Below are 55,482 nucleotides of genomic sequence, written 5' to 3' on the forward strand. Positions count from 1 at the left end.
GCCTTACGCCTGCCTGGACTTGGGGACCACGCAGGCCGCAGCGCAAGGGGTAGCGATCACAACGAGTGACGGGTGCTTACCGGGAAAGACTCATTCAAGTTCAGTAGCTGCTGTTTGTGATCGGCATGGCGTTTCCCCACCTCCGCGAGGAGCTGACGCCCCGCTCATGCACAGCACCACTGACAACGACGCCCCATCGCTGCCAGACCCCACACGACCAAGACTTCCATAACAGGCCCTGGGCCCGCTGTCGGACCCCGGGTCTACTGTTTCGCCGCCTTCTGCTTCCTGGTGGCCGTCCTCGCCGAACCACTCGGTGGTGGCCCCCGCCTTCGGGGCCGCCGTCGTCTGCACGGTTGTCCTCCAGGCCGCCATCGGCCGCGTTGAGGCGGTGACCACAGCGCGCCGGCTTCTCGCTGCTCAGGCGGGACGGCTTCAGCCGTAGGCCGGTGATCGTGCCGGGGGAGAGCGGAGGCGGGACGGCCGGAGCCACCGTTCATCATCGGTGTGTGACAGCAGAGGGTCGGGCGGTGGTCCCACCCCGGTGCGGACATCCGTTCGACGTCCGTCCCTGGATATCGTCGCCGCATGCCCGAACTCATCGCGCCCAGTGCCCGCCTGCGCTCCGCCTGGCTCGAGGCGCACCGCGAGTGGGGTCCCGGCCAGCACGAGGACGGCTTCGGGCTGGGGCCGTCCGACGAGGTCGGCACGCCGGACGGGTTCGCGGCCTGGGTCGCGGTGCTGGCCGCGCAGGCGGAGCCGGAGGCGGTGGCCGCGGGGCACGGCTGTACGTACCGGTGGATCGTCGAGGGCGACCGCGTGCACGGCGGCATCGCCTTGCGGCTGGGGCCGGCGGACCACGTGCAGCGGTACGGGCACATCGGCTACGGCGTCCGGCCGTCCTCGCGCCGCCGCGGACTGGCCACCTGGGCCCTGGGGCGCATGGTCGGCGAGGCCCGCCGCCTCGGGCTGGACCGGGTCCTCGTCGTCTGCGAGGCCGACAACACCGCCTCCGCGCGGACGATCGAGCGCAACGGTGGCGTCCTCGAAGTCGGAGGCGAGGGCGAAGGCGAGGGCGAAGGTGCCGGGGAGGCCGGATCGGCCGCCGTACGGCGCTACCGGATCACGATCGCCTGACGCGGCTCCGGGCTGCGGCGCCCGCCGCGAACCGAGCGCGGCGGCCAGGAGGCCGTGGGTCACCGGGATCGAAGGCCACCGGCCTGATCTGCCGGACCCCCGTCGGCGTCCACCTGGGGACGGCGGCCGCGAACAGCGTCGGTAACAGGTCCTGACCGGTGATGTCGCCCCGCACGGGCGGATCTCAGCCGTGCCCCGGTCACACCGCGCAGGCTGCTCGCTCAGGTGTCCGAGGGCTGTTGTATCGTTCAGGGCCGTCGATCATTGTAAAAATTTTACTTTGTAGGGGAACTTTTCATGCGCATTCGTCGACTTGTGGCGATCACCGCTGCGACCGGCACCCTCGCACTCGGTCTCGCGGCCTGCGGCGACTCCACGAAGGACGCACCGAAGGCCGCGTCGTCCCAGAGCTCCGCCGCCGAGCCGGCGGAGCAGAAGGAGGTCTCCCCGGTCGACGCGCTGCGGAACGCCGCCAAGGCGGTGGAGGAGCAGGCTTCCGCGAAGGTCACCGTCGACTCCGTGGACCCGGCCGACGGCAACACCAAGGGCGAGGGCACCCTGAGCTGGAAGAAGGGCTCCGAGGGGGCCGAGCTGAGCATGGACGCCGGGTCGGACGCCGACCTGCGGGACATGGCCGGCCCCGACGGCAAGGTCCACATGACGATGGCGGACGGCAGCGTCTACCTCTCGGTCGAGGGGGAGATGGCCGAGGTCGCGCCCGGCAAGAAGTGGCTCAAGCTCGACGGCGCCTCCGCGAAGGACAACCCGGCCAACGACCTGCCGCACGGCCCCGCCGCGAGCCTCGCCGCGCTGTCGACCGCGGCGGACCTCGCCAAGGCCGGCGAGGAGCAGGTCTCGGGCACCGCGGCGACCCACTACACGGGCACGGTGGACATCGAGAAGCTGGCGGCGGACACCTCGGTCCTCGAGCTCATCAGCAAGGACGAGCGCGACGCCTACGTCAAGGAACTGGACACCACCGGCCTCAAGAAGACCGTCGCGATCGAGGCGTGGATCGGCGCCGACGGCCTCGCGGTCAAGACCGTGGAGTCCGGCAAGACGGCCAAGGGCCCGTCCAAGGTGACGATCGTGTACTCCGGCTACAGCGCGACCTCCACCGTCAAGGCGCCCCCGGCCAAGGATGTCACCACGTTCGCCGAGATCCTGAAGAGCGCCGCCCAGGGCTGATCCCCCTCGCGCCGGTGGGTGCGCGGCGACCGCTCGCACCCACCGGCCGGCCCGCCGCACCGCCCAGGGCCCCCGGGCCGGGAGCCCTGGGCGGTGCGGGCAGCCCGTACCCTGAGGGGGCGATGAACCTCTTCAGCACGCCGTGGGGCGCACTCGAACTGACCCGATTCCCCGCGGAGCCGCGGGAGACGCTGCGGGCGTGGGACGCCTCGGACGAGTACCTCCTGCGGCACCTCGCCGAGAACGGGACGGATCTGACCGGCACGATCGTCGTCCTGGGCGACCGCTGGGGGGCGCTGACGACGGCGCTGGCCGCGCACCGTCCCACGCAGATCACGGACTCCCACCTCGGGCAGCAGGCCACACTGGAGAACCTGCGGCGCAATGTGCCGGACGCCCGGGCGCGGTTGCTGACCACGCGTGACGAGCCGCCCGCCCGCATCGACGTGCTGCTGGTCCGGGTGCCGAAGAGCCTGGCGCTGCTGGAGGACCAACTGCACCGGCTGGCGCCCGCGCTGCATCCCGGCACCGTCGTCCTGGGCACGGGCATGGTCACCGAGATCCACACGTCCACGCTGCGGCTGTTCGAGCGGATCGTCGGGCCGACCAGGACCTCGCTCGCGGTGCGCAAGGCGCGGCTGATCCACAGCACCCCCGATCCGGCGGCGGCCCGCGGGGCGAACCCGTGGCCGCTGCGGTACGCGCTGCCCGACGGCATCGGCCCGCTGTCCGGCCGTACCGTCACCAACCACGCGGGGGTGTTCTGCGCCGACCACCTGGACATCGGCACCCGCTTCCTGCTCGAGCACCTGCCGAAGCGCGAGGGCCAGGACCGGGTGCTCGACCTGGGCTGCGGCAACGGGGTGGTGGGGACGGCGGTGGCACTGGCGAACCCCGGCAGCGAGGTGCTGTTCGTCGACGAGTCGCACCAGGCCGTCGCCTCCGCCGAGGAGACCTTCCGCGAGATCGCCGGGCCCGGGGGCAGGGCCCGGTTCCTGGCCGGGGACGCCGCCGACGCCGTGGCGGCGCTGGGGTCGGACGGGGCCGACCTCGTCCTCAACAACCCGCCGTTCCACTCCCACCAGGCGGTCACGGCCGCGACGGCCCAGCGCATGTTCGTCACCGCCCGGTCCACGCTGCGGCCCGGCGGTGAGCTGCTGGTCGTCGGCAACCGGCACCTCGGCTACCACGTGCGCCTGCGGCGGCTCTTCGGGAACTGCGAGGTCGTCGCGTCCAATCCGAAGTTCGTGGTCCTGCGGGCCGTGAGGCGCTGACACCGGGCCGCGGGACCCTTGAGGCGGCCCGGACCGGGCAGACGCTCCTCATGGTGGACGAGACGTACGGCGGCGGAGGAGCGGAGGCGGGCGGGCACCGTGCGGTGCCGCACACCGCCGACGTGCGGATCGAGGCGTGGGGGCCGACCCGGGAGCAGTGCCTGGTCGAGGCGGTACTGGGGCTGGTCGAGTGCTTCGCGGACATCTCGGGGGTACGTCCAGCCTGCGTGCGGCGGATACCGGTGGCGGAGGCCCCCGACGACGATCTGCTGGCGGACCTCCTCGACGAGGTCATCTTCCGGCTCGAGGTGCACGGGGAGGTGCCCGTCGACGTCGAGGCCGAGTCGGACGACGGCGGGCTGGACGTGCGGATGGCGGTGGCCGACGTCCGGTCGGTCGAGGTCATCGGAGCCGTTCCGAAGGCGGTCTCGCTGGGCGAACTGCACCTGGCGCCGGGCCCGTACGGGTGGTCCTGCGCGGCGACGGTCGACGTCTGAGCAGGCGTCCGGGGCCGGATCCGGCCCGCGGTCCCGCGCGGCGTACCGTCCCGCGGGGCTATCCCTTGACCACGCCCAGGGGCACCAGCCGGACGACCCTGCGGCACAGTCCGGCGCCCTCGCTCGCCTCGACCACCGCCGAGACGTCCTTGTAGGCCTCGGGTGTCTCCTCGGCGAGCCCGCGCCAGGACGAGGCGCGCACCGCGATCCCGCGGGCCTCCAGCCGGGCCCGCAGCTCCCTGCCGCTGACTCCGCGCGCGGCCTGGTGCCGGCTCTTCTCCCGGCCGGCGCCGTGGCAGGTCGAGTGGAAGGCGTCGCCGCGGGGAACGCCGGTGAGGACGTACGAGCAGGTGCCCATGGTGCCGGGGATGAGCACGGGCTGGCCGACGCCGCGCAGGTCGGCGGGCAGGTCCGGGTGGCCGGGCGGGAGCGCCAGGGTGGCGCCCTTGCGGTGGACGCACAGGGTGCGGGGCACCCCGTCCACCTCGTGCTCCTCGATCTTCGCCAGGTTGTGGGACACGTCGTAGACGAGCGTGAGACGGACCCCCGCCTCGCGGCGGAAGACGCGGCGGGACAGCTCGCCCAGGAGCTGGCGGTTGGCCCGGGCGTAGTTGGCGGCGGCGGCCATCGCGCCGAGGTAGGCGCGGCCCTCGGGCGAGTCGGCCGGGGCGCAGGCGAGCTGCCGGTCGGGGACGTCGATGCCGTACCGCCGCATCGCCCGGTCCATCGCCCGCACGTGGTCGGAGCAGATCTGGTGCCCCAGCCCGCGGGAGCCGCAGTGGATCATCACGCAGACCTGGCCGGGCGCGAGGCCGAAGGCGGCGGCGACCGGCGCGTCGTAGACCTCGGCGACCTCCTGCACCTCGAGGAAGTGGTTGCCGGAACCGAGGCTGCCGACCTGTCCGAGGCCGCGTTCACGGGCACGCGCGCCGACTCCGCCGGTGTCGGCGTCGGCTACGGTGCCGCCGTCCTCGCAGCGCCGCAGGTCGCCGTCCTCGCCGTGGCCCTCCTCCACGGCGTAGCGGGACCCGCCCGCCAGCACCCGTTCCAGCAGGCGGTCGCTGCCGAGGTGCCAGACGGCCCCGGTGACGGCGCCGCGCGGGGTGTCCTGGCCGAGCCCGTCCATGATCGCGGGCAGGGCGGGCCCGACCGCCTCGCGGTCGCAGTCGGCGGCCAGCAGCCGTACGCCGCAGGAGATGTCGAAGCCCACCCCGCCCGGGGAGACCACGCCGCCGTCGGCGACGTCGGTCGCGGCGACCCCGCCGATCGGGAAGCCGTAGCCCCAGTGGACGTCCGGCATGGCGTACGAGGCCGTGACGATGCCGGGCAGCGTCGCGACGTTGACGACCTGTTCCAGCGCCTTCCCGGCGTGGCCCAGCAGGTCGCGGGAGGCGAACACGACACCGGGGACGCGCATCCGGGCGCGCCGGCCGATGCGGAACCGGTAGGGATCCTCTTCCACGACGTCCATCACGGCCTCCAGGGCCCGGTCGGCGGGCGAACACGCCCCCTGTGGGTCGCGTTGCCGGGGCGGGCGCCGGTAAACGGAGCCCCGGCCGGATCCGGATGACGGACGTAGCATGAGAAAACGAGCAGGAACGCATCCACCTGCGACGGCCCGGCCAGGGCGGTCCCGGTGCGCCCGCGCCGGGGGCCACGGCGCCAGTCCGGCGCTCCACCGAGGAGCAGCTCATGATCCATTCAGCCGACATCCGCGAGTGGCGCGACCGTGACGTCATCGACCCCAAGGGGCACAAGATCGGCGCGCTGGAGGCGGTCTACGTCGACACCGCCACCGACGAGCCCGCCATGGCGACGGTGCGCACCGGGCTGCCCACTCGGCACCGACTGGTTTTCGTGCCCCTCGACGAGGCGGTCGTCGGGCCCGGTTACGTCCAGGTCGCCCAGTCCAGGGGGCTGGTGAGGAAGGCTCCGTCCATCGGGACGGACGACGTCCTGCCCGTCGAGCAGGAAGGGGAGATCTTCCAGTACTACGACATGGCCTACCACCCGAGCGCCGGAGGCGAACGGAAGCTCGCCCGGCGCTGACGACCCTCGCGCCAAGGAGGTGTTCCGGCCGTGGCGCTCTTCCTGTTCCTGCTCCTGGTGGCCGTGGTCCTGGGGCTGATCGGCGTGGTCGCCGAGGGTCTTCTCTACCTGCTGGTCATCGGCATCGTCGTGCTCGTGCTCGACCTCGTCCTCGTCGGCGTCAGGTGGCGGCGTTCGCGCCGCGGACCGCTGCGCTGACGCCGGGGACCCGGCCGATACGGGCGAGTGCGTCGCGAACCGGTGGGTAGCAGGCACCAGGTACGAAGAGTCCTCCGTGCGAAGAGGGAATCCGTCATGACGGACCAGAAAGCCGCCGCCCGCCCGATCGGGCCGGACACCGACCTGGAACAGGTCTTCGAACTCGCCCAGCAGCTCCGTGTGGACTCCGTGCGGGCCAGCACCGCGGCCGGCTCGGGCCACCCCACCTCCAGTCTGTCCGCCGCCGACCTGATGGCCGTTCTGATGGCGCGTCATCTGAAGTACGACTGGCGAAAGCCCGAGAACCCGGCCAACGACCACCTGATCTTCTCCAAGGGACACGCCTCACCCCTGCTCTACGCGATGTTCCACGCCGCGGGCGCCGTCGACGAGCACGAGCTCATGACGACGTACCGCACCTTCGGGGCACGCCTCCAGGGCCACCCCACCCCCGTACTGCCGTGGGTGGACGTGGCCACGGGATCGCTGGGCCAGGGCATCGCCTACGGCGTGGGCATCGCCACGGCGGGCCGCGACCTGGAGCACGAGCCGTACCGGGTGTGGGTGTTGTGCGGCGACAGCGAGATGGCCGAGGGCTCGGTGTGGGAGGCCCTGGACAAGGCGGGTCAGCGGCGACTGCCCAACTTCGTCGCGATCGTCGACGTCAACCGGCTCGGGCAGCGCGGCCCCACCGAACTGCAGTGGGACACCGAGGCGTACGCCCGCCGTGTCGAGGCCTTCGGCTGCCGCGCGCTCGTCGTCGACGGGCACGACCTCCAGGCCGTCGACCGGGCGCTGGCCACTGCGGCGGACGCGCAAGCGCCCACCGTCATCGTGGCCAGGACCGTCAAGGGGCAGGGTGTCCCGGAGGTCGCCGACCACGAGGGCTGGCACGGCAAGCCGCTGCCGCCGGACCTCGCCGAGCACGCCATCGAGGAACTCGGCGGCGTGCGCCACCTGACCGTCCGCGGGCCGCTGCCGCCCGAGGCCGCCCCGCGCCCGCCGATGACCGCGACGACCCCCGTGGAGCTGCCGCAGTTCCGGATGGGCGAGGCCGTCGCCACCCGGGTCGCCTTCGGCAAGGCGCTCGTCGCCGTCGGCGCCCGCCCCGACGTCGTGGTCCTGGACGCCGAGGTCGGCAACTCCACGCACGCGGAGGACTTCGGCAAGGCCTACCCCGAGCGGTACTTCGAGACGTACATCGCCGAGCAGCAGATGATCGCCTCGGCCGTGGGCATGGCCGTGCGCGGCTACCGTCCGTACGCCGCGACGTTCGCGGCCTTCCTCACCCGGGCGCACGACTTCATCCGCATGGCGGCCATCTCGCAGATCTCGATGGCGCTTTCGGGCAGCCACTGCGGTGTGGAGATCGGCGCGGACGGGCCGTCGCAGATGGGCGTGGAGGACCTGTCGATGATGCGCGCGGTCCACGGATCCACGGTGCTGTACCCGAGCGACGCCACGTCCGCCGCCGCGCTGACGGCCGCCCAGGCGGACCTCGAGGGCATCTCCTACCTGCGCACCACGCGCGGGGCGTACCCCGTCCTGTACGGGCCCGACGAGTCCTTCCCGGTCGGCGGTTCCAAGACCCTGCGGCAGTCCGGGGACGACGAGGTCACCCTGATCGGGGCCGGGGTCACGCTGCACGAGTGCCTGGCCGCGGCCGACGCGCTGGCCGCCGAGGGCGTCACGGCCCGGGTGATCGACCTGTACTCGGTCAAGCCCGTGGACGCCGACGCCCTCGCCCGCGCCGCCCGCGACACCGGTGCCCTGGTCGTCGCCGAGGACCACCACCCGGAGGGTGGCCTGGGCGAGGCCGTGCTCTCCGCCCTCGCCGCACGGCACCAGGGGCCCGCCTTCGCGCACCTGGCCGTCCGTGACCTGCCCGGATCGGGCACGGCGGAGGAACTCATGGACGCCGCCGGGATCTCCCGCACCCACATCGCCGAGGCCGCGAAGCGGCTGGTCTCCGGCTGAGCCGGGGCACGTCCGGTACGCGCACCGGCGGCCGCCGTCACCTGTGTGACGGCGGCCGCCGCCGTGTGCCCGCGGCCGGCCCCCGCCCGCGGTCCGTCGCACACGGGGCGCGCACACACGTCGTGCGGTCGGTGGACGCGGCGCGGCCCGTCACCTGGACGGGCTAACCGGCCTGCTCGCCGGGGCGCCCCCCCGGCCGTCCTCCGGGACCGGCGCCGGGCAGCTGCACACGCCCCCGTCCCGTGTCCGCTCGCCGGGCGATCTTCATCCGCGTCGCCCACGCTGGTGCCGGTGCCCGCCCACCCGGCGGCGCAGCCGCACGCGAGGGCGGCCTTCGCGGCCCCCACGAACCCCATAAGGGAGCAGGCATGACATTGACGACGGATGCGCTCATACCCGCGCTCGAGGATGTGCGGGAGGCACACGCCGCGGTGGTCGACCGGTTCCGGGCCGACATGGCCGTCACCCCCGCCGGTCCCCATCGGCAGACCCTGGAACGTCATGCCGCCCAGACCCAGCACCACATCGCCCGCATCGAGACCCACGTCCGTGACATGCGCCCGCGCCACCTGCTGCGCGACACCGGCGAGATGGTCAGGACCGCGTCGGCGGGCGCGTTCCACACCGCGATGGCACCCCTGCACATCGGCGCCCGCATGGTCCGCGGCGTCCTGCCCGGAGGGGCGCACCCCGACGAGCACCAGCAGTTGAGGAACACCGAGGACGAGTACACCGCCACGGCGCGGGCGCTCGCCGCCTGCCGCGCCGGCGAGAGCATCGCCACCCTCGCCCAGGACGACCGCGCCGCCGCTCTGCTGACCACGCTGCGCCGGCAGGACGAGCAACTGCTGCGCGAACTGGAGTCCAGCGTCGAGGAACAGGCGCTGGCCCTGGCCACGACGGCGGCCGGCGACGGCCGGCGCCCCCACGGCGCGGCCGGGATCGCCGACGCCGCCGTGCGCACGCTGCGCACCACCGCCCAACGGCTGCAGGCGGTCTGGGCGGGCGGCGGCGGGTCCGCGCCCCGGCCCGCGGCCGACGCCCCGCGCCCGGCGGGCAAGGCCCCGGCGGCCCACGCCCCGATGGCCGGCACCATCGACCTGCCGCTCGCGGACTACGACCGGCTCCCGGTCGCCGAGATCATCCAGCGGCTGCGCCTGTTCTCGCAGGCGGACCTCTCCATGATCGAGGACTACGAGCGCGAACACGGCGACCGGGTCGGGGTCCTGAACGCCATCGAGAACCTGCGCGGCAACCAGCCCTGGCCCGGCTACGACACCATGAGCCCGGACCAGATCACCGCCCGGCTGCGGGGCGCCGAACCGCTGCTGGCCCGGCAGACCATGGACTACGAGCGCCAGCACCGCCGGCGTGCCGACGTCATCAGCGCCGCCAAGCAGCGCACCCGCGCCGCCGTCTGACCCGCGGCTCCACGAGGTCCCCGCCGCGGCACCGCGGCGGGGATCCGCGCCGTCCGTGCGCAGGGCGGGTGCGGGGGCGCAGGCGGGGTAGGCGTACTCCTGCCGTCAAGGAGCAGAAGGGAGCACTGCGATGGCCGACTCGTCACTGAAGGCCGTCGGCTGGGCGCGGTCGTTCCCCGTGTCGGGCGGGGTGCGCGCCGGCCGCCGGTGGACGCGGGACCATCTCGCCGCCCTGGACTGGACGGAGGACGCGCCGGGCACGGTCGACGACATCCTGCTGGCCGTGTCGGAGCTCATCACGAACGCGCACGTCCACGCGCACAGCGACGCCGAGGTCGTCCTGACCTGGGACAGCCGGTGCCTGCACGTCAGCGTCCACGATGACGACGACCGGGTGCCCGTCCCCCGCGACGCCGACGAGGACGCCACCGGCGGGCGCGGCCTCGCCCTCGTGGACGGTCTCGCCGACAGCTGGCAGACGCACTCCCAGCACCACGGCAAGACCATAACGGCGTGCTTCACGCCGCCTGTTCGGAACCCGGGCGATGCCGGTGCCGGCTCCGGTACCGATGCCGGTGGTGAGCCGGCACGCTGAGGCCCCGCCGTCGTGGACGAGGGCCGACCGCGGGTCAGGGGTGGAACGGGTCCGTGGAGTGGGTGAGCGGAGCGTTGTGCACGGTCGCCGAGTTGTACGTCCAGCGGTCGGCGTGGGCCTGCTCGCGGCGGGCCTGCTCGATGAGGAGGCCGTCCACGTTCTCCGTGCGGCGGTAGCCGCGGCGCAGGAGCTTGACGACCAGGAACGCCACGAAGGACACCAGCAGGAACAAGAGGATCCCGAATTCGACCACAGCAGCTCTCCCCCGTGCGACATCAGCCTTGTGACCTGGATGGTAGCCGCGGAACAGCGGCGTGTCCCTCCCGCTTGAGCCTCATCTGAGCCTTCGGGAAACCCGGTTGGCGTGCGGAGACCGCGCTGTCAGGATCACGGGCATGGGAGACGCGACGACGGTCCGCGCGGTCAACGCGCTGACCGAGGGGTGGGCGGGCAGGGCACTGCGGCAGGGCGACGAGACGGTGTTCTCCGCCGCGGGGGTGTGGCCGCTGCTGGCCCTGCTGGCGGCGGGGGCGGACGGCGCGGCCCGGGACGAACTCGAGCGGGCGACGGGCGTCGGAGCCGCTGAGGCGGCCGAGGCCGCGGGGCGGCTGCTGGCACGCCTCGACGAACTGCCGGGCGTGGCCTCCGCGATCGGGCTGTGGAGCAGCGCGGCGCTACCGCTGGAGCCGGGGTGGGCCGTCGCGTTGCCGCCGGGCGCGCACGGGGTGCTGAGCGGCGACGTCGCCGCCGACCGCGCGGCGCTGGACGCCTGGGCCGACAAGCGTTCCGGCGGCCTGGTCCCCCGGATGCCGATCCCCTTCGACGAGGACACCGAGCTGGTGCTGGCGGGCGCGCTGACCGTCAGGACGGACTGGCTGCGGCCGTTCGAGGACCACGGAGGTGTGCTGTACCGGACCACCGCGTTGCTGGACCGCACCGAGGTGCTGGACGCTCCCTGCGGCCGGGTGACGGTGCTGAAGGTGCTGGGCAATGGCGGGATCGACGTCCACCTGCTGCGCGGCGAGGCGGGCGTGCCCGGCGGCGAGGTGCTGGCGGCGGGAGTGGGCGCGCTGCGGCGCGCGTACCCGGCCGTCCCGGGTGACCGGCTTCCGTACGGGGAGCCCGGGCCCGGGGTCCTGGTGTCCCGGGTGCGCGGCTCCAACCGCAGGCCGTTCCTGTCGGTCGCCACGGCACCGTTCGAGGTGACGGCGCACCACGATCTGCTGGATCACGCGGGGCTGTTCGGGCTGGCTTCCGCCACGGACGGCTCGCGCGGCCACTTCCCCGGGATCAGCGGCGAGCCGCTGGCGGTGGGCGCCGCCGGGCAGACGGTGGCGGCCTCCTTCGGCGCGCAGGGCTACCGCTCCGCCGCGGTCACGGCGTTCGGCGCCGTGGGGGCGGGCATGCCGCCCCCGTACTCGGCGAAGTGCGTGGAGGTCGAGTTCCTCGGGCCGATCGGCTTCCTGACGCTCCACCGGACCTCTCGCCTGGTGCTCAACGCGGGCTGGGTGAACGCGGACCTCCCCGACTGGGACGCGTCGCACGCGGCCGACGCCGACGGGACGACGTGACGCGCCGCGACGATCCACACGCTCGGGTACGCCCAAGGCGACCGCGCCGTGCGGCGGGGTGGCATGGTCGCGACATGACGGACGTGCACCGCCGGATGGCCGGCGCGCTGGGGCTGGTCCTGCTCGCGGTCACCGTCGCGGGGTGCGCCGATCCGGCCGCCGATCCGCGGGCCGGGGGCCGGGACCGCTCGGGGAAGGGTCTCTGCCCGCCGCCGCAGGCGCAGCCGGCGGAGCCCTCTCCGTGCGTCACCGTCGACTGGAACCAGCGGGTGGCGGAGAACCACGCGTTCCGCAGCGCCCTGCCGATCACCGAGGAGCAGCGGCGGCAGGGGGCGCCGAAGGCCGAGGCGCCGGCGGCGGCCCTGACCGGGCTCGCGGCCTCCGGGACCTCGCAGGACGCCCTGCGCGCCACGGCGGCCCGGGCGCCGGCGCTGCCTGCCTCCCGGATCGAGGTGCAGGGCGGCCGCTTCGACCCGCTCCGCGACGTGCTGGTCGGCGGCGGCGAGGGGCGTGTGTGCGTCAACGGCGGCGTCGACGGCGCGGGGAAGGCGCACGCCGAGGTGGTCGGGCGCACCGCGGACGGGTCGTGCCTGCCGGGACCCGGCGGGCACTGACCCGTCCGCCGCGTCAGGCGGTCGCCTCGTCCAGCAGCTCCAGGACGTGCCGGTAGGGGCGGCCGGTGGCGCGGCTCATGCCCATCTCGCAGGTGCGGTTGCAGGAGGCGTACGCGTCGAACGCGCCGGCGGTGATCTCCGCCGCCTGGGCGGCCGTCGCGGACCCGGTGACCTCCGGGTGGAGCAGGCCGCGGTCCCCGGCGAAGGCGCAGCAGCCCCAGTTGTCGGGGACGGTGACCTTTTCGCTGACCGCGGCCGCCACCTGGCGGAGGGCCGCGTCGATGCCCAGGTGGACGGTGGAGCACGTGGGGTGCAGCGCCATGCTGCCCATGCGGCGCGGGGCGGGCAGCGCGGGCAGCAGGTGCTCGGCCGTGAAGGCGACGCTGTCGACGAACCGCAGGGCCGAGTAGCGGGCACGCTCGGACTCCGGCAGGGCGTCGGCCAGTTGCTCGAGCCCGTGGGTGCAGGAGGAGGCGTCGCACACGACCGGCAGCCGCCCGCCGTCGCTGGCCTCCCACAGGACCTCCAGGGTCCGGCCGGCCATGGTGCGGTGCCCGTCGGTGTAGCCCTTGGACTGCCAGGGTGTGCCGCAGCACAGCCCGGTCAGCCCGTCCGGGACGGTGACCTGGACGCCGGCGCGTTCGCACAGCCGCAGGAAGGCGGCCGCCGCGCCACCGGAGTCCCCTTCGGGGGCGAAGACGCTGCCGATGCAGGCGGCGAAGAACACCGCCCGCGCGCCTTCGGGGTGCCGCGGCGCCGGGCGGGCCGGGCCGCCGCGCGGGATGTCGCCGGACCAGGTGGGCACCAGTTCCGTCGCCCCCAGTCTGCGGGCCGCGCCGGTCGCGGCGCGGGCGACCGGGGTGGGCAGGACGTGGGCGGTGTTGAGGGCGGCGCGCACCGAGGTGACGGCGCTCCCCCAGTGCCGGGCGGTGGTTTTGCCGAGGCGCTGGGCGGTGGGGCTGTGGCGCTGTGCGCGCAGGCGCTTCATGACCGCGCCGGTGTCGATCGTGACGGGGCAGGCCGTGACGCACAGGCTGTCGGCCGCACAACTGTCGACGGCCGCGTAGGCGTAGTCCGCCTCCAGGGCGCGGCGGCGTTCCTCGTCGCCGGCGGCGGTGGCCAGCGCGATCTCGCGCTGCAGGGCGATGCGCTGCCGGGGCGTGGTCGTGACGTCGGCGGTCGGGCAGACGGGCTCGCAGTAGCCGCATTCCACGCAGGCGTCGACGGCGGGGTCGACCGGGGGGACGCTCTTGAGGTCCCGCAGGTGCGCGGCCGGGTCGTCGGTCAGCAGGACGCCCGGGCTGAGGACGTCGTGGGGGTCGCAGAGCCGCTTCAACTCGCGCATGACGTCGTAGAGTTCGTCGCCGTACTGGCGGTGGACGAAGGGGGCCATGGCACGGCCGGTGCCGTGTTCGGCCTTCAGGGTGCCGCCGGCGTCCAGGACGAGGTCGACCATGGCGTCGGTGAAGCGGGCGTAGCGCTCGGTCTCGGCGGGGGTGTCGAAGTCCTGGGTGAGCATGAAGTGCAGGTTGCCGTCGCGGGCGTGGCCGAAGATGACGGCGTCCTGGTAGCCGTACCGGTCGAACAGGCCGATCAGGCCCTCGCAGGTGCCGGTCAGCCGCTCCATGGGCACCGCGATGTCCTCCAGGAGCGCGGTCGTCCCGGCGGGACGTGCGCCGGCGACGGCCGTGTAGAGGCCCTTGCGCAGGTGCCAGAGGCGGCCGCGCACGGCGGCGTCGCGGGTGAGCGCGGAGCCGGTGACCGCGGGCAGCCGGTCCAGGACGGGACGGGCGGCGGCCACCGTGGCGTCCAGCGCTTCGGCGCTGTCCTCGGCGAACTCCACCAGCAGGGCGGCGTGGCGTTCCACCCGCAGCCCGCGCAGTTCCTCGACGGGGTCGGCGGCCTGCTGGGCGACGCGCAGTGAGGCGGCGTCGAGGAGTTCGGCGGTGCGGGCGCCGGCGGCCAGCAGCGCGGGCAGGGCGTCGGTCGCCTCGGCCGGGCCAGGCATGATCAGCAGGCCGGTGGCGGCGTGCGGCAGCAGGGGGACGGTACGGAAGACGGCCTCCGCGACGAAGCCGAGGGTGCCCTCGCTGCCGATCATCAGGTGGGCGAGGATGTCGGCGGGGTCGGTGTGGTCGAGGAACGAGTTGAGCCCGTAGCCCATGGTGTTCTTCATCGCGAACAGCCGCTCGATGGTGGCGCGTGAGGCGGCGGAGCCGCGGACCCGGTCGCGCAGCCGGAGCAGCCCGGCGTGGAGGTCCGGCTCGTGGGCGCGCAGCGCGGCGTCCGCGTCGGGGGCGGCGGTGTCGACGACGGTGCCCGAGGGCAGCACGAACTGCAACGACTCCATGGTGCGGTAGGCGTTGTCCTGGGTGCCGCAGTTCATGCCGCTGGAGTTGTTGGCGACCAGCCCGCCGATGGTGCAGGCGCTCTCGCTGGCCGGGTCGGGGCCGAGGCGGCGTCCGTGGCGGGCGAGCCGGGCGTTGGCCTGGCGCACGGTGAGTCCCGGCTGGAGGCGGATGCGCAGGCCGTCGTCGAGGACTTCGGCGGAGCGCCAGTGCGTGCGGACGTCCACCAGGACGCCGTCGCCGCCGGCCTGTCCCGCCAGGCTCGTGCCGCCGGAGCGCAGCGTCAGCGGCATCCCGGTCCGGTGCGCGCCGGCCATGAGCGCGCCGACCTCGGTGGCGGAGGCGGCGCGCACCACGGCCTGCGGTGTGAAGAGGTACGGGGAGGCGTCGTGGGCGGCCGCGACCCTGCGGGGCACGTCGGTGGAGACCCGGGAGGGGTCGGCGACGCAGTCGGCCGCCCACGCGGCCGGGCCGGGGTCGGCGGTGCGGGACGTGCCGGCGGGGGTGGCGGAGGGGGTGCTCATGGTTCCTCGGGTGACGACGGTACGACGCGGGGGCACGCGGCGGTCAGCGGACGGGGCCGGTGATCCGCAGCAGGCGGGGCGCATGTGCGGCGGGTTCGGGCAGGCGCAGCGGTGCCAGGCCGGGGGTGATGCTCCCCAGGACCGTGGCGCGGCGGGCTCCGGTGCCCGAGGTGAGGGTGCCGGGCAGGCCGTTGACGGTGAGGAAGCCGAGCACGGCGAAGGCGAGGGCCTCCTTGGCGTCGGAGGGCAGGCCCAGCTCGTCGCTGGGACGCAGCGTCACGCCGGGCAGTTCCTCGCCGATCATGCGCATCAGGACGGGGTTGCGGGCACCGCCGCCGGAGACGACGAGGCTGGTGACCCCCTGCGCCCGGCAGGCGTCGGCGACGGTGACGGCGGTGAGCCTGGTCAGGGTGGCGAGGACGTCGTCGGTGCCGGGCGTGGGCACGGCGGCCAGCGCCCGCTGCAGGTAGGGCAGGTGGAAGAGTTCCTTGCCGGTGCTCTTCGGCGCGGGCCTGCGGTAGTAGGGGTCGTCGAGGAGGACCTCGAGCAGGTCGGGGCTGGTGCGCCCGGCGGCCGCGCGGCGGCCGTCCTCGTCGTAGGCGGCGGCGCCGTCGGTGAAGTGGCGTACGGCCGCGTCCAGCAGGGCGTTGGCGGGGCCGGTGTCGAAGGCCAGCGGTTCGGCGCCGGGGGCGACGACGGTGATGTTGGCGATGCCGCCGAGGTTGAGCGCGGCCGGCACCCCGGGCAGCCCGCGCAGCAGGAGGGTGTCGGTCATCCCGACCAGCGGGGCACCCTGGCCGCCCGCTGCCACGTCCCTGCTGCGCAGGTCGGACACCACCGGCAGTCCGGTGGCCTCGGCGATCCAGGCCGGCTGGCCGAGTTGGAGGGTGCCGCGGACGGTGCCGTCCTCGACCCAGTGGTGCATCGTCTGGCCGTGGGAGACGACGAGGTCGGCGGCACCGCCGCACAGCTCGTCGAGGGCGCGTGCCGCGGCGTCCGCGAAGGCCCGGCCGATGCCGGTGTCCAGGGCGCACACGTCCTGGGTGGTCGTCGTCGCGGGCGGCAGTGTCGCGCCGATGAGGTCCCGCAGGTCGTCCTCGTAGGGGACGGACAGGTGGCCGAGCGGCCGCATGTGCAGGGTCTCGCCGTCCAGGGTGAGGTCGGCGGCGGCCGCCTCGATGGCGTCGTACGAGGTGCCCGACATCAGGCCGATCACGCGCATGGCTTCTCCCAACTCTTGTGTGCGGGGCGGTCGTGTGGTGCCCCGGGGTAGAGGCCGCCCGTCGGCGGCCCCCACCCCGGGAGTCCTCATCAGGCGCCGGCGCCCGCCGCGACGCGACCCGGTCCGGAGCCGGACTCCGGTCCGCCGTCGGTCAGCTCGACCTCGTGCACCTCGCGGACCTCGGGGGCCTTGTGGAACAGGCTCATCACACCGCCGATGACCAGGGTGATCACCACGCCGATCGGCACCAGCCACTGGGCGGCGATGGCGGTCGGCACCGTCGCGCCCGCCACGGTGACGTCGATCTTCACCGAGCGCACGATGTAGGTCATCACGCCGACCGTGACCAGGAACGCGACGACCGCGTCGACCTCGTTGGCGCGCCTGACGATCCGGCCGAGCAGGAAGGCGCCGAGCAGCGCGCCGTAGGTGTAGCCCGCGATGGTCAGTCCGGTGATGTACACGTTGCCGGTGCTGGTGCTGAAGGCGCACGCGAAGACCGCCATGAGCACGGCCCACACCAGCGTCATCACCCGGGCGAGCTTGAGCAGCGACTCCTCCGAGGGGGTGCTGCGGAAGAAGCTGTGGATGATGTCGGCGACGGTCGAGTTGGACATGGAGTTCAGCGCGGAGGACAGGGAGCCCATCGCGGCGCCGAGGATGCCGGCCACGAGCAGGCCGGAGATCACCACGGGCAGCCCGTGCAGGATGAAGTTCGGGTAGAGGTTGTCGGAGCTGTGCAGGCCCAGGTCGGCGAAGCTCTTGCCCTTGTTGTACGACCACAGCAGGGCGCCGACGAGCGAGAAGGCGGCGAACTGGAGGGTGACGAAGACGCCGGAGGCGATCATGGCCTTCTGGCCGTCGCGCAGGGAGCGGGTGGCCAGGACGCGCTGGACGATCAGCTGGTCGGAACCGTGGCTGGCCATCGCGAAGATGGCGCCGCCGATGATCGCGGTCGGCAGGGCGAACGGGCTGGTGAGGATGTGCGCGAGGTCGAAGTTGGTGTCGAACAGCTTGAAGTGGCCCGAGTGCAGGGCGTCGGAGAAGCCGCTGGTGCCGACGTGGCCGGAGAGCACGGCGATGGCGAGGATGGCGCCGCCGAGGTAGAGGCCCATCTGGATGGCGTCGGTCCAGATGACCGCCTTGATGCCGCCGAGGTAGGTGTAGACGACGGTGATCAGCGTGAGGACGATGATGATCACGCGGTAGCTCGCGTTCACGCCGAACTCGTCGAGCAGCAGCTTGATCGGGATCGCGGAGGCGAACAGGCGGACGCCCTCGGCGAGGAGGCGGGTGAAGACGAACGTCACCGAGGCGAGCCCTTGCAGCTTCAACCCGAATCTGTTGCCCAGGTACTGGTAGGCGCTGACGAACCCGCCGCGCTTGTACAGGGGGATCAGCACGGTGGCGACGACCACGCGGCCGATGACGTAGCCGAGGGCGAGTTCGACGTTGCCGAAGCCCTGCCCGCTGTAGGCACCGCCGGGCACGCTGATGACGGTCAGCACGCTGGTCTCGGTGGCCACCACGGAGAAGGAGACGGTCCACCAGGGCATGTGCCCTTCGCCGACGAAGTAGTCCTTCGCCGTCTTCTGCCGTCCGGCCAGTCGCAGTCCGATCCAGGCGATCGCGACCAGGTAGACGACGATCACGACGAGGTCGAGTTGACGCACGCTCGCTCCTAAGCAACAGCCGGCGGGATCACCGGCGCGGTGGGGACAGTGGGTGACGTCGCCCGGCGGACTCGGACGACGTGGGGTTCGTGCGGCACGGTGGCGTCCCGTGCCAGCAGGCGCGCGCCGTCCAGCGGGTCCCCGAGCGGGGGCCGCGGGTCCAGCGGTCGCGGGGAGGCCTCGAGCGCCGTACGCAGCGGCGCCATGAGCGGTTCACCGAGGCCGGTCAGCCCGCCGGTGACGGTGACGGGCAGGACCTCGCCGCCGATCCGGGCGGCGGCGGCGAGGACGGCCTCGCCGAGTGCGGTGGCGGCGTCCCGGACGATCTCCCCGGCGACGGGGTCGCCGGCGGCGGCCGCCGCGGCCACGTCCGGGGCGAAGGAGGCCGCGGTGCGGGCGGGGTTGCCGCCGCCGGCGAGGGCCGCGGGCAGGGTGTCCGGGTCGCCGAAGCGCCGGGTGGCGGCGGCCAGCAGGGCGGTGGCCTGGCCGCGGCCGTCGTGGGCGCGCAGTGCGGCCCGCAGGCCGGTCACCCCGATCCACGCGCCGCTGCCCTCGTCGCCGAGCCAGGGGCCCCAGCCGTCGACGCGGGCGTACGAGCCGTCCTCGCCGATGCCGATGGCGACCGAGCCGGTGCCGATGGCCAGTACCACGCCCGTACGGCCGCCGAGGGCGCCCGCGTGGGCGGTGACGGCGTCGCTGGTGACGGCGACCTCGTCGGCGGGCAGGTCCCGCAGCAGCAGTCCTGCCAGGGTGCGGGCGGCCTCGGGGGCCGCGGCCGCTCCGGCGGCGCCGACGCAGACGGCGGCGAGCCGGCCGGGGGCGTGCCCCTCGATCAGCGGCAGGACGGCGGCGCGCACCGCGGCACGCGCGGCCTCGACACCGCCCTCGGCAGCGAGCCCGGGTGCCCCCGGGACCTCGTGGACGGGGCCGGCGGTGCCGTCCGTGCCGACGAGCACGGCACGGCAGCCCGTCTTCCCCAGGTCCACAGCCACTGCTGCTGTCATGCGGCACGCCCTCGTGTCGTACGGGATCCGGCACCTCGGGTGGTCACGGTCGGCGGTGACCGGCGCGGATCGCGGTGCAGCGAGTATCGGAAGGCAGACGTCCGTATGTCAATAAGTAACTTCACGAAATGCATCACGTAAATTTTTGACGCCGCCGACGGACGTGGTTACGCTGACGCCACCCACTCAGGAGGGAACCCATCCATGGCCTCCCAGGACCCGACCCCCGCCTCCGCGCCGCCGGCACAGGAGACCGCCGCCGGCGGCGACATCCTGGCCCGGGTCCGCGCGGCCATGCCTGGCCTGGCGCCCTCCGAGCGGCGGGTGGCGGAGGCCGTCCTGGCCGATCCGGCCCAGGCGTCGGAGCTGTCCATCAGCGCCCTCGCCGAGCGGGCCAGCACCTCGGTCGCCACCGTGATGCGCTTCTGCCGGACGATGAAGCTGGGCAACTACCCGCAGCTGCGGCTCGCACTGGCCGCGGCCGCCGCCCGCGAGCACGCCCTCGGCGGCGAGCGCCCGACCCCGGGCACCGACATCAGCGCCACCGACACCCTCGAACAGATCGTCCACAAGATCGTCTACAACGAGGTCCGCGCCCTGGAGGACTCCGGGGCCGCGCTGGACGTCGAGGCGCTCGGCCGGGCCGTCGACGCCGTCGCGGGCGCCCGGCGCGTGGACATCTTCGGCATCGGCGCCAGCGCCTTCGTCGGCCAGGACCTGCACCAGAAGCTGCACCGCATCGGGCACATGGCGTTCATCTGGACGGACCGCCACGCGGCCCTGACCGCCACCGCCCTCCTCGGCCCCGGCGACGTGGCCCTGGCGATCTCCCACTCCGGGGAGACCGAGGACACCGTCGAGCCCCTGCAGGCCGCCGCGGAACGCGGCGCCACCACCATCGCCCTGACCAACGTCCCGGGCTCCACGCTGGCCGACAGCGCCGACCTGGTGCTCGCCACCTGCGCCCGCGAGACCCCCTTCCGCTCCGGCGCCACCGTCAGCCGGATCGCCCAGCTCGCCGTGATCGACTGCCTGTTCGTCGGCGTCGCCCAGCGCTCCTACGACGCCACGACCGCGGCGCTGCAGAAGACCTACGGGGCCGTGCAACGCCGCAGGCGCCCGCAGCCCCAGCGCCGCACACCGGCCGAAGACTGACCGCCGGCCCCGCACCACACCCCCGCACCACCAGCACCACCGAAAGGACGACCGCGCCGTGGACCTCAGCACACTCGGCACCGAGACCCGCAACGAGCGGACCGCCGAACTGGACCGCATGCCGGTCTCCGAGCTCCTGACCGTGATGAACGCCGAGGACCAGACCGTCGCCCTCGCCGTCCGCGAGGCCCTCCCCGAGATCGGCACCGCCGTCGAGGCGATCACCGAGTCCCTGCGCCGCGGCGGCCGGCTGGTCTACCTCGGCGCCGGCACCAGCGGGCGCATCGGCCTGCTCGACGCCGTCGAGTGCCCGCCGACCTTCGGCACCGCGCCCGAGCAGGTCGTGGGCCTGCTCTCCGGTGGCCCCGGCGCCTTCATCGTCGCGGTCGAGGGCGCCGAGGACGAGCCCGCCCGGGCCGTCGCCGACCTCGACGAGATCGGCATCGACGAGCGGGACACCGTCGTCGGCCTCGCCGCGAGCGGCCGTACCCCGTACGTCATCGGCGGCCTCCAGCACGCCGCGAAGCGCGGTGCCGTGACCGTCTCGGTGGCCTGCAACAGCGACGCGCTCGTCAGCCGCTACGCCGACATCCCGATCGAGGTGCCCACCGGCCCGGAGATCCTCACCGGCTCCACCCGGCTCAAGGGCGGCACCGCCGAGAAGATGGTCTGCAACATGCTCTCCACCGCGTCGATGGTCCGCCTCGGCAAGGTCTACGGGAACCTCATGGTGGACGTGCGGGCCACCAACAAGAAGCTCGTCGACCGGGCACGGCGCATGGTCGTCCAGGCCACCGGCGCCGACCCCGACACCGCGGCCGAGGCCCTGGACGCCGCGGGCGGCCACGCCAAGACCGCCATCGTCATGCTGCTCACCGGCAGCACCGCGGAGGACGCCGCCCGGCGCATCGAGCAGGCCCACGGCGACACCCGCACCGCCGCCGGCCAGGCCTGATCCCGGCCGCCACGGGCGGCGGCCGGGCACGACGGTCCGGTCACGACGGTCAAGCACGGTCCACGCCACGGGCGCCCCGTCCGCACCCCCGGTCACCGAGTCCGCCGTGTAGGGCTCGGCGATCGGGGGAATCTGCCGCACTACGCGGCAGTTTCCCCCTGGGGAGGCGAGCCGCCCCCACACACGGCCATGGACGAGACGATCCCGACATGCACGCAGCGGAACCGGGGGACGCACACGGAGGACCGGCGGCGCACCAGGGCGCGGTCATCTCCGTCGACCCGGCGGGCCGTGTCGACGGATGGAGCGCCGGAGCCGAGAGCATCCTCGGCTACCGCCGCGACGAGGTGATCGGCCGGCCCGCGCTGGACCTCGTCGACAGCGACGCGCGCCGGACCCTGGCGGCGGGCCTGGCCGCCCGCCGCTGGGCGGACCGGACGGTGCTCCGGGACAAGGCCGGGCGACGGGTCGAGGCGGACATCATGATCCGGCCGGCGTCCGCGGACGGCCGTTCCACCGTGTGGTTCGTCAGCGGGCCGCCCGGCCCCGCGGCGGGCGAGGACGGCAACGACGAGGCCGACCGCACCGTCGCCATGCTGGAGCGCGCCTGGTCCCAGTCGTCCGCGGCGATCGTCGTGTGGTCCCCCGGCCTGCGCCTGCTGTGGGCCAACGAGCGCACGGTCCGGCTGTTCAACGCCGAGGTCGACGCCATGCGCGGGCGCCGGCTCACCGAGATCCTCACCCCCGACAGCCAGCACTTCGCCGTCGAGGAGGCGCTGCGCCGCGCCCGTGACACCGGCACCACGCAGTACGTCGTCACCCACGAGCAGGTGCCCGCGGAGAAGCGGCCCCGCCAATGGGCCATCCACGTGGACCCCCTCCAGGACGAGAGCGGCACGGTGGTGGCGCTGTGCTCCATGGCGCGGGACAACTCCGCGGAGTACTGGGCCCGCCGGCGGCTGATCCTGCTCAACGACGCCCGCCGGAGCATCGGGCTCTCCCTCGACGTCGGCAGCACAGCTCATGAGCTCACCGACCTCGCGGTGCCCGACCTCGCCGACGTCGCCATGGTGCACCTGCTGCCCCAGGCACTCGGGGGCGGCACGACCTCCCGCGACCCGGTGGAGGTCCGGCTCGCGGCCGCGAGCGGCCGTGAGTGGCCACTCCCCCGGCTGGACCGCCTCCCCTGCGACGGGCCCGGCGACACCCCCGGCTGGCACGTCGTGGACCGGCGGTCGCTGCCCGGCCGCGCCCTGTCCGAGCGCCGGGCCGTACGGGTCGACCTGCCGCACGAGGCCGCGATCTGGGCCGAGCTGGAGGGCGGCTTCGACCGGAACGCGCGCGGCGGAGCCATCTGCGCCCCGCTGACCGCCCGGGGCAGCACCCTCGGCGTGGTGACGTTCCTGCGCCGCGGGCCCGGGTTCGACGCCGACGACCTGCTGCTCGCCGAGGAACTCGCCGCCACGACGGCCATGTCCATCGACAACGCCCGCAACTTCCAGCGCGAGCACAGTACGGCCCTGACGCTGCAGCAGAGCCTGCTGCCCCGGGAGCCGCCCGTCCAGAACGCGGTCGACGCCGCCTACGGCTACCGTCCCGCCGACCTCGCGGCGGGGGTGGGCGGCGACTGGTTCGACGTGATCCCGCTGTCCGGCGCCCGCGTCGCCCTGGTCATGGGCGACGTCGTGGGACACGGCGTGCGGGCGGCCGCGACGATGGGCCGCCTGCGCTCGGTCGTCCGTACCCTCGCCGACGTCGACCTCCCCCCTGAGGAGCTGCTCACCGGCCTCGACGACATCGTGAACCGGCTGGACCAGGAGAGAGCGGCCGACGCCCCCGACCCGGAGGTCGGGGCCTCGGTCCTCTACGCGGTGTACGACCCCGTCTCGCGCCGGTGCCGGATGGCCCGGGCCGCCCACGTGGAACCCCTGCTGGTGCTGGCGGACGGCACCAGCCACCGGGTGGAACTCCCCGAGGGACCGCCGCTGGGGCTGGGCGGGCTCCCCTTCGAGTCGGTCGAGATCACCCTGCCCGAGGACTGCATGCTCGTCCTGTTCACCGACGGACTGGTCAAGTCACGGCAGCGGGACATCGACGAGGGGATCGCCAGGCTCCAGGCGTCCCTGGCCGCGGCGACGTCCTCGATCACCGCGGTCTGCCAGGACATCATGGACACCCTGCTCCCCGAGGGCGGCAGTGACGACGCCGCGCTCCTCGTCGCACGTCCGCGCGCACTGGACGCCGCCGACGTCGCGCACTGGGACGTGCCGGCCGAGCCCGCCGCCGTCGCGAGGGTGCGCGACGAGGTGAACGCGAAACTCGCCGACTGGGGACTGGAGGACCGGGCCTTCGCCACCGAACTCATCGTCAGCGAACTGGTCACCAACGCCCTGCGGCACGGCCGCGCCCCCATCCGCCTGCGGCTGGTCAAGGACCGCTCCCTCATCTGCGAGGTCACCGACGGCAGCAACGCGGCCCCCCACCTGCGCCGGGCACGCACCTTCGACGAGGGCGGGCGCGGCCTCTTCCTGGTGGCGCAGCTGTCCACCCGCTGGGGCAGCCGGCCCACCGCACGGGGGAAGATCATCTGGTCGGAGCAGCAGCTGGACCAGGCCGGCTGAGCCGGGCCGCGGCGGCGCACCGCCGATAGAGTGAAGATCGCGGGGGTACGGCGGCACCGGGAAGGCGGCGACGGCCATGGCCGGACGGTTCGGCTACCGGCGGATCTACGAGGACGCCTCGCCGCAGGAGGGCAAGCGCGTGCTCGTCGACCGGCTGTGGCCCCGGGGTGTCAGCAAGGAACGGGCCCACCTGGACGCCTGGCTCCGCGACGTGGCGCCGTCGGCGGACCTGCGCCGCTGGTACCACCACGACACCGAGCGCTTCCCCGAGTTCCGCGACCGGTACCTCGCCGAGCTGGAGGACGCCGATCACCGGCCGGCCGTCGAGCACCTGCGCGACCTCGCCGGTGACGGCAAGGTCACCTTGCTCACCGCCACCAAGGACGCCGACCACAGTGAGGCCGCGGTGCTCGCCGGCTGGCTGGACTCCGAGGGGTCCTCGGGATCCTCGCGGCGCTAGGCGGTCACCTCCGGGTCCTGCAGAGCGCCCCGGATCGCCCCCGGCACCACATGCGCCGACGGATCGCCCCGGCGGTGCGGATCGTCCACCGGCGCCGGGAGCGCGCGCTAGCGTGGTGGCATGCGCCACGTAGTGACCGAGGCCGACACCGCGACGACGGTGGGCAGCGGAGACGTACCCGTACTGTCCACGCCGCAGTTGATCGCCTGGATGGAGGCGGAGACGGTGCACGCGGCGGTGCCCTTCACCGCGGCGGGCCAGACGACGGTGGGGACGGCGCTGCGCGTCGAGCACGTCCGCGCCACGCCGGTCGGCGGCAAGGTCGACGTCTCCGCGGACCCTCCCCCCTCCCCCACCGGCGGCCGCCTCACCTTCCGCGTACGGGCCGTGGACGACGCGGGCCGGCTCGTCGCGACGGGGGAGATCGACCGTGCCGTCGTCGACCGGGAACGTTTTCTGGCTGCCGCGCTCAGCGCGGGAGACGGTCCAGGAACTCCTGAGCGGTGATCGCCGAGCCGCCCTCGAACGACACCACGGGAACGACCTCGTCGTCGTACTGGACGACGGGCGTCCCCACGACGCCGAAGGACCGGAAGCCGCCGACCGCGTCCCCGGCCCAGCTCAGGTAGGTGCCGTCCGTGACCTTGCGGTCGAAGTCGGCGGACCTCAGGGCCTCGACCCGGCTGGCCAGCGAGAGCAGCACCGGCGTCTCGGCGTAGCGGTCGTTCACGGGCGGGAACGGCTGCTCGGCGAGGAGCACCGCCAGGTAGTCCATGAACTGCCGCTGCCCCGTGTCGCTCGCCGCGGCGAGGGCGCTCAGCCCGCGCTGTGAGCCGATGCCGCCCACGGTGTCGTCGATCTCCGCCGCGAAGTGGAACTTCAGGACCGTGCCGCCCTCGTCGGCGGTCCTCCGCATGGTGCCGAGCAGGTTCTCCGCCATGGTGTGGCTGGGGCGGTCCCGCAGTTCGAGGAACACCTGGAGGTCGTGGGCGCTGTCCGGGTCGCCGTAGTACATGGTGGTGCCGCCGGCGCCCGTCGTGTTCGCCGGGATCATACTTCGAGCGTCCCACACCCGGCCGGACGGCACGACCTGGTCACGGCCCCGGCACGGACGGCCGCCCGTGGGTGCGGAGCCGGCGGGGTCAGTGCTTGAAGACGTCCTTGGTGCTCTCCTTCGCGCCCCGCATCTTCCCGCGCGTCTCCAGAGCGGCGCCCTTCGCGGCGAGCTTCTCCTTGTGCATCGCGTGGGCCGCCTTCCGCACGGTCTTCCCGACGACCTGCTCCATCTTCGCCTTCGTCTTCTCTGCGGCGCTCATCCCGGCACCTCCACGACCTCTCACCGGCCGCGTGCCCGTGGGACGGTGGTCGAAACCACCTGCGCGGCGCGGACGCGGCTGCTGAGCCGGTTCCCCGGGGCTGCCCGTGCGGGGCGCGCGGCCCCCCCGGGTCAGAGCAGCGAAGCGGTCACCTCGGCGAGACGCCGGCGGTACTCCGGGTCGTACGCCTCGGCGGCCGCCCGGGCCTCCTTCTCCCCTTCGAAGTACCGGCCGGTGACCGCTGCCAGCTCGGGCGCGTCGACCAGGCGCCGGGTGGCCGCGACGCCCTGCTCCAGGGTGTCGACGACGTCCATGCCCGACCGCCGGGACATGGTGGTGGGCATGAAGCTCGCCGGGTGCACGCTGTTGACGGTGACGCCGGTGCCGGCGAGTTCCCCGGCGAGGTCGAGGCTGTGGCAGATGAGCGCCAGCTTGGAGCGGCAGTAGGCGGCGACGTCGGTGTACTCGCGGGTGAGTTCGGGGTCGTCGAGGTCGAGCGGCTGCTGGCCTATGGAGGCGACGTTCACGATGCGGGCGGGCGCCGCGCGGCGGAGCAGCGGCAGGAGTTCCCGGGTCAGCACGAGCGGTGCCAGGTAGTTGACGGCGAGGCGCAGTTCGTGCCCGTCGGCTGAGGTCTGCCGCCGGGTGCCCTCCGCGTGGAAGCCGACGCCGGCGTTGTTGACGAGCACGTCCAGCCGGTCGTGCCGGGCGGCGACGGCGGCGGCCAGGCGCCGGACCTCGGCGAGCGAGGAGAGGTCGGCCCGGTGCGGTTCGCCCCCGGTGGCCGCGGCGACCTCGGCGAGCCGCTCGGGGTCGCGGCCGTGCAGCAGCAGGGTGTGCCCGCCGTCCGCGGCAAGGTCCTCCGCCAGGGCTCGGCCGAGCCCGTCGGAGGCGCCGGTGATGAGGATCGTGGCCATGTCGTTCACCTTTCTGGCCTGGTGACCGCCGGTCGGCCGGCGGTGGAACGTGCCCGACCCTAGGTCGCCTGTCCATCGGATGGCCAATAGGATCGTCGACATGGTTCATCAGAATCCCGATGGCAGTGCGGCCGTCCCCGGCGGCCCCCTGGACCTGGGGCTGCTGCGCACGTTCCTTGCGGTCCACCGGGCCCGGTCGCTCACCACGGCCGCCCGGATGCTGGGCGTCTCGCAGCCGACGGTGACCGCGCAGGTGCGCGCCCTGGAGCAGCAGCTCGGCCGGCAGCTCTTCGAGCGGCTTCCGCGCGGTGTCGCCGCCACCTCCGTGGCCGACGAACTGGCCGGGCAGATCGCCGGGCCGCTGGACGCGCTGGCCGAGGTCGCCGGCCGCGGCCGGCCGGGACCGGAGACGCCCCAGGAACCGGTGCACCTGGCGGGCCCGGCGGAGATGGTGTCGGTGCGGGCGCTCCCCGTCCTCGCGCCGCTGGCGGCGCGCGGCGTCCTGCTGCGCGTTACGACCGGCCTGGCCGAGGAACTGCTCGAGGGCCTGCACGCCGGCCGCTTCGACCTCGTCCTGTCGGCGGTGCGGCCGCGCGGCCGGTCGCTGGCCGCGGTGCCGCTGATGGACGAGGAGTTCGTGCTGGTGACATCGCCGGAGTGGGCGGCCGGGCTCGGGCGGCTCACCTGCGACGACCCCGGCCCGCTGCACGGGGTCCCGCTGGTGGCGTACGCCGAGGACCTGCCGATCCTGCGCCGGTACTGGCGCCACGTCTTCCGTACCCGGCTGAGCGCCCGGCCCGCCGTCGTCGTCCCGGACCTGCGCGGCGTGCTCGCCGCCGTCGTCGCCGGCGCGGGCGCGACGGTGCTCCCCCGCTACCTGTGCGAGGCGGAGCTGGCGTCCGGCGCGCTGGTGGAGTTGCTGACGCCGCAGGATCCGCCGATCAACACCGGCTTCCTGGTCGCGCGGGCCGGCGCCCCCGCGCGCGCGCCGGTCACCGCCGTACGCGAACGGCTCCTGGCGGCGGCCCGCGACTGGTGAGGCCCGATGTCAGGTGCGTTGCAGCCGGTTTGACGTAATGTCGTCCACGACCACCACACGTCCGACCGCGGGGTCGAAACCCAGCACCGGGTGCCCGTGGTCCCCCTCGGCGGACATGAGCACCGCCTTGCCGAGCCGACGGCCGACGGCCCTGAGGAAGGCGCACAGGACGTCCACGCCCCTCTGCCCACGCAACTCGCGCAGGTCCACGTCGAAGTCGACCTCCTCGGCCGAGTACATCCGGAACACCGCGGTCACACCCGGGACCGGCGAGACTACAACGTCGGTGTCCCTGCACCATTCTGACGCTCCGACAGATCCGCAGCCCGTGGCAGCGGCCCGGGGACTCCGTCCTGTTCGTACGTCCACGCCCAGCCGCGAGAGCGGACGAGGTCGAACACCGCCTGCCAGTCGCCGGCCGTGGTGCCGGGCACGCACACGTCCGGAAGGGACCCCATCAGCTCGGGGTCGAAGAAGTCGCGGACGTCGTCCCACAGCAGATCCGGCACCGGACCATGCTGCCCGCCCGGGCGTCCCGGCCGCACCGGTGTTTCCCGTGTGCCCGAACCCCCGGTCATAGCGGGTCTTGTCGCCACTCGACGGCACTCGACGGCGTTCGGGGGGATCTGCGATGACACAACTGTGCCATGGCACAAGAGCGACGCCACGTAGCCCTTGAGCGGGGACATGACCGCCTCGATGATCAATGGCCGTCCACTCTTCACATGGCTTGAGGAGTTTCCTTGCCCACGGTTCACATCCCCCGGCCCAGGTCCGGGGCGATCGCGCTCGGCGTGGTCGCCGCCCTGGCACTCGGGGTCATACCGGCCACGGCCGCCGTATCCGCGGACCACGCCGGTCGCGGGCCCGCCGCCGGCGCCGCACAACGGCCACCCGGCAACGGCGGAACGCACACCGTCACCCTCATCACCGGCGACAAGGTGACCATCGGCACCGCCGCCGACGGCACCGTCATCCGGTCCTTCCAGGGCGCCGGCGGCGCGACCACCGGGTTCCACCGGGCGGTCGTCGACGGGGCGACGTACGTCTACCCCGACGCCGTCCTGCCCTACGTCAGCGCCGGGAAGCTGGACGAGCAGCTGTTCAACGTGACGCGGCTGATCGCCGACGGTTACGACGACGCGCACTCGTCCCGGCTGCCGCTCATCGTGAGCTACACCGACGCCGCCGCCAAGTCCCGCACCCGGCCGAAGATGGCGGGTTCGACCGACGTCCGCCGGCTGGACAGCATCCAGGGCGCGTCACTCGCCCAGAACCGCGCGCAGGCGCCGGCGTTCTGGTCGGCGCTGACCGGCGGTGCCGGTGCGGCGGAGGCCCGTTCGGCGAAGCCGGGCTTCGCGGGCGGTGTCGCCAAGGTCTGGCTCGACGGCAAGGTGCAGGCCGACCTGGCCGACTCGACCACCCAGATCGGCGCGGACAAGGTCTGGGCGGAGGGCAACACCGGCGAGGGCGTCAAGGTCGCGGTGCTCGACACCGGGGTCGACGCCGAACACCCCGACCTCGTCGACCGGATCGCCGACAGCGCCAGCTTCATCCCCGACGAGCCGGACACCCTGGACTACCAGGGTCACGGCACCCACGTCGCCTCGACGATCGCGGGCACCGGCAGCGCCTCCGACGGGAAGGAGCGGGGCGTCGCCCCCGGCGTCCGCCTGGACATCGGCAAGGTGCTCAACAGCGAGGGCAGCGGCCAGGAGTCCTGGATCATCGCGGGCATGGAATGGGCCGCCCGCGACCAGCAGGCCAGGATCATCAGCATGAGCCTCGGCGGTTCCGGTGACCACACCGACCCCATGAGCCAGGCGGTCGACCGGCTCAGCCGCGAGACCGGCGCGCTGTTCGTCATCGCGGCGGGCAACAGCGGACCGCACACCATCGGCAGCCCCGGTGCCGCGGACTCCGCGCTGACCGTCGGCGCCGTGGACTCCGCGGACCACCTCGCCGACTTCTCCAGCACCGGCCCGCGTGACGGCGACGCCGGCCTGAAGCCGGAGATCACCGCGCCCGGTGTCGACATCCTGGCGGCCCGCTCCCACTACAAGCGGGGCTCGGGCTACTACACCACGATGAGCGGCACCTCGATGGCGACCCCGCACGTGGCCGGCGCCGCCGCGCTGCTGGCCGCCGCCCACCCGGACTGGACCGGCCCGCAGTTGAAGGAGGCGCTGGTCAGCAGCTCCAAGGCCACCCCGGCGTACTCCCCGTACGAGGCGGGTGCCGGCCGCCTGGACGCACCGGCCGCCGTCCACACCTCGGTCTTCGCGACCGTCAGCGCCTTCTCCGGCTTCCACGCCTGGCCCCAGACGCCGGGCGAGACGGACGTCCAGAAGGTCACCTACACCAACACCGGCGACGCACCGGTCGCCCTGAACCTGGCGATCGACTCGAAGGCCCCGGCCGGGCTGTTCACGCTCTCCGAGGACAAGGTCACCGTCCCGGCGCACGGTACGGCCTCGGTCTCCCTGAGCGCCGAGCTGGACCGGCTGCCGCTCGACCAGTCGCTCAGCGGCATGGTCACCGGCACGGACGGCACCGGAACGGTGCGCGCCAAGACCCTGATCGGCGCCGCCAAGGAGGGCCGCCGGCAGAGCCTGACCGTCACCGCCAAGGACCGGTCGGGCAAGCCGCTGGCCGGCCGGGTCATGCTCACCGCCGAGGGCCTCTTCACGACGATCGACCTCGACGAGTCGGGCACCGGCACCGCGCGGCTGCCCGTCGGCACCTACAGCGGCTGGCTCACCGCGGACGTCCGGGGCGCGGGCGGCCCGCACTCGCTCGGCATGGCGCTCCTCGCCTTCAACGACGTGCAGTTGGACCAGGACCGCACCGTCACCCTCGACGGCCGCAAGATGCGCCAGATCCTGGCGCGCGCCCCGCAGCAGACCACCGCCGTCGCACCGCGCCTGGACGTCCACCGGTCCTTCGGCGACAGCCTGGTCGAGTCGTCCATGCTGCCCAACGCGACCTACGACAGCATCTGGGCGCTCCCGACCGGCAAGAAGGTCACCGACGGCGAGTTCGAGTTCGGTGCCCGCTTCCGCCTGGAGCAGCCGGCGCTGACCCTCGGGACGGCCACCAAGACCTACGCCGACCCGCTGGTCAAGCGCGGAGGCAAGCCGCTGCCCGCCGGCACCCGGACGCTCACCGCGGTCTACGCCGGTGAGGGCACCACCGCCGAGCTTGCCCGTACGCACGTACGCGGAAAGGCCGTCGTGGTGCGGGGCGATGACCCGTCCTCGATCCGGGCCGAGGCCGCCGCGGCGGCGGGCGCGCAGGTGCTCGTCGTCGTCAACGACGGCATCGGCCGGCTCCAGCCGTGGGACGAGTCCCCGTGGAGCCCGGAGAGCCCGGCGCCGCTGACGGTGGCGACCCTCGACGCCGACCAGGGTGCCGACCTGATCGGCGCGCTCGGCCGCGGACCGGTCAAGCTGAAGGTCACCTCGAACCCCACCACCGACTACCTCTACGACGTGGTGCACCACTGGTCCGGCGCCGTCCCGGCGGACCCGACCTGGCGCGTCAGCCGGCATGACCTCGGAAAGGTGGACGTCTCCTTCCGCAACCACCGCCAGGGCAAGGCGATGGAGTTCCGCCCCGACGTCTGGCGCGGCTGGGTGGTCGGCAACCAGCTCACCACCCCCGCCCAGGGCGACCGGACCGACTGGGTCACCGCCGACGCCAGTTGGCTGGACGACGCGTTCATCGCGGGCGAGACGGGCCAGCACGCGATGGACGTGCTGCGCTACCCGGCCGGGAAGACCGGCGAGGTCTCCTGGTTCGGGCCGATCCAGCGCCCCCGGATGGGCCCGATCGGCTACCAGCCGGTGCGCTACCTCGACGGCGTCTACATCCCCGCACCCGGCTGGGGCGACTCCGGCTCCGGCCACGTCGGCGAGGCCTACGGCAACTACGACGTCAAGGACTGGATGTCGCTCTACCAGGGCGACCGGCAGCTCAACTGGGGCAACGCCGAGTACCTACCGATCACCGGACTCGCCCCCGAGCGGCTGCCCTACCGGCTGGTCGTCGACAACGACCGCGCGGCCTGGACCCACCCGTACTCGACGCACACCCTGACCGAGTGGAACTTCACCTCGGCGGCCACCGGCCCCGAGGCGGCGGTGTCGCTGCCGCTGATCCAGCTCGACTACGGGGTGGACACCGACAAGGCCGGCCGCGCCGACCGGCACGCCGAGCTGACGGTGGCCGCCTCGCACCTGCCCGGCACGACCGCCGCCATCGGGAAGCCCTCGCTCGAGGTCTCCTACGACGACGGGAAGACCTGGCAGCGGGCCGGCCTGGACCGCAGCGGTGACGGCTGGCGCACGGGCCTGCGCGCCCCGAAGTCCGCGGGCTTCGCCACGCTCCGGGTCACCGCCCGGGACGCGGAGGGCAACACCGTCTCGCAGACCATCACCCGGGCGTTCGGCCTGCGCTGACACCCCGGCGAACCACCCGGTGGGCGGGACCGCGTACAGCGGCCCCGCCCACCGGCGTTCCCGGGCCGTTCCGCCGCGCGCCACGCCGTGCGGGGGCACCGCTCGCCCGCGGTCAGCGCTCGGGCGGCGCCGCGGGTGCCAGCCGTGCCGGTGGTGGCAGCGGTGCGTGCCGGGGACGGGCCTCGAACGCCTGGATGACCAGCCCCGCGAAGCGCCGGGAGGCCGTGACCTGGGTGGCGGCCGACGCGGCGTGGATCCCCTTGTTGGCCATGAGGACGAGGATCAGGTCGTCCAGGACGAAGTCGGAGCGCAGGCGTCCGGCGTCCTTGGCGCGCCGGGCCAGTCCCGCGACGGCCTTCACCGTGTACTCCCGGCCCGCGAGGTCCGGCGCCCCGGGGAAGGCCGACAGGAAGGCCTCGGTGAAGCCCCGGTCGCGTGCGTGCAGCTCGCAGATCCTCTCGATCACCCGGCACAGGCCGCGCCACGGGTCGGGGTCCGCGCACCCCTCGTCGACGATGGCGCGGCATGCCCGCAGTTGGTCCGCGAAGGCCTCGGCGATCAGCGCCTGTTTGGTGGGGAAGCGGCGGTACAGCGTGGCGGGCCCCACCCCCGCGCGCCGGGCGATCTCCCGCATCGGCACGTCCAGGCCGTCCGCCGAGAACAGCGCGCGGGCCGCTTCGAGGACGCGTTCGCGGTTGTCCGCGGCGTCGGAACGCAACTTCTGGGGCAATCGACCGGGCACGCTCTCACTTTACCCAAGCGGACGGGGGCGTCCGGTTACCGTCCACGACGTCAGAGCCCGCCACGAGCGCCCCGGTCCCACCGGCGGCGGTCGCCGGCGGGGTACGGAACGGGACCGCGCGGAGCGGTCCGGGAACGGGAACGCGGAGACGACGATGAAGGCAGTGGTGATCAAGGAGTTCGGCGGTCCCGAGGGACTGGCCGTCGTCGACCTGCCGGCACCCGTGCCTGCTGCCGGGCAGGTGCTCATCGCCACCGAGGCGGTGGGCGTCGGCGGTGTCGACACGGTGATCCGGAGCGGGGCCCTGGCCGCGTACGGCTTCACGGAGGGCTTCGTACCCGGCAGTGAGGTGGCGGGCACCGTCACCGCGGTCGGCGACGGGGTCGACGCCTCGTGGACCGGGCGGCGGGTGTGGGCTTTCACCGGCACCGGCGGAGGCTACGTCGAACAGGCCGTCGTGCCGGTCGAGCAGGTGCTTCCCCTGCCCGGGGACCTGCCCGCCGTCGACGCGGTGACGCTCGGCAGTGCCGGCGCGGTGGCGCACTTCGGGCTTCGCCACGCCCGTTTCGCCGCCGGGGAGACGGTGCTGGTGCGGGGCGCGACGGGCAGCATCGGGATCATGACGGTGCAGCTCGCGGCCCGCGGCGGTGCCTCCGCGGTGGCGGTGACGACATCGTCGGCCGCGCGTGGCGAGCGGCTGCGGCGTCTGGGCGCGACGCACGTGCTGGACCGCTCCGGCGCCGGCGGTCAGGACGCCCCGGCGGGCTACGACGTCATCGTCGACGTCGTGGCCGGGGAGGGCATGCCGTCGTTCCTCGACCGGCTCGTCCCGAACGGCCGCATGGTGGTCGTGGGCGCTGTCGCGGGCCAGCCGCCCGCGGACTTCGGCGCGACGATCATGGCGGCGTTCCAGAAGTCGTTGTCGTTCGCCACCTTCAGCACGGCCACCGTCGCCCCGGCCGGCCTGCGGGCCGTGCGCGGCGAGCAGTTCGCCGCGGCCGCGCGCGGCGGGATCGAGACGGTGGTGCACGAGGTGCTGCCGCTGGACGCCGCCGTGCTCGCGCACCGGAAGATGGACGCGGGCGAGGTCTTCGGCAGGATCGTCCTGGCACCGTAGCCGGGGGCGCCGTAGCCGGGGGCGCCGGCGCCGCAACGGCCACTGCCGCCCGCCGTCACGCCTCGGCCCGGCAGCGCTGCGCATCCAGGCGGTCAGCGCTGCGCGGGCGGCGTGCCGGCGCCGTACGCGGCGACGGCGTCGAAGAAGCGGAGCGCCTGGCCGACGAAGGCCTCCCGGGTGAACTCCAGATCGCCGTCGACCCAGTTGAGCAGGATCTGGTTGACCCCGCCGACCACGGCCAGGGCCATCGCGGTCACGTCGGCGCCGGGGGCGGTCCGGTCCTCGCGGAGCAGGGACTCCACGAGTGCGGCGAGCCGGCGCAGTCCGCGGCGGCGTTCGGCGGCCGTGAGCGGCCCGCCGGCGAGTGACTCGACGAGTTTGATGCGGCCCTTGCGCGGGTCGTCCAGCACGCCGCCCGCCAGGACGTCGAGCATGCCGCGGGCCCCGGACGCGCCGCGTGCCGCCCGCGGCGCACGGGGAGCGCGTCGCCCGGCGCATGCGCAGCGGCACGGTCGGGATCAACGGCTACGTGCCGGACCTCGCGTCCCCGTACGGGGGCGTGAAGGCCGGCGGCCTCGGGAGCGAACTGGGCCCTGAGGGGACTGGAGGCGTACCGACGGTTCCAGTCGGTCTACCGGCAGTGACACCCGGCGCACGGCGCCGTGGCTCTCGCAGGCCCGGAGATCGTCACCCCCTTGACAGGTGACGGCACCCTGTGCGAACGTCGGCGGCAGCCGCGGTGGTACCCCGGCTCCGCCGATCCCCCACCGGAGGGTTCCCGTGAGAGTTCTCAGCGTCATGAAAGTGGCCACCGTGGCCGTGGCCGTCGTCACCATCGCCTGCGGGTGCTTCCTCCAGGTCTTCTGAGGACGGCACGGAGAAAGGGAGGACCGGCATGCCGGACACGCGGAAGGTCGTCAGGGTCGTGAAGGTGGACCGGGCCGCGGACAGTGGCGCGGTGGCGCGCCGCGCCCGCTTCGGGGCCCTGCCCGAACGCGTCCTGCCCGGGGAGACCACGGAGGTGGTCCCCATCGTGGAGCGCTACCCCTCACAGGACCTCTACGACCACGAGAAGTGGCTCACCTGCAGGTGGGTGTAGCCGCGGGCGCGGGGGGGGGGGGGGGGGGGGGGGGGGGCCCCCCGGGGCCGCGCCCGGGGGCCGCCCCCGCCCCCCGCCCCCCCCCCCCGCCGCCGGCCGCGCCCGGCCGGGCCGCCGGCCCCCCNNNNGGGGCGGGGGGGGGGGGGGGGGGGGGGGGGGGGGGGGGGGGGGGGGGGCGGGGGGGGGGGGCGGGGGGGGGGGGGGGGCCGCCCGCGCCGCGCGCTACCGGGTGCGTCCCCCCGTGACGTGCAGGGACACCGGGACCGGCGGCAGCCAGTACGGCGTGTCGCCGCGCATGACGAGGGACGCCGTGAGGTCCTGCGGCCCGCGCAGGCCGCGGGCGTCCGTCGTGACGGTGAGGGTGGCACGCTCGCCGGGGCGCAGGGTCAGGCGCCCGGGGCTCGTCGAGAGCCAGCCCACGTCCGTCTCGGTCCCGTCCCAGCCGGGCAGTTCCTCCACGGTGGCCACCGGCACCGGGAAGCGGCTCTGGCCGCTGCCGCCCACCCGGTACATGCCCGGGGCGCCGCCGCCGCGGTAGACGGCGGTCGCGGTACGGGGCAGCGCGCTCCAGGTGTCGCTGCCCGGGTCGTAGGCGTAGCCCTCCGGGGTCAGGACCCTGTTGACGCCGACCCGCTTGAAGCCGCCGGAGACCAGGAGCCGCCCGTTCGCGGCGGCGTAGGCGGCGGTGGCCAGGCCTACGGGCATGTCCGCGACGGGCTGCCAGGTGTCGGAGGCCGGGTCGTAGACGTACGCCGCGGACGTCTCCACGTACTCGTGGGTGCCGCCCGCGCAGTAGAGCCTGCCGCTGACGGCGCCGCAGGAGGCCCAGCCGATCGTCTGCGGGTAGTCGGCGGCCCTGGCCCACCTGCCGGAGGCGGGGTCGAAGACGTCGACGGTGCTCGCGCACTCGGTGTTGGTGCAGCCGCCCACGACGTACAGCCGCCCGTCCAGGACGGCGCCCGCCGCGCCGTAGTGGCCCTGCGGGACGGCCGGTCCCCTCGTCCAGGTGTTCCGCGCCGTGTCGTAGACCTGGAGGGTTCCGCTGACCGTCTCCTGCGGGCCCCAGCCGCCGACGGCGTAGAGGCGGCCGCCGATCATCCCGTGGGCGGTGGCCTGCCGGGGCTCGGGCGCCGGGGCGCCGCGGGTCCAGGTGCCCTCCGACGGGTCGTACACGTACAGGTCGGCGGTGGGGGCGGAGCCGTCGGAGCCGAGGGCGGAGTAGAGCCTGCCCCGGTCCGTCTCCACCGCGTTGTCCATCACCGGGACGGGGAGGTCCGGAAGGGTGCGCCAGGCATCGGCGGGGGGTGCGGAGCCCGGGCCGGTGCCGGTGCGCTCGCCGACGCGGAGCGTGGCGGGGGCGGTGCCGGTGTTGCGGACCGTCACCTTGCGGACCGCCTTGCCGCCCGGTGCGGTGGTGGTGTCGATCCCGGTGGTGCCGACCGACAGCCGTCCCGCCGCGAGGCGGAAGGAGGCCCGGACGACCCGGTCGGGACGGACGGCCACGGTACGGGAGGCCGTCCGGTAGGCGGGCTCGGCGGCGGTGACGGCACGGCTGCCGCCGCCCGGCACGAAGAGGCGGTAGAGGCCGTCGCCGACGCGTGGGTCACCGCCGGCGGGGGCGGCCGGCGCCGTCGGTCCGTGGGCGTCGGCGCGCACCACCGCCGCGGCCAGTCCGTGTCCGGTGTTGGCGTCGGTGACCGTGCCCGTGACCACTCCGCCGCGGACCGGGACGAGGGTCCGCCGGCTGACCGTCACGTCGTCGACAGCCCAGAGCATGCCGGGCCCGGTGAAGTGGAAACGCAGTCGCACCGCGCGCTCGCCGGCGTAGGCGGTCAGCGGGACCTCCACACGGCCGCTGTTCCACAACTGGTCCTGGTGCCACACCGTCGTCCACGTCCTGCCGCCGTCGTCGCTGACGTCGACGTCGCCGCTCTGCTCCGCGGCGCCCCGGTAGTCCGTGGCGAAGGCCAGCGCGGGATCACCGGTGCCGCCGAAGTCGTAGTCCGGGCTGACGAGTTGGGTGTCCAGGGCGGTGTCCCAGCCGGCCTGGTCGTTGTCGGCGACTGCGAAGGCCCCCGAGCCGCCGGTGGAGTTGCCGCGGCCGCCCGGATCGTCGAACGACCAGCCGCGGGCGGTCCCGGGGGCGTCGACGACGCTCCAGCCCGCGGGGGCCCCGGCCGTGGAGTCGAAGGACTGGGTGCCGAGGTCACGCACCGTCAGGCGGTAGGCGGGGTCGCCGGCCGCCCAGGTGTCCGCGGGCAGTGCCAGCCGCAGCTCCCGGTCGGCGGCGCCGACCGCCACCTGCCGTACCAGGGGCCGGTAGTGCGAGTCGTCGGCGACGACCCGGAGGGTGTAGGTGCGGTTCGCGGGCAGGTCGAGGCGGTACGCGCCGGTGTAGGGGTCGGACCAGGCCGGGGCGCCCGGAACGCCGTCCACGGTGATCTTCGCGTGCAGCGGCCAGCCGTGCCCCGAACCGTCGTTGACGGTGCCCGACACCCGGTGGGTCGCCAGTTTGCGCAGGGCGACGTCCCGGGTGGCGGCGGCGCCGTCGCGGACGTCGACGTCCGCCGCGCCGCCGGGCGCGTAGCCGTACGCCTGGACCTCGACGTCGTGCCGGCCGGCGGGCAGCGGCAGGGTGTAGCGGCCGCGGGCGTCGGTGGTGGCCCGGAAGACGCCCGCCGTCACCGCGGCCCCGGGCAGGGGCGAGCCGCTGCGCCGGTCGGTGACCGTGCCCGTCACCGTGCCGTGCGGCCCCATGCGGAAGGCGTCCGTGCCGTCCGGGGTGCCGAGGCCGGTGGGCCCGTCGTAGCCGGGGCCGGCGATACACAAATAGGCGGGGGCGCAACGGCCGTTGGCGCCGTCGGTGACGTCGTGCAGTCCGGCGCCGCCGCGGGCGTACGGGTAGGTGTTGGGGTAGGTCCCGGCGACCGGGGCGTCCGCGAGGGCGTAGACGCCGGCGATGATCGGCGCCGAGGCGCTGGTGCCGCCCGCCACGCCCCAGCCGCCGCCGTTGTAGCCGTCGTAGACGGCGACACCGGTGGCCGGATCGGCCACGGCGGACACGTCGGCGACCGTGCGTCCGGCGCAGCCGGCGTCCTTCTGGAACGCGGGCTTGGGCTCGTAGCGGGAGCAGCCGGAGCCGGTGCCGGCCCCGTCGTGGTCCCACACCGACTCCGACCAGCCGCGGGCCGTGCCCGCGTCCCGGGTGAGGGTGGTGCCGCCGACCGCGGTCACGTACGGGGACGCGGCCGGGTAGGCCACGCCGTAGCGGGAGTCGCCGGAGGAGGCGACGACGGCGACACCGGGGTGGTCGTAGTGGACGTCGGCCGCGGACTCTCCGGGGTCCTCGGGGAAGAACGCGTAGTTGGAGCCGTAGGAGTTGGAGACGTATCCCGCGCCCAGCGCCACGGCCCGGTCGACGGCGGCCCCCAGGTCGTCGACGCCGGCGGAGTCCGCCTCGACCAGCAGGATCCGGGCGCCGGGGGCGACCGCCGAGACCATGTCCAGGTCGAGGGAGATCTCCCCGGCCCAGCCGGGGTCGGGGTCCGGGTAGCGGGTGCCGCCGCGCTGGTCGACCTTGGTGAAGCAGCCGTTGGCGGTGGTGCAGGCGGGCAGCCCGTACTGCGCCCGGTAGACGGCGAGGTCGGCTTCGGCGTCCGGGTTGTCGAAGGCGTCGACGACGGCGACGGTCCGGCCCGCCCCGCCGCCGGCGGGCAGGCCGTACGCGCCGCGCAGGTCGGCGGGGCCGAAGCCCTCCGGCTCCTGCCCGGCCGTCCGCAGGCCCTTGCGCGCGGGGAGGTCGGTGCGCCGCAGGCCGAAGCAGGTGAACTCGTGCGGCTCCGGCGTGCCGCAGAGCGGCTCGACATGGCCCGGCGGTGTGTGCGCGGACGCGGACGGCGCCGTGCCGGGCCCGTCCTCCGCGGCCCGGGCCGGCCCGGGGGCGACCCCGAGCACGGCCAGGACGGCGGCGCTCAGCAGACCGGCACCGAGGGACAGCCGTCTGCGCCGGTGGCGCGGACGGCTCGGGAACATGGACAATTCGCAACTCCTGTCGGCATCCTCGGGCGGCGGCACACACCGCCCCCGGATGGGTGAGTTGCACGAAGTCCGGCACAAGTTCCCGGTCCGCCGGGGGAATTCTCGGCGGACCGCGCCGCCGCGGCCGTCAGGCCGTGTCCACCAGCCACTGCCGTACCTGTCTGCGCGCCTTGTGCAGGCGGGACTTCACCGTGCCGAGCGGGATGCCCAGGCGCTCCTCGATCTCGCGGTACTCCAGCTGGCAGATGTCGCGGTACACCAGCGGCGCGACCAGTTCGGGGCTGACGGCCTCCAGCCGTTCGAGGGCGTCCAGCAGGTCGAGCCGGGTCCCGGCGACCACGCTGGTCCTGCGCGGGTCGGGCGTGTCGGCATCGGCCGCGGAGAGGGGCTGTTCGGCGCGCCGCCGTTTGAGCTCGCGGTACTTCTGGCGGGCGCAGTTGGCGACCACCGTGTACAGCCAGGTGTGGAAGAGGCTGCGCCCCTCGAAGGAGCCGATGCTGCGGGCGACCTGGAACAGCACGTTCTGGGCGGCCTCCTCGGCGTCCTCGCGGTGGGGCAGGAAGCGGCCGCAGCGGCGCAAGACCTCGGGCCGGATCCGGGCGAGCAGCAGTTCCAGGGCCGCGGCGTCCCCGGCCGCCGCCCGCGCGGCGAACTCCTCCGTCTCCTGGGCGGGCGTCACAGGGGTCCTCCTCGGTCCTTCCGGTGGTCGGTGCATGATAGGCACATGCCCCCACCTCAGCAGATCGGCCGCTACCGGCTGGTGCGGCCCGTCGGCTCGGGGGCGTTCGCCATGGTGTGGCTGGCCCACGACGACGCGCTCGACGCGCCGGTCGCCGTCAAGGTGATGGCCGAGAACTGGGCGTACCGCATGGATCTGCGGGAGCGTTTCCTCTCCGAGGCCCGGCTGCTGCGCATGGCCGCGTCCAGTCGGCTGGTGCAGGTCTTCGACATCGGGGAACTCCCTGACGAGCGGCCCTACTTCGTGATGGAGTACGCCGACGGGGGCACCCTGGGCGACCTCCTCGCCCGCGGACGGCCGTCCCTGCCCGAGGCGCTGCGGCTGACGGCGGAGGCCGCCCGCGGCGTGGCGGCGCTGCACGAGGCGGGTGTCGTCCACCGCGACATCAAACCGTCCAACGTGCTGATCAGCGGCGCCCGGGAGGGCCGGGAGCGGGTGCTCGTGGCCGATCTGGGCCTGGCCAAGGCGCTCGCCCAGGCCTCCGGCCTGACGATGGCCGCCGGTTCGGCCGGCTACATGGCGCCGGAACAGGCCCGCCCGGACGGCGGCATCGACGTGCGCGCCGACGTGTACGGGCTGGGCGCCCTGCTGTACCACCTGGTCACGGGTTCGGTCCCGGGTCCCGCGGGCGAGGTCGTACGGCCCGGCCGGTTGCGTCCGGGCCTCCCGGCGGCGGTCGAGCGGGCGGTACTGCGCGCCCTGCAGCCGGACCGCCGCAAGCGCTGGCCGAGCGCGTCACGGTTCGCCGACGAACTGGAGGCGCTGGCCGCCCGGTCGGCCGGTCACGAGGAGACGCGGCCGCGCCGACGCCGTGGGCGTGCCCTGGTGGTGGCCCTGTGCGCCGCGGTGCTGGCCGCCGCCGGCGCGGGCCTGGCCGCCTCACGTCCCGGTGCGCCCCGGGCCGCGGCGCCGACGGTGGTGAGCGACGCCACCGGCCGGATCCGGGTGGAGGTCCCCGCGGGATGGGGCCGGGAACTCGTACCGGGCGGCTGGGACCCCGGCGCGCTGGGGCTGCCCGGATCGCACGCGCCGGCCCTGCTGGTCGCCTCGGACGCGGCGAGGTGGCAGGACCTGGGCACCGGCGTCGACGGCGTGTTCGTCGGGCTGAGCGAGGAGGGCGATCTCACCGCCCGGGTGGGTGCGGTGCGGCACGGCGGCTGCCGCTACCGGGGCAGCCGGGGCTGGGGGAAGGACGGACCGCCGGGGTGGAGCGGCCAGGTCCGGCACTGGACCGACTGCGGCGCGCGGGGCGGCTCCGTCGACGAGATCAGCCTCACCCGGGCGGGTGCCGCCCGGACCGGGGTGTACGTGCAGATACGGCAGGCCGGTGGCCGCGACCTGACCGATGATGTCCTCGGCGGTCTGCGGATCACCGGGTGAGACACCGGCCGCCGCGTCCGGCGGCCGGGAGCGACCGCCGGGAAGGACCGCCGAGAACTTCCGCCGCCCGCCGTGCATCCCACGGGGTGTACGGATGCGGACCGGCGCAGGGCCACCGCGGCCTGCCGAGGAGGAACGGGACATGCACGTGGCCGAGCACGAGACGATGCGCGAGGAGATGCGGGCGAGGATGACCGGCGAACGGTCCGGGCGGAGCGCGACGCCGGGGCGTGGCGCACCGCGCGGCGGCAGGGGCCGGTTGCTCCCGCTGCTCGCGGGCGGGCTCGTCCTTTCGGCGGCGCTGACCGGCTGCGGGGACGGCGGCGCAAAGGACACCGCGAGCGCCCCCCGAACGCTGCCCGGCTCGGCCGGCCCGGCGAGCGGGGACCCGGCGGCCTCCGCCCCACCCCTGGGGCAGACCTCCGCCTCGGCGCCCCCCGTGTCCTCGCCGCCCCCGTCCCGGGGGCACGCGAGCACCCCGCCGCAGTCCGGCGGGCGTTGCCACACCTCGGACCTCTCGGCCTCGATCGGCCGCAACGACCCCGGCGCGGGCCAGGAGAACTTCCCGGTCGTCCTCACCAACCGCTCCGGCCGCACCTGCACGGTCCTCGGCTTCCCGGGCCTCGCCTTCGTCAACGCCGCCGGGGAGCAGGTGACCGTGGACCCGGAGCGCGCCACGGGTCAGACCGCGCGGCGGGTCACGCTGGCACCGGGCGCCAGTGCCTGGGCGGCGATGTCCTTCTCCAACCCGGCGATCACGGGCGTGACCACGGTGACCCCGGCGGCGGTACTGGTCACGCCGCCGGACGAGACCTCGTCCCTGAAGGTCCCGTGGACCGGCGGCAAGGTGTCCAACACCGGGAAGGCGTCCGTGCCCCGGCTGGGCCCGTTCCAGCCGGGACGCGGGCCGGCGTGACGGACGCCGCCGTTCACCGCCGCCGGGCGGCCCCGAGCAGCCGGCCGAGCGGCCCCTCGTGGAGTCCGTGGCTCGTGAGCGCGTGGTACAGGATCACCACGGCGATGCACACCACACCCACGGCCGGGGCGACGAACCAGCCGCCGATGCCGCAGACCACGTACAGGACGAGGCCGGTCAGCGGCCGGATCCGCTGCGACCGGAGCCAGCGGGGGGACACGCCGGGCTCCAGCAGTTCCGGGCGGCCGCACAGGTAGCTGAACAGCCCCCACCACGGGGCCGACATGACGGCCGCGACCAGCGCGTACAGGACGACCGCCACGCGCTGGTCGTGGGTGGTCCCCCCGTCGCCGAAGGCGTCCCCCAGGACCGCGGTGGGGAACGGCACGATCACGGCGCTGAACAGGATCGCGAGGTTGATCCACAGCAGGCCGACGTCCATGCGCCGGATGCGGCGGAACAGCCCGTGGTGGTTGAGCCAGATGACACCGACGTAGAGGAACGAGACGAGGAACGCCACGTAGGCGGGCCAGGCGGCGGCGAGTGCCGGCACGAGGCCGCCGGGCGCGTGGTGCGGATCGTAGACGTCGAGGACGAGCAGGGTGATCACGATGGCGAAGACGGCGTCGCTGAAACCCTCGACCCGGCTGGTGTCCGACAGGCGCATGCCGTCGTCGGCGGCCGCGCTTGACGGAACGTCACGATCCGGTGGGTTCGGCATGGTGTGATCCTAGGGTCCGGGGCGCGGGGGCGATCAGAGGCCGCGCAGCATGTCGGACCCGCGGGGAAGCCCCGTCCGGGCGGTGGCGCGGGGCCGCCGGGTCGGGCTGGGCCGCGGCACGAGGGGGTACGCCACCGGCTTGCCCGCGCGGTCGCGGGAGCCGGGGCCGGCGATCCGGCGGCGACCGGCCCGGGGCGTCGGGGTCGTGCGGGCCGCCGGTCACGGGGACGACGTCCGGCTCCTCCACGGTGCCGGCGTGGCCGTCGGCCGCCGCGGCCGGCCGTACCCGCGCCTCCGGCCCGGGATTCGTTCCTTCTGCGCCGGCCATTCGAGCTGCGCATGCCCCATCGCTCGCGGTTTCGCCGGGCGTTGGCCAAGGATGGAGTGATGGACTACAGCCTCGAGGTCGTCATCGTCCCGGTGACCGACGTCGACCGGTCGGCGGCGTTCTACACGGAGCGCGCCGGCTTCTCCCTCGACGTCGACTACGCGCCCGCCGACGGATTCCGCGTCGTGCAGCTGACGCCGCCGGGTTCGGCGTGTTCGGTGCAGATCGGCGTCGGTCTGACCGATGCGCTGCCCGGGTCGCTGCACGGCCTGCACCTCGTCGTCGACGATGTCGAGCGGGCCCGCCGCGAACTGACCCAACGAGGTGTCGCCGTCGGGGAGCCGCGGCACAAATGGCCCGTCGAGGACTGGCGGGGCGGGTTCCGGCCCGGGGTGGACCCGGAGCGCCGCGACTACGCCAGCTCCGTCACCTTCGCCGACCCGGACGGCAACACCTGGGTGGTGCAGGAGCGCGGTTTCCGCGGGGCGGCCTGAGCCCGCGGGGAGCACGTCGTCCCGCCGGGGCCGTTTTCGGTTCGTGTACGTTTCGAACAGTTCGGATAGATTTTACATATGGCGACACTGCGGGCACTGGAGTGCCTGGTGGCCCTGGTCGACGAGGGTTCGGTCACCCGGGCCGCGGCCTCGCTGCACATGTCGCAGCCGGCGCTCTCCCACCAGATCGCGGCGCTGGAGCGGGAGCTCGGCACCCCCGTCGTCGAGCGGCTGGCCCGCGGCGTGCGGGTGACGGCGGCCGGGCGCGCCGCGGCCGAGGAGGCCCGGATCGCGCTGGACGCCGCGGCCCGGGCCGTCCGGATCGGACGGCAGGTCGGGATGGGCGACGGCGGGCGGCTGCGGATCGCCTGCGCGGAGACCATGACCGCGTGGCTGCTCGTGCCGGTACTGCGGCGCTGGCGCGCGCACCGGCCCGGGGTGCGGCTGGAGCTGGCGGAGTTCACCAGTGCCGACCGCATGGTGGAGCACCTGGCGAACGGCGCCACCGACCTGGTCGTGGGACCGGAACCCACCACGACCACCGCCCACACCGAGGTGCTGGGCCGGGAGGAGATGGTGGTGGTCACCTCGCCCGCCCACCCGTTCGCCTCCCGCGCCTCGGTCGGGCCCGGGGAGCTCGCCGGCGAGCCGTTCGTGCACTACGACCCCGGCAACGGCATGGCCGTCTGGGTGGACCGGTTCGCCGCCTCCCACCAGGTGACCCTGAGCCCCGTGCTGCGCACCCGCAGCCCGCGCACCGCCGCCCAGCTCGCGGGCGCGGGCATGGGGGTGAGCCTGGTGCCGGTGTCGGCACTGGCCGGGCGCCCCGCCGCGGTCGTCCGGCGGCTGGAGCCCCGTGTGCACCGCGACATCGTGGCGCTCACGCTGACGCCCTCGGACGCCCTCGTACGGCGGTTCGTCGCCGACCTGCGCCGCCGGGGGCTGCCGAACGTGGACACCGCGGCCGCGCTCCCGGCCGCGTAGCCGCCGCGGCCCGGCCGCCGAGGTGCCCGCCCCGCACAGGAACACAACCGACCACAGCGCCCGAGGAGGCCCGATATGACCGGCACCGTCCACTACCGCACCGTCACCGTCGATGGCCTGGAGGTCTTCCACCGGGAGGCCGGCGACCCATCGGCCCCCGTGCTGGTGCTGCTCCACGGGTTCCCGACGAGCTCGCACATGTTCCGGAACCTGATCCCCGCCCTCGCCGACCGCTACCGCGTGATCGCCCCCGACCACATCGGCTTCGGCCAGTCGGCCATGCCGGCGGTGACGGACTTCCCGTACACCTTCGACGCCCTCACCGAGGTCACCTCCGGCCTGCTCGAACAGCTCGGCGTGGACCGCTTCGCCGTGTACGTGCAGGACTACGGAGCCCCCATCGGATGGCGGCTCGCGCTGGCGGACCCGCGACGGGTCACCGCGATCGTCAGCCAGAGCGGCAACGCGTACACGGAGGGCTTCGCCAGGCCCTTCTGGGACGGGCTGTTCGCCTACGCCGAGGACCCGAACCCGGGGACCGAGGCGGCCGTGCGCGGCGCGCTCACCCTCGAGGTCACGCGCTGGCAGTACCTGAACGGGGTGGACGATCCCAGCCTGGTCAGCCCCGACAACTGGGTCCACGACCAGGCGCTCCTGGACCGGCCCGGCAACGACGAGGTCCAGCTCAGCCTGTTCCGCGACTACCCGCGCAACGTCGACGCGTACCCGGCGGTCCACGCGTACTTCCGGGACTCGCAGGTCCCGCTGCTGGCGGTCTGGGGCGAGCGCGACGAGATCTTCGGGCCCGACGGCGCCCGTGCCTTCCGGAAGGACCTGCCGGACGCCGAGGTCCACCTGCTGGAGACCGGGCACTTCGCGCTGGAGAGCCACCTGGAGACCGTCGCCGGGCACATCCGGGACTTCCTGGGCCGGGTCCTGACCTGAGCCGCGGGGGCCCGCGGGGCCACGGCCCGGGGACCGCGGAGACCGGCCCGTCGATTTCCGACGTGGTCGCCTCCGAAAGACGAATCCTTGATCGCTTGTTCCGGGCACGCGGCGGACCTAGCGTCGAAGTGACCATCGCGACGACCCACGAGGAAGGACGAGCCATGGGACTGTCCTGGCAGCAGGGGCCGCTCTCCACCACCCGGATCGGGCGCTTCCTGGTGCCCGGTCCGCTCCCCGAGCGGCTGCTCTTCGCCGAGCGCCTGCGCCGGCGCATGAGGGTCAGGTTCGCCGGCGAGTGGATCGCCGACAGCGAGGACGTGGTGCTCCTCCACGAACCCGGCCGCTACCCGGTCGCCTACTTCCCGCGCTCCGACGTCCTGCCGGAGGCGCTGGTCGCGGGCGAGCACGTCACCCGGCACAAGGACCTGGGGGCCACGGCCTGGTTCGCGGTACGGGCCGGCGGCCGCACGACCGAGCGCGCCGCCTGGGAACTGGTCGCGCTCCCGGAGCACGCGTCCGAGCTCAGGGGTCGGATCGCCTTCGCCTGGCGGGCGATGGACGCCTTCTACGAGGAGGACGACCGGATCCTCGGCCACGCCGCCGACGCCTACCACCGCATCGACATCCGCACCACCTCGCGCACGCTGGAGGTCCGCTCCGAGGGCCACGTCGTGGCCCGCTCCGAGCACCCCGTGGTGCTGTACGAGTCGGGCTTCGCGCCCCGCTGGTACGTGCCGCGCGCGGACGTCGACGCGTCGGCGCTGACGCCCGCCGAGGACCGGACCTTCTGCCCGTACAAGGGCATCGCCGAGTACTACGACATCGGCGGCGTCCGGAAGGCCGCGTGGTCGTATCGCGACGCCTACCCGGAGGTCGGCCGCATCGACGGCCTGGTGTCCTTCGAGCCGGACAGGGTCGAGGTCACCCTCGACGGCAAGCGGCTGGAGGCGGAACCGGGCCAGCAGGTCCTCCCGCACGGCGTGGACCGGGGCCTGGGCACGGACGAGGTGCGGGGCCACCAGGTCCACCGTCACCAGGGCCGTCCCGCCCGCACACCCACGCGCGATACACGTACACGATGAGATCGAGGGAGAGCCCCCATGTCAGCTTCCCTGCGGGACCGGACGGTCCTGGTGGTGGGCCGCGGCAGCGGCATCGCCCGGGCGGTCGCCGAGGCGGCACGCGCCGAGGGCGCCCGGGTCGTCGCCGCCGGACGGTCGCCAAGCGGCCTCGAAGAGGCCTACGGGGGCACGGACGTCGCCGTACGGCAGGTCGACCTCACCGACGAGGAGTCGATCGCGACGCTCGCCGAGGACCTCGGCAGCGTGGACCACGTCGTCTCCACGGCGTCCGCCCGGGCCCGCGGCAGGGTGTCCGAGCTGACGCCCGAGGCGATCGTCCTGTCCTTCCGCACCAAGGTGGTCGGGCCGATCATGCTGGCCAAGCACTTCGCCCCGCGCATGCCGCAGGACGGTTCCTTCGTGCTGTTCTCGGGCGTCGCGGCCCTCGAACCCGACCCGGGGTTCCTCGCCGTCGCCGCGACGAACGGCTCGGTGAACACCGTCACCCGGTCACTGGCCGTCGAACTCGCCCCGATCCGCGTGAACGCCGTGTCCCCCGGCACCATCGACACCGGCGCGTGGGACGGGCTGGGCGACGCGGGCAAGTCCGAACTCTTCGCCCGCCTGTCCGGGAGCAACCCCGCACGGCGGATCGGCACGCCGCAGGACGTCGCCCAGGCCGTGGTGTTCGCGATGACCAACACGTTCATGACCGGGGTGTGCCTCGCGGTCGACGGCGGCCAGCCGCTGGTGTGAGGCCTCGCGGTCGCACGCCGGCCGCCCGCCCTCACCCGGTCCGCGACCCGGTCATGCGCGGCGCGAGGGCGTCCAGTCGGCGGTCGTGCGCCCGGCTGAGCAGGAGCAGCGACAGCACGGCGCCCACCAGGGCGCAGAACATGTCCCACTGGGTGTCCCAGACGTCCCCCTGCGTGGCGAGGAAGGCGTCCGCGGCGTCCCCGCCGATCAACGCCGCCCACCACTCCAGCAGTTCGAAGAACGCGCTGAACGCCATGCACGCGCACACGGTCAGCGGCGCCAGCCACCGGCTGCCGCGCAGCGGGGAGGTGCGGACGAGCACCTCGCGCACCAGCACGGCGGGCACGAAACCCTGCATGAGGTGGCCGATCCGGTCGTACGGGTTGCGCGACAGGTCCAGGGTGTCGCGCAACCAGTCCCCGAACGGGACCTGGGCGTAGGTGTAGTGACCGCCCACCGACAGGACCACGGCGTGCAGGGCGAGCAGCGCGCACAGCAGCCCGGTCATCGGGAACCGGCGGCGCAGCCCCACCGCGAGCGGCAGCCCGATGACGATCCAGAAGGTCTCCAGCACCCATGTGCCGCGGTCCCGGGGCTGGATCCCGGACACCACCAGGGCGGTGAGCGCGACGGCGGCGGCAGCCATCGGCAGTCCGGCGCGCCGGACGGGGACGGTGAGGTCTGTCATGCCCCAAGGGTCGTGGGACCCGGCACACGAACGCATGAGTACGGCTACTCACTTGGGAGACGCAGCTCACACCGTGCCGTGTCACTGGGGCGCGGGCCGCCTCGTCCCAGGGGGTGAGGCCGTGGACGACCACGGACGTGCACGCGGGACACAGGAGGAGCACACCATGGACGCGCGACTGGACTACTTCGCCGACCCGGCGGCGAGCAGGGCCCTCAAGCACTTCATGGCGGTGGGCACGTGGTTCAAGGAGTCGTCGCTGCCCGCCGCGACGCAGGAACTGGTGGCGCTGCGGGTCAGCCAGATCAACGGCTGCGCGGCCTGCGTCGACATGCACACCAAGGAGGCCGCCGCCGCGGGCGAGACACCGGTACGGCTGCACCTGGTCGCGGCGTGGCGGGAGGCCACGGTCTTCACCGAGGGCGAGCGTGCCGCGCTGGAACTGGCGGAGGCGGGCACCCGGGTCGCGGACGCGGGCACCGGTGTCGGCGACGAGGTGTGGGCGCGCGCCGCCGGGCACTTCGACCGGGAGCAACTCACGGCCCTGGTCGTCCTGGTCTCCTTCATGAACGCGGTGAACCGGCTGAACGTCATCTCCCGGCAGCCGGCGGGCGACTACGTGCCCGGCCGGTTCCACTGACCGGGACCGGGGGAAGGGAATCCGGCGTGACCAAGGTGGAGGACTTCGAGGAGCTGCGGCCGCTGCTGTTCTCGATCGCCTACCGGATCCTGGGCAGCGTGGGCGAGGCGGAGGACGCGGTGCAGGAGACGTGGCTGCGCTTCGACGCCTCGTCCACCCGGCCCGTGTCGACGAAGGCGTTCCTTTCGGCGGCGGTGACGCGGCTCTCGATCGACGTGCTGCGTTCCGCGCGGGTGCGGCGGGAGGAGTACGTCGGGCCCTGGTTCCCGGAACCGCTGCTGAGTGATCCGTACCAGGATCCGGCCAGGTCCGCGGAGCTCGCCGACTCGGTGTCTATGGCGGCGCTCCTGCTGCTGGAGCGGCTCAGCCCGCTCGAGCGGTCGGTGTTCGTGCTGCGGGAGGTGTTCGGCTTCGGCTTCGACGAGGTCGCCGGGGCGGTGGGGCGTTCGGAGGCGGCGTGCCGTCAGCTCGTGGTCCGGGCGCGCCGGCACATGGCGGCAGGGCGGCCGCGGTTCGCGGCGGACCGCGAGGCGCGGGAGGAGCTGGCGCGGCGGTTCTTCGACGCGTTGAAGGACGGGGACGTCGACGCGCTGCGTGAGCTGCTCGCGGCCGACGTGCAGCTCGTGGGGGACGGCGGCGGCCGGGCGCCCCAGCTGGCGCGGGCCGTCGCGGGCGCGGAGAACGTGGCCCGGCTGCTGGGCACGGTCTTCCCCCTGCTGCTCCGGATCGGCGTGACGTTCGAGCCGCACGAGGTCAACGGCCAGCCCGGGGCGGTCTTCCGCGACCGGGACGGCAGGGTCCTGCACACCCTCGCCCTCGACGTGCTCGACGGGCGGATCCAGGCCGTCCGCACGGTGCTCAACCCCGGCAAGCTCGGCCACCTCGGGCCGGTCGCCGACGCCTGGGCCCTGCACCGGGAGGTGCAGCGGGCACGGAGGGAGGGCAGTTGACGCGCCGGCACGCCATCGCCGGCGCGGCCCGGTGGAGGGCGGCCCCCAGGGCCTCACCCGTCATCCCGACGGCGACGGCGCCGTCCCGCATGCCCGCCGGAAGGTGTGCGTACTCCTCGGCCCGGCGCACGGCACCGCCGCCGCCCGGGTCGAGGACGACCGCGCCGAGCCGGGCGCCCGGTTCCGTGACGATCCCGAGCACCCCGCCGGCCTGCGGGCGCGAGACCACGATGTCGCGCCTGCCGGTGAGGATCGACGGGCTCGACCCCACGACAACCCCTCCCCCGCCAAAAGCGTGTGCGGCCGCCGGGAGGGGAACCTACCCTCCCGGCCATGGAACTTCGCGAAGAGCTCCCCGGCGACCACGCGTCCGTGCGGAACGTCCACCTGCGGGCGTTCGGCGGCCACGGACGGGTCGTGGCAGACCTGGTGGACACCCTGCGCGGTGACGTCACTCCGGCCGGCGGGGTCTCGCTGGTGGCCGAGCTCGACGGCCGGGTCGTCGGGCACGTCATGTTCACCCGCGCCCTGCTCGACGCCCCGCGCCGGCTGGTCGACGTGCGGGTGCTGAGCCCGCTGGCCGTCGCGCCCCGGCACCAGCGGAGCGGCGTCGGCACCGCGCTGGTCCGGCACGTTCTGCGGATCCTCACCGAGCGGGCGGTCCCACTGGTGTTCGTCGAGGGCGATCCCGCGTACTACACGCGCCTCGGCTTCGTGCCCGGCAGGGAACTCGGCTTCCGCAAGCCGTCGCTGCGCATCCCCGACGCCGCCTTCCAGGCGTTGCCGCTCCCCGCGTACGAGCCCTGGATGACCGGCACCTTCGTCTACGCGGACGCGTTCTGGCGTCACGACGCGGTCGGTCTGCGCGACGCGGCGGCGCCGGAAAACCACGTGACGCCCGGCGCACGGTAGCCGACAATCCACGCGTGGCCACCTTGAACGTCGACGGCACCGAACGCGGCCCGTACGTCCGTCGCTCGCCGACCGCGCGGGCCGGTCGCCCCTACGGCGCGATCCCGCCGACGGCGCTGGTGCTGCTCGGCATCGTCAGCGTCCAGTTGGGCTCGGCCCTGGCCAAGAACCTGTTCACCGAGGTGGGCAGCTTCGGGACGGTCGCGCTGCGGCTCTTCTTCGCGGCGGCGGTGCTGACGCTGTTCTGGCGCCCGTCGCCGCGCATGAGCCGTCGCGCGTGGACGGTGGTGCTGGGCTACGGCGTGGTCCTCGGCACGATGAACCTGTGCTTCTACCTGTCGCTGGCCCGCATCCCGCTGGGGATCGCGGTGACCGTCGAGTTCCTGGGGCCGCTGGCGGTGGCCCTGGCCGGGTCGCGGCGGTGGCTGGACGCCTTCTGGACCGTGCTCGCCGCGTGCGGTGTGCTCCTGCTGACGGAGGGACGCGGCGAACTCGACCTCGTGGGGCTTCTGTTGGCCCTCGCGGCGGGCACGTGCTGGGGCCTGTACATCCTGGTCGGTGCCGCGCTCGGCCGTCACACCACGGAGGGCAACGGTCTGGCCCTGGGCATGGCCGTCGCCGCGCTGGTCACCGTGCCGTTCGGCGTGGCCGACGGCGGGACGTCGCTGCTCCAGCCGTGGGTGCTCCTGGCGGGGCTCGGCGTGGCCCTGCTCTCCTCGGTGATCCCGTACTCGCTGGACCTGGAGGCGCTGCGCAGGATCCCCCCGCGCGTGTTCGGCATCCTGATGAGCCTCGAACCGGCGATGGCGGCCCTCATCGGCCTCGTCGTGCTCCGGGAGTCGCTGCACCTGTCGCAGTGGATCGCGGTGCTGTGCGTCGTGGCCGCGTCGGCGGGCGCGGCCCGCGGCACCGGCCCGGACGCGTGACCACCGGCCCGGACGCGTGACCGCCCGACCGGACGCGTGACCACCCGTCCGGCCCCGGACGACACGGCGGCGACCGCGCTACTGCGGACCGCGTCGAGGAGCGGTGGCCCGGGCCGCACGGCCCGGGCCACCCTCCCTTCAGCCCGTGGGGACGGGGAAGAGCATGCAGCTGCTCGTGGCGTGCGCGAGCAGGCGGTCGCCGGCGTCGAACAGCTCCGCCTGGGCGAGGGCGGTGCGGCGGCCCTGGTTGAGGACGGTGCCGACGGCACGGACCTTGCCGGTGTCGACGGTGACCGGGCGCAGGAACTTCAGGTTCAGGTCGAGCGAGGTGTAGCCCATGCCCTCCGGGAGGACGGACTGCACCGCGCAGCCGGCGGCGGAGTCGAGGAGGGTGGCGTAGACACCGCCGTGGACGCTGCCGATGGGGTTGTAGTGCTCCTCCCCCGGTTCCATGGCGAAGACCGCGCGGCCGGCCTCGACCTCCTCCAGGGTGAACCCGAGGGTCGAGGCGATGGGGGGAGCGGGCAGCCGTCCGGCGAGCACGTCGCGCAGGAACTCCAGGCCGCTGGTGCGGCCGACCGCGGCCGCGGAGACCTTCGGGTCCCCCCACTCGAACGTGCGTGACCTCGCCATCGGGCGTTCCCTCCCTGACCAACTGACTTCGGCGTTCGAAGTTAGCCAGTCGCACCTCTGGATGTCAATGCCGAAGCCAGCCTACGATGACCGCATGACCTGGCTGGACACCAGTACCGACAACTGCACGGTGCAGCGCACCCTCGACCTCGTCGGCGAGAAGTGGTCGCTGCTGGTGCTGCGCGACGCCATGAACGGCGTCCGCCGCTTCGACGACTTCCGGCGCCACATGGGGCTCTCCGAAGCGGTGCTGGCGGACCGGCTGCGCAAGCTGGTCGCCGCGGGGATCCTGGACACCGTGCCGTACCGCGAACCGGGCAGCCGCACCCGCAACGAGTACCGGCTCACGCCCAAGGGCTGGGACCTGTGGCCCGCGATGATCGCCCTCAAGCAGTGGGGCGACCGCTACACCGCCGACCCCGAGGGCCCGCCCCTGGAGGTCCGCCACCGCGACTGCGACGAGCCCGTCGGGGCCGTCGTGGTCTGCGCCGGGGGCCACGACGCACTCGCCCCCCGGCAGGCCTACACCCGGCCCGGTGCCTCCGCCCGGACGGCCGCCGGCTGACCGCCCGACCGGGCGGCACGCACGCGACGGCGCGCGGACGACGGCGGTCCTTCGCGGAAGTCCCGCTTCCCGCGGCCGCCGTGGTGGGCGCCGACACCCTCTCCCCCGTACCCCCCGCGTCTCCCGTCGAGGGCGTCGACGTCCAAGCCACCGGTCAGGACGCTCCCCCCGGTCCTCAGTGGCCCCACGAGCGCGGAGCCGGACCGGACCAGGCCGAAAGGCCCTGCCCTGCCCGCTCCGCGCGCATCGGCTCCGTTGTCGGTGCCGTGACGATGGTGACAGGGGAGGCACCCGGTGCACATTGCCGGATCCCGGCAGTCTTGACGCCTCGTTGACGGCGCCGCGTGCGGAACTACAGCGGCTGGTCGGGCCAGCCGAGCAGCCGCGCGCCCATGGCCGCGGTCTCCAGGGTGTACCGGTGCAGCGGCTCGCCGGGGTCGTAGCCGGTCAGCACCTTGATCCGTTCCAGGCGGTAGGTGAACGTCCGGACCCCGAGGCCGAGCCGGCGCGCGGCCTCGGCGTTGACGTGCCCGGCCTCGGCGTGCGCGGTGATGGTCTCCAGCAGCGGTCCGGCCCCGCCCCGAGCCTGCTCCAGCGGACCGAGGACGGTGCGGACGAGGTCGGCCATCGCGGCCCGGTCCCGCATCAGCACGGGGAAGACCAGCAGTTCCTCGGCGCGCAGCACGGGGGGATGCAGGCGCAGCCGGTCGGCGACGTCCAGTGCCCCGAGGGCCTCCTCGTAGCTGCGCACGATGCCGCTGGTGCCGGAGTGGGTACGGCCGACCGCCACACGGCGGGCCGCGCCGTGACCGGGGCCGGGGCGCAGCGCGGTGTCGGCGAACGCGTTGAAGACGGCGCGCTCGCCGCCGGGGGCGATGCAGACCAGCCGGCCGTCCTTGCTCGCCACCAGGACCTCGCGGTGCCCGAAGCGACCCACCAGTTCCCGCTCGATGCGCCGCACCACCGGCTGGCTGTCCTCGTACGCCTCCACGCCGCGTGCCACCGCCACCGCGTGTCCCCGCCCCAGCCGCAGTCCGAAGCGCTGGGCGCGCTCGGCGAGCCGTCCCGGGTCGCTGCGTCCGTACAGCAGGTCGTCGACGAACTCCCCGCGGGCCGCCTCCTCCTGGCCGGCCAGGAACCGCTGGGCACTCTCGTGGCCCTCGCCGAGCGCGGCCACCGCGGCGTCGAGTGCGGTCAGCACCGCCTCTCCGGCCCGCTGCGCCTCCCTGGCGGTGCCGGCGGCCGCGAGGCCCGGCAGCGTGGCCCACGCGTCACGGGTCGCCGCCAGGTAGGCGCCGAGGATGTCGCGCAGCCCGTACCCCCCGCCGCCGGCGCGCTCACCGGACCCGCGGAGCGCGGCCAGTTCGTCCCGCCGCAGTCGCCGGCCCGTGCCCGAGACCTCGCCCAGCATGCGCGCGTACGCCTCCAGGTCCTCCCGCGGTACGCGCCCCATGGCCCCGTCTCCCCTCCAGGCACACGTCGTTGCCGTCCCCCGGCAACCTGGACCGTATCAATCCTGCCCGGTTCGGTGATCACCGCCCCCTCGGCGGACGAGGTACCGGAACCCCCTCAACGGCACGCGCACGATGCCGACTTGACGTACGGCCGTTCGAAGGACGATGATCTCCGCACACTCCCCAGGTCTCCCCCCGTGGCCTGGGGAGTGCCGCGTTCAGCGGTCCGTGCCCGCGGCGAGCAGGTCGCCGGAGGCGGTCCGCCGGTAGACGACACGGCGGTCGACACGCGTGCCGGTGACCAGTCCGGCGTCCCGCAGCACCGCCAGGTGACCGCCGACGGTGCCGAGCGACACCCCGAGGTGGGCGGCGAGTTCGCTGGGGGTCGCGGGACGCTCCAGTTCGAGGAGGATCGCCGCCCGGCCGGTCCCGATCAGCCGCCCCAGGGCCCGCCGGGGTTCGGGGCGCCGTTCCGCCCCGGCGGTGCCGCGCGCGGGGTAGACGAGCGCATACGACGCCGGCGGCGCCTCGCACAGCCAGGTGCCCCGGGAGATGGCGGCGACCGGCACGAACAGCATCCCCTCGTCGCCGACGACCCGGTCCGGGGAGCCCCGGTGGCTGAAGCGGATCGCGTCCGCGCCGACCCAGGCGCTGTGCCGGCTCATGTGCTCCAGGGCGCGGGGCCAGCCGTACGCGGCGAGCAGCCCCGCCCGGTGGGTGACGTCCCGCTCCAGCAGCGCCCGGCGGCGCGGCCAGTCGGGTGCGACGTGCGCGGTCCACGTGCGGCGGAACACCTCGGCGGTCCTGGCGGCCCAGTCGCGTCCCGTCAGCCAGCGGAGGTCGTGCTCCTTCCAGCTCTGCGCCACCGACTCCTCCAGTTCGGCGCGCACGCGCGCGTCGGGCACCCGCGCCACGGCGGCCAGTTCGCCGTCGATCGCGGTCCGCATGCCGCCGCCCGGCGGCAGGACGACGTGCGCCGGCATCCACGTGCTGGAGGTCAGCAGCCGCACCAGGCCCTTCGCGAAGGGGTCGGCGTCGAGGGCGGCCAGGAACGCCGCGTGGTGGCGGTCGTGCCAGGAGGCCAGCCACGGGTCGCAGTGGCCGGCGGCCAGGACGTGCAGCGACGCGAGGGTCTCGGCCAGCGGCGACAGGGCGAACCGGGACCGCGACAGGGCC

Annotated in this window: 53 protein-coding genes (1 of these 53 only partly in view); 33 read left to right on the forward strand and 20 right to left on the reverse strand. The window is 74.4% G+C overall.

Annotated features, from left to right (window positions below; all coding sequences use genetic code 11):
- Positions 1-588: 588 nt before the first annotated feature.
- The 4 genes from ACFZAU_RS36070 to ACFZAU_RS36085 all read left to right on the forward strand — a co-directional run bounded on the left by ACFZAU_RS36070 (position 589) and on the right by ACFZAU_RS36085 (position 4,096).
- Positions 589-1,137, forward strand: a complete 549-nt coding sequence (locus tag ACFZAU_RS36070; RefSeq protein ID WP_500555673.1) for a GNAT family N-acetyltransferase — start codon at positions 589-591, stop codon at positions 1,135-1,137.
- Between the two features lie 297 nt (positions 1,138-1,434).
- Positions 1,435-2,325, forward strand: coding sequence for an SCO4651 family lipoprotein (locus ACFZAU_RS36075; protein WP_500555674.1), 891 nt, complete (start codon positions 1,435-1,437; stop codon positions 2,323-2,325).
- Positions 2,326-2,447: 122 nt separating this feature from the next.
- Positions 2,448-3,599 (forward strand): methyltransferase, encoded by a 1,152-nt coding sequence (locus ACFZAU_RS36080; protein WP_500555675.1) that lies wholly within the window; start codon positions 2,448-2,450, stop codon positions 3,597-3,599.
- Positions 3,600-3,649: 50 nt separating this feature from the next.
- Positions 3,650-4,096, forward strand: a complete 447-nt coding sequence (locus ACFZAU_RS36085) for an archease (protein ID WP_499606746.1) — start codon at positions 3,650-3,652, stop codon at positions 4,094-4,096.
- A gap of 58 nt (positions 4,097-4,154) precedes the next feature.
- On the opposite strand, the gene ACFZAU_RS36090 is transcribed toward ACFZAU_RS36085, so the two are convergent.
- Complete coding sequence (locus ACFZAU_RS36090) at positions 4,155-5,567, reverse strand: RtcB family protein (RefSeq protein WP_500555676.1); 1,413 nt, start codon at positions 5,565-5,567, stop codon at positions 4,155-4,157.
- Positions 5,568-5,788: 221 nt separating this feature from the next.
- On the opposite strand from ACFZAU_RS36090, the gene ACFZAU_RS36095 reads away from it, so the two are divergent.
- The 5 genes from ACFZAU_RS36095 to ACFZAU_RS36115 all read left to right on the forward strand — a co-directional run bounded on the left by ACFZAU_RS36095 (position 5,789) and on the right by ACFZAU_RS36115 (position 10,336).
- A complete protein-coding gene (locus ACFZAU_RS36095; RefSeq protein ID WP_500555677.1) occupies positions 5,789-6,145 on the forward strand; it encodes a PRC-barrel domain-containing protein in 357 nt (118 codons plus the stop codon).
- Positions 6,146-6,175: 30 nt separating this feature from the next.
- Positions 6,176-6,343, forward strand: a complete 168-nt coding sequence (locus tag ACFZAU_RS36100) for a hypothetical protein (protein WP_499606743.1) — start codon at positions 6,176-6,178, stop codon at positions 6,341-6,343.
- Between the two features lie 96 nt (positions 6,344-6,439).
- Positions 6,440-8,320, forward strand: a complete 1,881-nt coding sequence (locus ACFZAU_RS36105; protein WP_500555678.1) for a transketolase — start codon at positions 6,440-6,442, stop codon at positions 8,318-8,320.
- A 368-nt stretch (positions 8,321-8,688) separates the two neighbouring features.
- A complete protein-coding gene (locus tag ACFZAU_RS36110) occupies positions 8,689-9,741 on the forward strand; it encodes a hypothetical protein (protein ID WP_500555679.1) in 1,053 nt (350 codons plus the stop codon).
- 130 nt (positions 9,742-9,871) lie between these two features.
- Positions 9,872-10,336, forward strand: coding sequence for an ATP-binding protein (locus ACFZAU_RS36115; protein ID WP_500555680.1), 465 nt, complete (start codon positions 9,872-9,874; stop codon positions 10,334-10,336).
- A 34-nt stretch (positions 10,337-10,370) separates the two neighbouring features.
- On the opposite strand, the gene ACFZAU_RS36120 is transcribed toward ACFZAU_RS36115, so the two are convergent.
- Entirely contained in the window at positions 10,371-10,589 is a 219-nt protein-coding gene (locus tag ACFZAU_RS36120) for a hypothetical protein (protein ID WP_500555681.1), read from the reverse strand.
- Positions 10,590-10,731: 142 nt separating this feature from the next.
- Here ACFZAU_RS36120 and ACFZAU_RS36125 point away from each other — a divergent pair, with 142 nt between their 5' ends.
- Both ACFZAU_RS36125 and ACFZAU_RS36130 read left to right on the forward strand, forming a co-directional pair.
- Positions 10,732-11,907 carry a serpin family protein gene (locus ACFZAU_RS36125; RefSeq protein ID WP_500555682.1) on the forward strand — a complete coding sequence of 392 codons (1,176 nt, stop codon included), beginning with the start codon at positions 10,732-10,734 and terminating at the stop codon, positions 11,905-11,907.
- A gap of 74 nt (positions 11,908-11,981) precedes the next feature.
- Positions 11,982-12,521 (forward strand): precorrin-3B C(17)-methyltransferase, encoded by a 540-nt coding sequence (locus tag ACFZAU_RS36130; RefSeq protein WP_500555683.1) that lies wholly within the window; start codon positions 11,982-11,984, stop codon positions 12,519-12,521.
- A gap of 13 nt (positions 12,522-12,534) precedes the next feature.
- Here ACFZAU_RS36130 and ACFZAU_RS36135 read toward each other — a convergent pair whose 3' ends face one another.
- The 4 genes from ACFZAU_RS36135 to ACFZAU_RS36150 form a co-directional block, all read right to left on the reverse strand.
- Positions 12,535-15,393, reverse strand: coding sequence for an FAD-binding and (Fe-S)-binding domain-containing protein (locus ACFZAU_RS36135; protein WP_500555684.1), 2,859 nt, complete (start codon positions 15,391-15,393; stop codon positions 12,535-12,537).
- A gap of 43 nt (positions 15,394-15,436) precedes the next feature.
- Entirely contained in the window at positions 15,437-16,615 is a 1,179-nt protein-coding gene (locus ACFZAU_RS36140) for an anhydro-N-acetylmuramic acid kinase (protein WP_500555685.1), read from the reverse strand.
- 89 nt (positions 16,616-16,704) lie between these two features.
- Positions 16,705-18,288: a sodium:solute symporter gene (locus ACFZAU_RS36145; protein ID WP_500555686.1), complete on the reverse strand. Its 1,584-nt coding sequence runs from the start codon at positions 18,286-18,288 to the stop codon at positions 16,705-16,707.
- A gap of 8 nt (positions 18,289-18,296) precedes the next feature.
- Positions 18,297-19,292, reverse strand: a complete 996-nt coding sequence (locus ACFZAU_RS36150) for an N-acetylglucosamine kinase (protein ID WP_500555687.1) — start codon at positions 19,290-19,292, stop codon at positions 18,297-18,299.
- 204 nt (positions 19,293-19,496) lie between these two features.
- On the opposite strand from ACFZAU_RS36150, the gene ACFZAU_RS36155 reads away from it, so the two are divergent.
- From ACFZAU_RS36155 to ACFZAU_RS36175, 5 genes are all read left to right on the forward strand, one after another.
- On the forward strand, positions 19,497-20,447 hold the full coding sequence (locus tag ACFZAU_RS36155; RefSeq protein ID WP_500555688.1) for a MurR/RpiR family transcriptional regulator: 951 nt from the start codon (positions 19,497-19,499) through the stop codon (positions 20,445-20,447).
- Between the two features lie 58 nt (positions 20,448-20,505).
- Positions 20,506-21,402 carry an N-acetylmuramic acid 6-phosphate etherase gene (gene murQ, locus ACFZAU_RS36160; RefSeq protein WP_500555689.1) on the forward strand — a complete coding sequence of 299 codons (897 nt, stop codon included), beginning with the start codon at positions 20,506-20,508 and terminating at the stop codon, positions 21,400-21,402.
- 209 nt (positions 21,403-21,611) lie between these two features.
- On the forward strand, positions 21,612-24,023 hold the full coding sequence (locus ACFZAU_RS36165) for an ATP-binding SpoIIE family protein phosphatase (protein ID WP_500555690.1): 2,412 nt from the start codon (positions 21,612-21,614) through the stop codon (positions 24,021-24,023).
- 76 nt (positions 24,024-24,099) lie between these two features.
- Positions 24,100-24,483, forward strand: coding sequence for a DUF488 domain-containing protein (locus tag ACFZAU_RS36170; protein WP_500555691.1), 384 nt, complete (start codon positions 24,100-24,102; stop codon positions 24,481-24,483).
- 120 nt (positions 24,484-24,603) lie between these two features.
- Entirely contained in the window at positions 24,604-24,990 is a 387-nt protein-coding gene (locus tag ACFZAU_RS36175; RefSeq protein WP_500555692.1) for a thioesterase family protein, read from the forward strand.
- Here ACFZAU_RS36175 and ACFZAU_RS36180 read toward each other — a convergent pair.
- From ACFZAU_RS36180 to ACFZAU_RS36190, 3 genes are all read right to left on the reverse strand, one after another.
- On the reverse strand, positions 24,953-25,537 hold the full coding sequence (locus tag ACFZAU_RS36180; RefSeq protein WP_500555693.1) for a thioredoxin domain-containing protein: 585 nt from the start codon (positions 25,535-25,537) through the stop codon (positions 24,953-24,955). The genes ACFZAU_RS36175 and ACFZAU_RS36180 overlap by 38 nt on opposite strands.
- An 88-nt stretch (positions 25,538-25,625) precedes the next feature.
- A complete protein-coding gene (locus ACFZAU_RS36185) occupies positions 25,626-25,799 on the reverse strand; it encodes a hypothetical protein (RefSeq protein WP_499606727.1) in 174 nt (57 codons plus the stop codon).
- Between the two features lie 131 nt (positions 25,800-25,930).
- Positions 25,931-26,716: an SDR family NAD(P)-dependent oxidoreductase gene (locus ACFZAU_RS36190; protein WP_500555694.1), complete on the reverse strand. Its 786-nt coding sequence runs from the start codon at positions 26,714-26,716 to the stop codon at positions 25,931-25,933.
- A 100-nt stretch (positions 26,717-26,816) separates the two neighbouring features.
- Between ACFZAU_RS36190 and ACFZAU_RS36195 the strand changes: the two genes are divergently transcribed.
- Positions 26,817-27,755, forward strand: a complete 939-nt coding sequence (locus tag ACFZAU_RS36195; RefSeq protein WP_500555695.1) for a LysR family transcriptional regulator — start codon at positions 26,817-26,819, stop codon at positions 27,753-27,755.
- A 9-nt stretch (positions 27,756-27,764) separates the two neighbouring features.
- Here ACFZAU_RS36195 and ACFZAU_RS36200 read toward each other — a convergent pair whose 3' ends face one another.
- Together ACFZAU_RS36200 and ACFZAU_RS36205 are read right to left on the reverse strand one after the other, a co-directional pair.
- Entirely contained in the window at positions 27,765-28,013 is a 249-nt protein-coding gene (locus tag ACFZAU_RS36200) for a hypothetical protein (protein ID WP_500555696.1), read from the reverse strand.
- A gap of 17 nt (positions 28,014-28,030) precedes the next feature.
- The gene (locus ACFZAU_RS36205; RefSeq protein WP_500555697.1) at positions 28,031-28,264 is read right to left on the reverse strand and encodes a hypothetical protein; all 234 of its coding nucleotides are present in this window, start codon (positions 28,262-28,264) and stop codon (positions 28,031-28,033) included.
- A gap of 234 nt (positions 28,265-28,498) precedes the next feature.
- Here ACFZAU_RS36205 and ACFZAU_RS36210 point away from each other — a divergent pair, with 234 nt between their 5' ends.
- Positions 28,499-32,215, forward strand: a complete 3,717-nt coding sequence (locus ACFZAU_RS36210; protein WP_500555698.1) for a S8 family serine peptidase — start codon at positions 28,499-28,501, stop codon at positions 32,213-32,215.
- A 112-nt stretch (positions 32,216-32,327) separates the two neighbouring features.
- Here ACFZAU_RS36210 and ACFZAU_RS36215 read toward each other — a convergent pair whose 3' ends face one another.
- Positions 32,328-32,957, reverse strand: a complete 630-nt coding sequence (locus ACFZAU_RS36215; protein WP_500555699.1) for a TetR/AcrR family transcriptional regulator — start codon at positions 32,955-32,957, stop codon at positions 32,328-32,330.
- Positions 32,958-33,111: 154 nt separating this feature from the next.
- Here ACFZAU_RS36215 and ACFZAU_RS36220 point away from each other — a divergent pair, with 154 nt between their 5' ends.
- The gene (locus ACFZAU_RS36220) at positions 33,112-34,074 is read left to right on the forward strand and encodes a zinc-binding dehydrogenase (RefSeq protein WP_500555700.1); all 963 of its coding nucleotides are present in this window, start codon (positions 33,112-33,114) and stop codon (positions 34,072-34,074) included.
- Between the two features lie 92 nt (positions 34,075-34,166).
- On the opposite strand, the gene ACFZAU_RS36225 is transcribed toward ACFZAU_RS36220, so the two are convergent.
- Positions 34,167-34,508 (reverse strand): hypothetical protein, encoded by a 342-nt coding sequence (locus ACFZAU_RS36225; RefSeq protein ID WP_500555701.1) that lies wholly within the window; start codon positions 34,506-34,508, stop codon positions 34,167-34,169.
- 62 nt (positions 34,509-34,570) lie between these two features.
- Between ACFZAU_RS36225 and ACFZAU_RS36230 the strand changes: the two genes are divergently transcribed.
- Together ACFZAU_RS36230 and ACFZAU_RS36235 are read left to right on the forward strand one after the other, a co-directional pair.
- Positions 34,571-34,780, forward strand: a complete 210-nt coding sequence (locus ACFZAU_RS36230) for a hypothetical protein (protein ID WP_500555702.1) — start codon at positions 34,571-34,573, stop codon at positions 34,778-34,780.
- A gap of 189 nt (positions 34,781-34,969) precedes the next feature.
- Positions 34,970-35,173, forward strand: a complete 204-nt coding sequence (locus tag ACFZAU_RS36235; RefSeq protein ID WP_500555703.1) for a hypothetical protein — start codon at positions 34,970-34,972, stop codon at positions 35,171-35,173.
- 222 nt (positions 35,174-35,395) lie between these two features.
- Here ACFZAU_RS36235 and ACFZAU_RS36240 read toward each other — a convergent pair whose 3' ends face one another.
- Together ACFZAU_RS36240 and ACFZAU_RS36245 are read right to left on the reverse strand one after the other, a co-directional pair.
- The gene (locus ACFZAU_RS36240; RefSeq protein ID WP_500555750.1) at positions 35,396-39,205 is read right to left on the reverse strand and encodes a carboxypeptidase regulatory-like domain-containing protein; all 3,810 of its coding nucleotides are present in this window, start codon (positions 39,203-39,205) and stop codon (positions 35,396-35,398) included.
- Positions 39,206-39,338: 133 nt separating this feature from the next.
- On the reverse strand, positions 39,339-39,890 hold the full coding sequence (locus tag ACFZAU_RS36245) for an RNA polymerase sigma factor (RefSeq protein ID WP_500555704.1): 552 nt from the start codon (positions 39,888-39,890) through the stop codon (positions 39,339-39,341).
- Between the two features lie 45 nt (positions 39,891-39,935).
- On the opposite strand from ACFZAU_RS36245, the gene ACFZAU_RS36250 reads away from it, so the two are divergent.
- Positions 39,936-41,330, forward strand: a complete 1,395-nt coding sequence (locus tag ACFZAU_RS36250) for a serine/threonine-protein kinase (RefSeq protein ID WP_500555705.1) — start codon at positions 39,936-39,938, stop codon at positions 41,328-41,330.
- Between the two features lie 142 nt (positions 41,331-41,472).
- Positions 41,473-42,246 carry a DUF4232 domain-containing protein gene (locus tag ACFZAU_RS36255; protein ID WP_500555706.1) on the forward strand — a complete coding sequence of 258 codons (774 nt, stop codon included), beginning with the start codon at positions 41,473-41,475 and terminating at the stop codon, positions 42,244-42,246.
- 13 nt (positions 42,247-42,259) lie between these two features.
- Here ACFZAU_RS36255 and ACFZAU_RS36260 read toward each other — a convergent pair whose 3' ends face one another.
- Positions 42,260-42,967, reverse strand: a complete 708-nt coding sequence (locus ACFZAU_RS36260) for a TMEM175 family protein (protein WP_500555707.1) — start codon at positions 42,965-42,967, stop codon at positions 42,260-42,262.
- A 387-nt stretch (positions 42,968-43,354) separates the two neighbouring features.
- Between ACFZAU_RS36260 and ACFZAU_RS36265 the strand changes: the two genes are divergently transcribed.
- The 5 genes from ACFZAU_RS36265 to ACFZAU_RS36285 all read left to right on the forward strand — a co-directional run bounded on the left by ACFZAU_RS36265 (position 43,355) and on the right by ACFZAU_RS36285 (position 47,538).
- Positions 43,355-43,789: a VOC family protein gene (locus tag ACFZAU_RS36265; RefSeq protein WP_500555708.1), complete on the forward strand. Its 435-nt coding sequence runs from the start codon at positions 43,355-43,357 to the stop codon at positions 43,787-43,789.
- A 78-nt stretch (positions 43,790-43,867) separates the two neighbouring features.
- Positions 43,868-44,773: a LysR family transcriptional regulator gene (locus ACFZAU_RS36270; RefSeq protein ID WP_500555709.1), complete on the forward strand. Its 906-nt coding sequence runs from the start codon at positions 43,868-43,870 to the stop codon at positions 44,771-44,773.
- A gap of 75 nt (positions 44,774-44,848) precedes the next feature.
- On the forward strand, positions 44,849-45,718 hold the full coding sequence (locus ACFZAU_RS36275; RefSeq protein WP_500555710.1) for an alpha/beta fold hydrolase: 870 nt from the start codon (positions 44,849-44,851) through the stop codon (positions 45,716-45,718).
- A gap of 128 nt (positions 45,719-45,846) precedes the next feature.
- Complete coding sequence (locus ACFZAU_RS36280; protein ID WP_500555711.1) at positions 45,847-46,803, forward strand: DUF427 domain-containing protein; 957 nt, start codon at positions 45,847-45,849, stop codon at positions 46,801-46,803.
- 18 nt (positions 46,804-46,821) lie between these two features.
- Positions 46,822-47,538, forward strand: coding sequence for an SDR family oxidoreductase (locus ACFZAU_RS36285; protein WP_500555712.1), 717 nt, complete (start codon positions 46,822-46,824; stop codon positions 47,536-47,538).
- A 31-nt stretch (positions 47,539-47,569) separates the two neighbouring features.
- Here ACFZAU_RS36285 and ACFZAU_RS36290 read toward each other — a convergent pair whose 3' ends face one another.
- Entirely contained in the window at positions 47,570-48,226 is a 657-nt protein-coding gene (locus ACFZAU_RS36290) for a DUF2238 domain-containing protein (protein WP_500555713.1), read from the reverse strand.
- Between the two features lie 166 nt (positions 48,227-48,392).
- Between ACFZAU_RS36290 and ACFZAU_RS36295 the strand changes: the two genes are divergently transcribed.
- From ACFZAU_RS36295 to ACFZAU_RS36310, 4 genes are all read left to right on the forward strand, one after another.
- The gene (locus ACFZAU_RS36295; RefSeq protein ID WP_500555714.1) at positions 48,393-48,866 is read left to right on the forward strand and encodes a carboxymuconolactone decarboxylase family protein; all 474 of its coding nucleotides are present in this window, start codon (positions 48,393-48,395) and stop codon (positions 48,864-48,866) included.
- Between the two features lie 26 nt (positions 48,867-48,892).
- Positions 48,893-49,816, forward strand: a complete 924-nt coding sequence (locus ACFZAU_RS36300) for an RNA polymerase sigma-70 factor (protein ID WP_500555715.1) — start codon at positions 48,893-48,895, stop codon at positions 49,814-49,816.
- 333 nt (positions 49,817-50,149) lie between these two features.
- Positions 50,150-50,728, forward strand: coding sequence for a GNAT family N-acetyltransferase (locus ACFZAU_RS36305; protein ID WP_500555716.1), 579 nt, complete (start codon positions 50,150-50,152; stop codon positions 50,726-50,728).
- A gap of 14 nt (positions 50,729-50,742) precedes the next feature.
- Positions 50,743-51,654, forward strand: a complete 912-nt coding sequence (locus ACFZAU_RS36310) for an EamA family transporter (RefSeq protein ID WP_500555717.1) — start codon at positions 50,743-50,745, stop codon at positions 51,652-51,654.
- 138 nt (positions 51,655-51,792) lie between these two features.
- On the opposite strand, the gene ACFZAU_RS36315 is transcribed toward ACFZAU_RS36310, so the two are convergent.
- On the reverse strand, positions 51,793-52,287 hold the full coding sequence (locus ACFZAU_RS36315) for a PaaI family thioesterase (protein ID WP_500465326.1): 495 nt from the start codon (positions 52,285-52,287) through the stop codon (positions 51,793-51,795).
- A 94-nt stretch (positions 52,288-52,381) separates the two neighbouring features.
- Between ACFZAU_RS36315 and ACFZAU_RS36320 the strand changes: the two genes are divergently transcribed.
- A complete protein-coding gene (locus tag ACFZAU_RS36320) occupies positions 52,382-52,852 on the forward strand; it encodes a winged helix-turn-helix transcriptional regulator (RefSeq protein WP_500555718.1) in 471 nt (156 codons plus the stop codon).
- Between the two features lie 352 nt (positions 52,853-53,204).
- On the opposite strand, the gene ACFZAU_RS36325 is transcribed toward ACFZAU_RS36320, so the two are convergent.
- Both ACFZAU_RS36325 and ACFZAU_RS36330 read right to left on the reverse strand, forming a co-directional pair.
- Complete coding sequence (locus ACFZAU_RS36325) at positions 53,205-54,305, reverse strand: PucR family transcriptional regulator (RefSeq protein ID WP_500555719.1); 1,101 nt, start codon at positions 54,303-54,305, stop codon at positions 53,205-53,207.
- A gap of 219 nt (positions 54,306-54,524) precedes the next feature.
- Positions 54,525-55,482: the 3' portion of a helix-turn-helix domain-containing protein gene (locus ACFZAU_RS36330; protein WP_500555720.1), read on the reverse strand. It continues 26 nt past the right edge of the window; 958 of the gene's 984 nt are visible here — the last part of the coding sequence; its start codon lies beyond the right edge, outside the window — the gene reads right to left on this strand; the stop codon is at positions 54,525-54,527.

This window comes from Streptomyces sp. NPDC008238 (genome assembly GCF_042956445.1).
Classification (GTDB): Bacteria; Actinomycetota; Actinomycetes; order Streptomycetales; family Streptomycetaceae; genus Actinacidiphila.

Coding starts and splice junctions, on each gene's coding strand:
- ACFZAU_RS36140 (WP_500555685.1), bottom strand. CDS start 16,615: ATGCGCGTGATCGGCCTGATGTCGGGCACCTCGTACGACGCCATCGAG.
- ACFZAU_RS36085 (WP_499606746.1), top strand. CDS start 3,650: ATGGTGGACGAGACGTACGGCGGCGGAGGAGCGGAGGCGGGCGGGCAC.
- ACFZAU_RS36285 (WP_500555712.1), top strand. CDS start 46,822: ATGTCAGCTTCCCTGCGGGACCGGACGGTCCTGGTGGTGGGCCGCGGC.
- ACFZAU_RS36315 (WP_500465326.1), bottom strand. CDS start 52,287: ATGGCGAGGTCACGCACGTTCGAGTGGGGGGACCCGAAGGTCTCCGCG.
- ACFZAU_RS36190 (WP_500555694.1), bottom strand. CDS start 26,716: ATGGCCACGATCCTCATCACCGGCGCCTCCGACGGGCTCGGCCGAGCC.
- ACFZAU_RS36105 (WP_500555678.1), top strand. CDS start 6,440: ATGACGGACCAGAAAGCCGCCGCCCGCCCGATCGGGCCGGACACCGAC.
- ACFZAU_RS36070 (WP_500555673.1), top strand. CDS start 589: ATGCCCGAACTCATCGCGCCCAGTGCCCGCCTGCGCTCCGCCTGGCTC.
- ACFZAU_RS36175 (WP_500555692.1), top strand. CDS start 24,604: ATGCGCCACGTAGTGACCGAGGCCGACACCGCGACGACGGTGGGCAGC.
- ACFZAU_RS36080 (WP_500555675.1), top strand. CDS start 2,448: ATGAACCTCTTCAGCACGCCGTGGGGCGCACTCGAACTGACCCGATTC.
- ACFZAU_RS36325 (WP_500555719.1), bottom strand. CDS start 54,305: ATGGGGCGCGTACCGCGGGAGGACCTGGAGGCGTACGCGCGCATGCTG.
- ACFZAU_RS36135 (WP_500555684.1), bottom strand. CDS start 15,393: ATGAGCACCCCCTCCGCCACCCCCGCCGGCACGTCCCGCACCGCCGAC.
- ACFZAU_RS36305 (WP_500555716.1), top strand. CDS start 50,150: ATGGAACTTCGCGAAGAGCTCCCCGGCGACCACGCGTCCGTGCGGAAC.
- ACFZAU_RS36180 (WP_500555693.1), bottom strand. CDS start 25,537: ATGATCCCGGCGAACACGACGGGCGCCGGCGGCACCACCATGTACTAC.
- ACFZAU_RS36170 (WP_500555691.1), top strand. CDS start 24,100: ATGGCCGGACGGTTCGGCTACCGGCGGATCTACGAGGACGCCTCGCCG.
- ACFZAU_RS36260 (WP_500555707.1), bottom strand. CDS start 42,967: ATGCCGAACCCACCGGATCGTGACGTTCCGTCAAGCGCGGCCGCCGAC.
- ACFZAU_RS36225 (WP_500555701.1), bottom strand. CDS start 34,508: ATGCTCGACGTCCTGGCGGGCGGCGTGCTGGACGACCCGCGCAAGGGC.
- ACFZAU_RS36095 (WP_500555677.1), top strand. CDS start 5,789: ATGATCCATTCAGCCGACATCCGCGAGTGGCGCGACCGTGACGTCATC.
- ACFZAU_RS36250 (WP_500555705.1), top strand. CDS start 39,936: ATGCCCCCACCTCAGCAGATCGGCCGCTACCGGCTGGTGCGGCCCGTC.
- ACFZAU_RS36115 (WP_500555680.1), top strand. CDS start 9,872: ATGGCCGACTCGTCACTGAAGGCCGTCGGCTGGGCGCGGTCGTTCCCC.
- ACFZAU_RS36185 (WP_499606727.1), bottom strand. CDS start 25,799: ATGAGCGCCGCAGAGAAGACGAAGGCGAAGATGGAGCAGGTCGTCGGG.
- ACFZAU_RS36275 (WP_500555710.1), top strand. CDS start 44,849: ATGACCGGCACCGTCCACTACCGCACCGTCACCGTCGATGGCCTGGAG.
- ACFZAU_RS36290 (WP_500555713.1), bottom strand. CDS start 48,226: ATGACAGACCTCACCGTCCCCGTCCGGCGCGCCGGACTGCCGATGGCT.
- ACFZAU_RS36320 (WP_500555718.1), top strand. CDS start 52,382: ATGACCTGGCTGGACACCAGTACCGACAACTGCACGGTGCAGCGCACC.
- ACFZAU_RS36265 (WP_500555708.1), top strand. CDS start 43,355: ATGGACTACAGCCTCGAGGTCGTCATCGTCCCGGTGACCGACGTCGAC.
- ACFZAU_RS36220 (WP_500555700.1), top strand. CDS start 33,112: ATGAAGGCAGTGGTGATCAAGGAGTTCGGCGGTCCCGAGGGACTGGCC.
- ACFZAU_RS36155 (WP_500555688.1), top strand. CDS start 19,497: ATGGCCTCCCAGGACCCGACCCCCGCCTCCGCGCCGCCGGCACAGGAG.
- ACFZAU_RS36240 (WP_500555750.1), bottom strand. CDS start 39,205: ATGTTCCCGAGCCGTCCGCGCCACCGGCGCAGACGGCTGTCCCTCGGT.
- ACFZAU_RS36125 (WP_500555682.1), top strand. CDS start 10,732: ATGGGAGACGCGACGACGGTCCGCGCGGTCAACGCGCTGACCGAGGGG.
- ACFZAU_RS36195 (WP_500555695.1), top strand. CDS start 26,817: ATGGTTCATCAGAATCCCGATGGCAGTGCGGCCGTCCCCGGCGGCCCC.
- ACFZAU_RS36235 (WP_500555703.1), top strand. CDS start 34,970: ATGCCGGACACGCGGAAGGTCGTCAGGGTCGTGAAGGTGGACCGGGCC.
- ACFZAU_RS36075 (WP_500555674.1), top strand. CDS start 1,435: ATGCGCATTCGTCGACTTGTGGCGATCACCGCTGCGACCGGCACCCTC.
- ACFZAU_RS36295 (WP_500555714.1), top strand. CDS start 48,393: ATGGACGCGCGACTGGACTACTTCGCCGACCCGGCGGCGAGCAGGGCC.
- ACFZAU_RS36090 (WP_500555676.1), bottom strand. CDS start 5,567: ATGGACGTCGTGGAAGAGGATCCCTACCGGTTCCGCATCGGCCGGCGC.
- ACFZAU_RS36230 (WP_500555702.1), top strand. CDS start 34,571: ATGCGCAGCGGCACGGTCGGGATCAACGGCTACGTGCCGGACCTCGCG.
- ACFZAU_RS36110 (WP_500555679.1), top strand. CDS start 8,689: ATGACATTGACGACGGATGCGCTCATACCCGCGCTCGAGGATGTGCGG.
- ACFZAU_RS36165 (WP_500555690.1), top strand. CDS start 21,612: ATGCACGCAGCGGAACCGGGGGACGCACACGGAGGACCGGCGGCGCAC.
- ACFZAU_RS36255 (WP_500555706.1), top strand. CDS start 41,473: ATGCACGTGGCCGAGCACGAGACGATGCGCGAGGAGATGCGGGCGAGG.
- ACFZAU_RS36130 (WP_500555683.1), top strand. CDS start 11,982: ATGACGGACGTGCACCGCCGGATGGCCGGCGCGCTGGGGCTGGTCCTG.
- ACFZAU_RS36150 (WP_500555687.1), bottom strand. CDS start 19,292: ATGACAGCAGCAGTGGCTGTGGACCTGGGGAAGACGGGCTGCCGTGCC.
- ACFZAU_RS36270 (WP_500555709.1), top strand. CDS start 43,868: ATGGCGACACTGCGGGCACTGGAGTGCCTGGTGGCCCTGGTCGACGAG.